The sequence below is a fragment of the Azonexus sp. R2A61 genome (assembly GCF_021401135.1).
Lineage (GTDB): Bacteria > Pseudomonadota > Gammaproteobacteria > Burkholderiales > Rhodocyclaceae > Azonexus.
The window spans coordinates 1-57,071 of sequence record NZ_JACBFO010000002.1; the positions used below are offsets into that span (position 1 = coordinate 1).

The 57,071-nt window shown below is 61.3% G+C and carries 52 protein-coding genes; 20 read left to right on the top strand and 32 right to left on the bottom strand.

Annotated features, from left to right (window positions below; genetic code table 11):
- From L0962_RS05060 to L0962_RS05095, 8 genes are all read right to left on the bottom strand, one after another.
- On the bottom strand, nt 1-416 hold a 416-nt coding region (locus L0962_RS05060; RefSeq protein WP_234085100.1), incomplete at its 3' end, for a HEAT repeat domain-containing protein.
- Nucleotides 417-423: 7 nt separating this feature from the next.
- Nucleotides 424-663, bottom strand: coding sequence for a ferredoxin family protein (locus tag L0962_RS05065; RefSeq protein ID WP_234085102.1), 240 nt, complete (start codon nt 661-663; stop codon nt 424-426).
- 9 nt (nt 664-672) lie between these two features.
- A complete protein-coding gene (locus tag L0962_RS05070; protein WP_234085104.1) occupies nt 673-2,400 on the bottom strand; it encodes a fumarate reductase/succinate dehydrogenase flavoprotein subunit in 1,728 nt (575 codons plus the stop codon).
- Between the two features lie 25 nt (nt 2,401-2,425).
- On the bottom strand, nt 2,426-3,178 hold the full coding sequence (locus L0962_RS05075; RefSeq protein ID WP_234085106.1) for a GntR family transcriptional regulator: 753 nt from the start codon (nt 3,176-3,178) through the stop codon (nt 2,426-2,428).
- Between the two features lie 58 nt (nt 3,179-3,236).
- On the bottom strand, nt 3,237-4,085 hold the full coding sequence (locus L0962_RS05080) for an ABC transporter ATP-binding protein (protein WP_234085108.1): 849 nt from the start codon (nt 4,083-4,085) through the stop codon (nt 3,237-3,239).
- Nucleotides 4,082-4,948: an ABC transporter permease gene (locus L0962_RS05085; RefSeq protein ID WP_234085110.1), complete on the bottom strand. Its 867-nt coding sequence runs from the start codon at nt 4,946-4,948 to the stop codon at nt 4,082-4,084. The genes L0962_RS05080 and L0962_RS05085 overlap by 4 nt, the downstream gene beginning before the upstream one ends.
- 12 nt (nt 4,949-4,960) lie before the next feature.
- Nucleotides 4,961-6,367 (bottom strand): ABC transporter substrate-binding protein, encoded by a 1,407-nt coding sequence (locus tag L0962_RS05090; protein WP_234085113.1) that lies wholly within the window; start codon nt 6,365-6,367, stop codon nt 4,961-4,963.
- A gap of 197 nt (nt 6,368-6,564) precedes the next feature.
- A complete protein-coding gene (locus L0962_RS05095; RefSeq protein WP_234085115.1) occupies nt 6,565-8,604 on the bottom strand; it encodes a molybdopterin-dependent oxidoreductase in 2,040 nt (679 codons plus the stop codon).
- A gap of 189 nt (nt 8,605-8,793) precedes the next feature.
- Between L0962_RS05095 and L0962_RS05100 the strand changes: the two genes are divergently transcribed.
- A complete protein-coding gene (locus L0962_RS05100; RefSeq protein ID WP_234085117.1) occupies nt 8,794-8,934 on the top strand; it encodes a hypothetical protein in 141 nt (46 codons plus the stop codon).
- Nucleotides 8,935-8,993: 59 nt separating this feature from the next.
- Here L0962_RS05100 and L0962_RS05105 read toward each other — a convergent pair whose 3' ends face one another.
- Both L0962_RS05105 and L0962_RS05110 read right to left on the bottom strand, forming a co-directional pair.
- Nucleotides 8,994-10,085, bottom strand: a complete 1,092-nt coding sequence (locus L0962_RS05105; RefSeq protein ID WP_234085119.1) for a sigma-54-dependent Fis family transcriptional regulator — start codon at nt 10,083-10,085, stop codon at nt 8,994-8,996.
- A 124-nt stretch (nt 10,086-10,209) separates the two neighbouring features.
- On the bottom strand, nt 10,210-10,425 hold the full coding sequence (locus L0962_RS05110; protein WP_234085123.1) for a molybdopterin-binding protein: 216 nt from the start codon (nt 10,423-10,425) through the stop codon (nt 10,210-10,212).
- 445 nt (nt 10,426-10,870) lie between these two features.
- Between L0962_RS05110 and L0962_RS05115 the strand changes: the two genes are divergently transcribed.
- The 8 genes from L0962_RS05115 (at nt 10,871) to L0962_RS05150 (ending at nt 22,361) form a co-directional block, all read left to right on the top strand.
- Nucleotides 10,871-11,509, top strand: coding sequence for a TonB family protein (locus L0962_RS05115; protein ID WP_234085125.1), 639 nt, complete (start codon nt 10,871-10,873; stop codon nt 11,507-11,509).
- A 50-nt stretch (nt 11,510-11,559) separates the two neighbouring features.
- The gene (locus L0962_RS05120) at nt 11,560-12,432 is read left to right on the top strand and encodes a MotA/TolQ/ExbB proton channel family protein (protein ID WP_234085129.1); all 873 of its coding nucleotides are present in this window, start codon (nt 11,560-11,562) and stop codon (nt 12,430-12,432) included.
- A gap of 13 nt (nt 12,433-12,445) precedes the next feature.
- Nucleotides 12,446-12,868 (top strand): biopolymer transporter ExbD, encoded by a 423-nt coding sequence (locus L0962_RS05125; RefSeq protein ID WP_234085131.1) that lies wholly within the window; start codon nt 12,446-12,448, stop codon nt 12,866-12,868.
- A gap of 23 nt (nt 12,869-12,891) precedes the next feature.
- A complete protein-coding gene (locus tag L0962_RS05130) occupies nt 12,892-13,320 on the top strand; it encodes a biopolymer transporter ExbD (RefSeq protein ID WP_234085134.1) in 429 nt (142 codons plus the stop codon).
- Between the two features lie 101 nt (nt 13,321-13,421).
- Nucleotides 13,422-14,756: an MdtA/MuxA family multidrug efflux RND transporter periplasmic adaptor subunit gene (locus L0962_RS05135; protein ID WP_234085135.1), complete on the top strand. Its 1,335-nt coding sequence runs from the start codon at nt 13,422-13,424 to the stop codon at nt 14,754-14,756.
- A 2-nt stretch (nt 14,757-14,758) separates the two neighbouring features.
- Nucleotides 14,759-17,851: an MdtB/MuxB family multidrug efflux RND transporter permease subunit gene (locus tag L0962_RS05140; protein ID WP_234085136.1), complete on the top strand. Its 3,093-nt coding sequence runs from the start codon at nt 14,759-14,761 to the stop codon at nt 17,849-17,851.
- Nucleotides 17,848-20,955 carry a multidrug efflux RND transporter permease subunit gene (locus L0962_RS05145; RefSeq protein ID WP_234085137.1) on the top strand — a complete coding sequence of 1,036 codons (3,108 nt, stop codon included), beginning with the start codon at nt 17,848-17,850 and terminating at the stop codon, nt 20,953-20,955. Before L0962_RS05140 ends, L0962_RS05145 begins: the two co-directional genes overlap by 4 nt.
- The gene (locus L0962_RS05150) at nt 20,952-22,361 is read left to right on the top strand and encodes an efflux transporter outer membrane subunit (protein WP_234085140.1); all 1,410 of its coding nucleotides are present in this window, start codon (nt 20,952-20,954) and stop codon (nt 22,359-22,361) included. Before L0962_RS05145 ends, L0962_RS05150 begins: the two co-directional genes overlap by 4 nt.
- A gap of 51 nt (nt 22,362-22,412) precedes the next feature.
- On the opposite strand, the gene L0962_RS05155 is transcribed toward L0962_RS05150, so the two are convergent.
- The 3 genes from L0962_RS05155 to L0962_RS05165 form a co-directional block, all read right to left on the bottom strand.
- On the bottom strand, nt 22,413-22,880 hold the full coding sequence (locus tag L0962_RS05155) for a cytochrome c (RefSeq protein WP_234085142.1): 468 nt from the start codon (nt 22,878-22,880) through the stop codon (nt 22,413-22,415).
- 45 nt (nt 22,881-22,925) lie between these two features.
- Complete coding sequence (locus L0962_RS05160; protein ID WP_234085144.1) at nt 22,926-23,816, bottom strand: dienelactone hydrolase family protein; 891 nt, start codon at nt 23,814-23,816, stop codon at nt 22,926-22,928.
- Between the two features lie 92 nt (nt 23,817-23,908).
- On the bottom strand, nt 23,909-26,707 hold the full coding sequence (locus L0962_RS05165) for a TonB-dependent receptor (RefSeq protein WP_234085148.1): 2,799 nt from the start codon (nt 26,705-26,707) through the stop codon (nt 23,909-23,911).
- Between the two features lie 537 nt (nt 26,708-27,244).
- Between L0962_RS05165 and L0962_RS05170 the strand changes: the two genes are divergently transcribed.
- The 3 genes from L0962_RS05170 to L0962_RS05180 are packed head-to-tail and all read left to right on the top strand — an operon-like array spanning nt 27,245 to nt 29,624.
- Entirely contained in the window at nt 27,245-27,685 is a 441-nt protein-coding gene (locus L0962_RS05170) for a DUF6152 family protein (protein WP_234085149.1), read from the top strand.
- 54 nt (nt 27,686-27,739) lie between these two features.
- Nucleotides 27,740-28,594, top strand: coding sequence for a hypothetical protein (locus L0962_RS05175; protein ID WP_234085161.1), 855 nt, complete (start codon nt 27,740-27,742; stop codon nt 28,592-28,594).
- 16 nt (nt 28,595-28,610) lie between these two features.
- Nucleotides 28,611-29,624 (top strand): hypothetical protein, encoded by a 1,014-nt coding sequence (locus L0962_RS05180; RefSeq protein WP_234085170.1) that lies wholly within the window; start codon nt 28,611-28,613, stop codon nt 29,622-29,624.
- Nucleotides 29,625-29,714: 90 nt separating this feature from the next.
- Here L0962_RS05180 and L0962_RS05185 read toward each other — a convergent pair whose 3' ends face one another.
- The 7 genes from L0962_RS05185 to L0962_RS05215 form a co-directional block, all read right to left on the bottom strand.
- Nucleotides 29,715-30,098 (bottom strand): hypothetical protein, encoded by a 384-nt coding sequence (locus tag L0962_RS05185; protein WP_234085172.1) that lies wholly within the window; start codon nt 30,096-30,098, stop codon nt 29,715-29,717.
- A 55-nt stretch (nt 30,099-30,153) separates the two neighbouring features.
- The gene (locus L0962_RS05190; RefSeq protein WP_234085174.1) at nt 30,154-30,720 is read right to left on the bottom strand and encodes a cytochrome c; all 567 of its coding nucleotides are present in this window, start codon (nt 30,718-30,720) and stop codon (nt 30,154-30,156) included.
- 15 nt (nt 30,721-30,735) lie between these two features.
- Nucleotides 30,736-31,212: a DUF6644 family protein gene (locus tag L0962_RS05195; protein WP_234085176.1), complete on the bottom strand. Its 477-nt coding sequence runs from the start codon at nt 31,210-31,212 to the stop codon at nt 30,736-30,738.
- Nucleotides 31,213-31,238: 26 nt separating this feature from the next.
- Nucleotides 31,239-31,733, bottom strand: coding sequence for a DUF6644 family protein (locus L0962_RS05200; RefSeq protein ID WP_234085178.1), 495 nt, complete (start codon nt 31,731-31,733; stop codon nt 31,239-31,241).
- A 55-nt stretch (nt 31,734-31,788) separates the two neighbouring features.
- Nucleotides 31,789-32,235, bottom strand: a complete 447-nt coding sequence (locus L0962_RS05205; protein WP_234085180.1) for a rhodanese-like domain-containing protein — start codon at nt 32,233-32,235, stop codon at nt 31,789-31,791.
- Nucleotides 32,236-32,499: 264 nt separating this feature from the next.
- Nucleotides 32,500-34,602: a TonB-dependent receptor gene (locus tag L0962_RS05210; RefSeq protein WP_234085188.1), complete on the bottom strand. Its 2,103-nt coding sequence runs from the start codon at nt 34,600-34,602 to the stop codon at nt 32,500-32,502.
- Nucleotides 34,603-34,786: 184 nt separating this feature from the next.
- Entirely contained in the window at nt 34,787-36,076 is a 1,290-nt protein-coding gene (locus L0962_RS05215) for a helix-turn-helix domain-containing protein (RefSeq protein WP_234085190.1), read from the bottom strand.
- A 201-nt stretch (nt 36,077-36,277) separates the two neighbouring features.
- Here L0962_RS05215 and L0962_RS05220 point away from each other — a divergent pair, with 201 nt between their 5' ends.
- Nucleotides 36,278-37,108: an EAL domain-containing protein gene (locus tag L0962_RS05220; protein WP_234085192.1), complete on the top strand. Its 831-nt coding sequence runs from the start codon at nt 36,278-36,280 to the stop codon at nt 37,106-37,108.
- A gap of 66 nt (nt 37,109-37,174) precedes the next feature.
- Here L0962_RS05220 and L0962_RS05225 read toward each other — a convergent pair whose 3' ends face one another.
- Nucleotides 37,175-38,110, bottom strand: coding sequence for a CysB family HTH-type transcriptional regulator (locus tag L0962_RS05225; RefSeq protein ID WP_234085194.1), 936 nt, complete (start codon nt 38,108-38,110; stop codon nt 37,175-37,177).
- A 110-nt stretch (nt 38,111-38,220) separates the two neighbouring features.
- Nucleotides 38,221-38,610 carry a hypothetical protein gene (locus L0962_RS05230; RefSeq protein ID WP_234085196.1) on the bottom strand — a complete coding sequence of 130 codons (390 nt, stop codon included), beginning with the start codon at nt 38,608-38,610 and terminating at the stop codon, nt 38,221-38,223.
- A 239-nt stretch (nt 38,611-38,849) separates the two neighbouring features.
- On the opposite strand from L0962_RS05230, the gene L0962_RS05235 reads away from it, so the two are divergent.
- From L0962_RS05235 to L0962_RS05245, 3 genes are all read left to right on the top strand, one after another.
- Entirely contained in the window at nt 38,850-39,152 is a 303-nt protein-coding gene (locus tag L0962_RS05235; RefSeq protein WP_234085198.1) for a c-type cytochrome, read from the top strand.
- Between the two features lie 13 nt (nt 39,153-39,165).
- A complete protein-coding gene (locus L0962_RS05240) occupies nt 39,166-40,467 on the top strand; it encodes an NAD(P)/FAD-dependent oxidoreductase (RefSeq protein ID WP_234085200.1) in 1,302 nt (433 codons plus the stop codon).
- A gap of 95 nt (nt 40,468-40,562) precedes the next feature.
- Complete coding sequence (locus L0962_RS05245; protein ID WP_234085202.1) at nt 40,563-41,135, top strand: hypothetical protein; 573 nt, start codon at nt 40,563-40,565, stop codon at nt 41,133-41,135.
- A gap of 64 nt (nt 41,136-41,199) precedes the next feature.
- On the opposite strand, the gene L0962_RS05250 is transcribed toward L0962_RS05245, so the two are convergent.
- The 5 genes from L0962_RS05250 to L0962_RS05270 form a co-directional block, all read right to left on the bottom strand.
- On the bottom strand, nt 41,200-42,291 hold the full coding sequence (locus L0962_RS05250) for a sulfate/molybdate ABC transporter ATP-binding protein (protein ID WP_234085204.1): 1,092 nt from the start codon (nt 42,289-42,291) through the stop codon (nt 41,200-41,202).
- Nucleotides 42,292-42,331: 40 nt separating this feature from the next.
- Complete coding sequence (locus tag L0962_RS05255) at nt 42,332-43,354, bottom strand: sulfate ABC transporter substrate-binding protein (RefSeq protein ID WP_234085206.1); 1,023 nt, start codon at nt 43,352-43,354, stop codon at nt 42,332-42,334.
- Nucleotides 43,351-44,238 (bottom strand): sulfate ABC transporter permease subunit CysW, encoded by an 888-nt coding sequence (gene cysW / locus L0962_RS05260; RefSeq protein ID WP_234085208.1) that lies wholly within the window; start codon nt 44,236-44,238, stop codon nt 43,351-43,353. The genes L0962_RS05255 and cysW overlap by 4 nt, the downstream gene beginning before the upstream one ends.
- Nucleotides 44,238-45,068, bottom strand: a complete 831-nt coding sequence (cysT, locus tag L0962_RS05265) for a sulfate ABC transporter permease subunit CysT (RefSeq protein WP_234085210.1) — start codon at nt 45,066-45,068, stop codon at nt 44,238-44,240. The genes cysW and cysT overlap by 1 nt, the downstream gene beginning before the upstream one ends.
- 272 nt (nt 45,069-45,340) lie before the next feature.
- On the bottom strand, nt 45,341-46,345 hold the full coding sequence (locus tag L0962_RS05270; RefSeq protein ID WP_234085212.1) for a sulfate ABC transporter substrate-binding protein: 1,005 nt from the start codon (nt 46,343-46,345) through the stop codon (nt 45,341-45,343).
- Nucleotides 46,346-46,642: 297 nt separating this feature from the next.
- Between L0962_RS05270 and L0962_RS05275 the strand changes: the two genes are divergently transcribed.
- Both L0962_RS05275 and L0962_RS05280 read left to right on the top strand, forming a co-directional pair.
- Entirely contained in the window at nt 46,643-47,164 is a 522-nt protein-coding gene (locus L0962_RS05275) for an alpha/beta hydrolase (RefSeq protein ID WP_234085214.1), read from the top strand.
- A gap of 89 nt (nt 47,165-47,253) precedes the next feature.
- Nucleotides 47,254-47,586, top strand: coding sequence for a helix-turn-helix transcriptional regulator (locus L0962_RS05280; RefSeq protein ID WP_234085221.1), 333 nt, complete (start codon nt 47,254-47,256; stop codon nt 47,584-47,586).
- Here L0962_RS05280 and L0962_RS05285 read toward each other — a convergent pair.
- The 4 genes from L0962_RS05285 to L0962_RS05300 are packed head-to-tail and all read right to left on the bottom strand — an operon-like array spanning nt 47,565 to nt 53,655.
- On the bottom strand, nt 47,565-48,137 hold the full coding sequence (locus L0962_RS05285; protein ID WP_234085222.1) for an SRPBCC family protein: 573 nt from the start codon (nt 48,135-48,137) through the stop codon (nt 47,565-47,567). The genes L0962_RS05280 and L0962_RS05285 overlap by 22 nt on opposite strands.
- Before the next feature lie 12 nt (nt 48,138-48,149).
- Entirely contained in the window at nt 48,150-51,239 is a 3,090-nt protein-coding gene (locus L0962_RS05290; protein ID WP_234085225.1) for an efflux RND transporter permease subunit, read from the bottom strand.
- Nucleotides 51,236-52,381, bottom strand: a complete 1,146-nt coding sequence (locus L0962_RS05295; protein ID WP_234085228.1) for an efflux RND transporter periplasmic adaptor subunit — start codon at nt 52,379-52,381, stop codon at nt 51,236-51,238. Before L0962_RS05295 ends, L0962_RS05290 begins: the two co-directional genes overlap by 4 nt.
- Nucleotides 52,378-53,655, bottom strand: a complete 1,278-nt coding sequence (locus L0962_RS05300; RefSeq protein WP_234085230.1) for a TolC family protein — start codon at nt 53,653-53,655, stop codon at nt 52,378-52,380. The genes L0962_RS05295 and L0962_RS05300 overlap by 4 nt, the downstream gene beginning before the upstream one ends.
- Before the next feature lie 63 nt (nt 53,656-53,718).
- Here L0962_RS05300 and L0962_RS05305 point away from each other — a divergent pair, with 63 nt between their 5' ends.
- Together L0962_RS05305 and L0962_RS05310 are read left to right on the top strand one after the other, a co-directional pair.
- Nucleotides 53,719-54,396: a response regulator gene (locus L0962_RS05305; RefSeq protein WP_234085232.1), complete on the top strand. Its 678-nt coding sequence runs from the start codon at nt 53,719-53,721 to the stop codon at nt 54,394-54,396.
- Between the two features lie 4 nt (nt 54,397-54,400).
- Nucleotides 54,401-55,741: a sensor histidine kinase gene (locus L0962_RS05310; RefSeq protein WP_234085234.1), complete on the top strand. Its 1,341-nt coding sequence runs from the start codon at nt 54,401-54,403 to the stop codon at nt 55,739-55,741.
- A gap of 111 nt (nt 55,742-55,852) precedes the next feature.
- Here L0962_RS05310 and L0962_RS05315 read toward each other — a convergent pair whose 3' ends face one another.
- Nucleotides 55,853-56,320, bottom strand: a complete 468-nt coding sequence (locus tag L0962_RS05315; protein WP_234085242.1) for a hypothetical protein — start codon at nt 56,318-56,320, stop codon at nt 55,853-55,855.
- Nucleotides 56,321-57,071 lie beyond the last annotated feature (751 nt).

The window sequence follows — 57,071 nt, forward strand, 5'->3', positions numbered from 1 at the left end:
AGGCCCAGGGCCGGTGCGAGCGCCGCCGGCGCGCGCAGCCGGCGCAGGCCGGCGAGGACCGGCACCCGCGCCGCGCCATCGGCGACGGCCAGCAAGTCGAGCAGCGCCGGCGCCGCCGCCGGGTCGAGGATTTCGCCCAGCGACACTGCCGCCGCCGCGGCGACTTCCGGGTCGGCATCGGTCAGCAGGGCGCCGAGCGCGGCGACCGCCTCGCCATCGGCCGTCGCCTCCAGCGCCCGCGCCGCTTCGAGGCGGACGCCGGCATCCGGGTCGCGGCTGGCGGCGACGAACGGCACCGGATACTCGTCGGCGAAATCGGCGATCTGCAACAGAGCCACGCGGCGCACGGTGGCGTCGTCGGCGGCGAGCAAGGGCTGCACGGCGAGAATTTCGTCTGGCAAGTCGATATCGCTCATATCCGCCTCAGCGCAACAAGTAAGGAATCTCGACGCGGATCGCCTTGGTCGGGCAATCGTGCGCGCAGGGCAGGCAATACCAGCATTCGTCGTAGGCCATCTTGACCTTGCCGTCGCCGGCATCGAGGATCAGGATGTCGGTCGGGCAAACGTCGATGCAGATGCGGCAGCCCTTGTCGGCGATGCATTTGTCGTGATCGACGATGATCGACACGGCGTGCTGGGCTTCGATGGTGGTCGTGGTCATGATCTTTCCTCAGGCGGCCAGTTCTTGGTCGAGACGCATCGCGTCGTAGGCGTAAAGCTCGCTCTTGGCGATGGGGTAGATGTAGTCGGGCACCGGGCGCTTGAAAAATTCCGGCTGGCCGTCGGCGCCCTTCTTCACCTCGACGAAGGCGAACCATTCGGCGTCGTTGCGTTCCGGCAGGTCGGTGCGGTAGTGGTAGAGGCCCCAGCGGCTCTCCTGGCGATACAGCGAGGCACGCGCCGCCAGCTCGGCGCAGTCGAGGATGGCGTGGACCTCCATGGCCCGCATCAGCTCGTGCGGATTGCGCGCCTTCAGGCGCTTCAGGTCCTCGCGGATCTCGGCAAAACGCTTCAGGCCGATCTCCATCTTGGTCGTCACCTTGGGCGGCTGCAGGTAGTCGTTGACCATGCGACGCAGCTTGTATTCGACCTGCGTTGGCGACAGCCCTTCCTCGCGGAGCAGCGGCGCGAAAATCCGTTCTTTTTCGGCGTCGACCGCAGCCGGGTCGATCTCCGCCAATTCCTTGCCGGCGATGAAGTCGACCGCATCCTCGGCGGCGATGGCGCCATAGACCATCGCCCCGAGCATGTAGTTGTGGGCCACGTTGCACAGATCGCCGGCCGCGTAGAGACCGGGCACGGTAGTCCGCGCGTGTTCGTCCACCCACACTCCGGAAGCGCTGTGACCGCCGCACAGGCCGATTTCCGAGATGTGCATTTCGACCAGATCATGGCGGTAGTCGGTACCCCGCCCTTCGTGGAAGATGCCGCGCGTCGGCCGCTCGGTGACGTGCAACACATCTTCGATCTTGCTCACCGTTTCATCGGCGAGGTGGTCGAGCTTGAGGAAAACCGGGCCGTTGCCGCCTTCCAGTTCGCGCCAGAACTCCAGCATCATCTGGCCGCTCCAGTAATCGCTCTTGATGAAGCGCTCGCCCTTGGCGTTGACCGTGTAGCCGCCGAAGGGGCCGGTCACGTAGGCGCAGGCCGGGCCGTTGTAGTCCTTGATCAGCGGGTTGATCTGGAAGCATTCGAGGCCGGAAAGTTCGGCACCGGCGTGATAGGCCATGCTGTAGCCATCGCCGGCGTTGGTCGGGTTTTCGTAGGTGCCGAACAAGTAGCCGGAAGCAGGCAGGCCCAGGCGCCCGGCCGAGCCGGTGCACAGGATTACCGCCTTGGCCCGGATGACGACGAACTCGCCGGTCCGCGATTCGAGCGCCATGGCCCCGGCAATGCGCCCGTCCGGTCCGACCAGCAGCCGCGTCGTGGTCAGCCGGTTACTGACGTCGACGCCGAGTTTGCGTATCTGCTTGAACAGCACTTTCTTGACGTTGTAGCCCTCGGGCATCGGCAACACGTAGGCGCCCAGGTGATGCACCTTCTTGACCGCGTAATCGCCGGTCTCATCCTTCTCGAACTTGACGCCCCAGGCATCGAGCTCCTTGATCATGTCGTAGCTGCGTTCGGCATAGGCGTTGATCGCGGCCTGATTGACGATGCCGTCGTTGGCGATGGTGATTTCCTTGACGTACTGCTCGGGCGTCGCGTGGCCGGGAATGACCGCGTTGTTGACGCTGTCCATGCCCTCGGCGATAGCGCCGGCTCGCTTGACGTTGGCTTTGTCGAGCAACAGCACCTTCAGGTGCGGTGCCTTCTGTTTGGCCTTGATGGCGGCGAGCGGCCCGGCGGTGCCGCCGCCGATGATCAGGATGTCGGTTTCGAGGTGAGTGGTTTCCATGTTTGTTTCCATTTGGATGAAGCGTTCAACCGCGCTCGGCGCGGACCTGGTAGCGAAATGAATCGCCGCGGTAATAGAGGTATTCGAAGTCGATCGGCTGGCCATCGCGTGTCCAGGTCAAGCGCTCCATGCGCAACAGCGGCGCCCCGACCGGTACGTCGAGCAGGGTCGCCAACGGCGCATCGGCGGCAATCGCGTTGATCGTCAGGTCGGCATGACCGAGCGGCGTCGCGTAATCGTTTTCGATGATCAGGAAGATGTCCCGGCTGGCCAGGTCTTCGCGGGCCAGTCGCTCGCCCAGCGCCCGCCGGACGTAGGTGACGTCAAGCGAGACGATCTTGCCGCCGGCGTGGCGCACGCGCCGGATTTCGATCAGCGGGCTGCCCTCGGCCACCTGCAGCCGCTCGGCGACGGTCGCATCGGCCGCGACCTTGCGCAGGCTGACCAGCCGGTTGTGCGTCGCCACGCCAAGGTTGGACATGGCTTCGGCGAAGCCCTGCAAGCGAGCCTGTTGCTGGAAGGGCTGGGGCCGCGCGACGAAGGCCCCCTTGCCCGGCACCTTGAAGATCAGTTGCTCGCTCTGCAGATCGCTCAGGGCTTGTCGGACCGTGATGCGGCTGACGCCGAACTCGGTCATCAACTCGTTTTCCGACGGCAGGCGGGCATGTTCGCCGTAGCTGCCATCGAGAATCTGCTCGCGCAACGTCGTCTTGATCTGGGCATAGAGGGGCAGCGGTTTCTGATGCTGCCGCACCCGGGAAAAATCAGGATCAGTCATGGCCGGTTATGACAAGTTTTGGCAAAAAGAGACCGTCGACCGTGAAATTCGCCGGTCTTCATGCTTCGACGGGCAATTCAATGCGCGGCGCTTCCAGGCCGCCGATCAACGACTGCCGGACCTCGTCCTGGACCAAGGCCAGGCAGCGCTTTTTCAGGGCGATGAATTCGGGCGACACGATGATGTCCTCGGGACGAGGGCGCGGCAGGTCCACGACGATTTCTTCGCGGATGCGTCCTGGCCGATGTGTCATCACCAGCACACGATCGGAAAGAATCAACGCTTCGTCGATGTCATGCGTGACGAACAGTACGGTCGGACGGAAACGCCCCCAGATATCGAGCAGCAGTTGTTGCATGCGCTCGCGGGTCTGCGCGTCGAGGGCGCCGAAAGGCTCGTCCATCAGCACGACGCGCGGATTGTTGATCAGCACGCGGGCAATCTCGACACGCTGCTGCATGCCGCCCGACAACTGCGCCGGGTAACGGTCGGCGAAGCCCCGCAGACCGACCAGTTCGAGAAACTCCCTGGCCCGTTCGAGACGCTCGGCACGGGCGACACCGCGCATCTTCAGACCGAAGGCGACGTTGTCCAGCGCACTACGCCAGGGCAACAGGGAGTTATGCTGGAACACCATGCCGCGATCCGGCCCCGGCCCACCGACCGGCTCGCCATCGACGCTCAAACTGCCACCGCTGGGTTGCAGGTAGCCGGCGACGGCGTTGAGCAAGGTCGACTTGCCGCAACCCGACGGCCCGATGATGCTGACGAACTCCCCGGCAGCGATCGTCGTGGAGACCTGCCGAACCGCTTCGAACCGCACCTTTCCTGGCAGATGGATGGCGATGTCGCGCAATTCGATACGTCCGGCCTTGCTGCCGGACTGCGCTTGCGTGGCGATACTCATGAATGACGCTCCTGAATGCGGTACCAAGGCATCAGCACCCGGCCGAGCAATTTGATCAACCCGCTGCTGGCCATGCCGAAGGCGCCGATGAACAGCATGCCCACGACGATGTCGGGATAGTTCTGCAAGGTGTAGGACTCCCAGGTGTAGTAGCCGATGCCGTACTGACCGGCGATCATTTCCGCCGTCACCAGACAGAACCACGACGTCCCCATGCCGATCGCCAGACCGGTGACGATGCTCGGCAAGGCCCCCGGCACGACCACTTCGGCCAGCACCGACCAGCGGCCGGCCCCGAGGCTGCGCGACGAAGCGATCAGCCGCCGGTCGACTGCCTCGACGCCGTGTACGGTATTGAGCAGGATCGGGAAGAAGGCGCCCATGAAGGTGATGAACACCATGCTCAGCTCGGACGACGGGAACATCAGGATGGCCAGCGGAATCCAGGCCACGCCGGGAATCGGCCGCAGCACTTCGAGCGGCGGCAACAGCGTGTCCTCAAACCGGCGCGAACGGCCGATCAGGACGCCCACGACGATGCCGAGCAGCGTCGCTGCGGCGAAACCGGAAAACACCCGGATCAGACTGTTGACCACATGCGAGGCCAGTTTCGGCGACTGGAAAAGATTCCAGCCGGCGACGATCACGTCGCTGGGCGCCGGTACGTAGCGAAAAGTGACCAGGCCGAAATCGAATTTGAGAACCGAGGCCGCCTGCCAGAATGCCACGCAGGCCAGCAAGGCGGCGGCGCGCAGCAACAGCCGGCCGACCGGCAATCCGGCCAGCCAGGCCGCCGGGAAGCCGCCGGGGCGGCCTCCGGCATCGGCGATCCCCGGCGCGCTCAGCGCCTGTTCGGAAGACATCGCCGGCCCCGCTTACTTGGCCGCGACGACGCCGGCCTTCGCCGCCGCAAAGTCGAGCACCTTGCCACCCTTGCCCTTGGCCCATGCTTCGGCGTCGGACTTGAGCAGGAAGGCCGACAGCGCGCCCTTGGCGTCGGCCACGAACCAGGCCTGGTGGGCGAACAGTTTGATGCCCGTGTTGCGGTCGTGAGCGTAGACCACACGTACCTTCTTGCCCGCAGCCTCGGCGCCCTTGGCGGCTTCCAGCGCATGGTTCGGGGTGGTGTAGTGGCGCACCTTGGGCTCGCCCTCGATCCACACCTGGCCGACCTGGTTAAGATCGGTGATCGCTTGCCCGGTCTTCGCATCCTTGGCCTTCAGCGGCGACTTGGCGTAGTCCTTCAGACGCTTGTCGTAATCCAGGCCGGACGCCTTGTAGGCGGCGCGGATGAAGGAATCGTCGATGTACTCGTTTGCGTCGAATTCGAGATCGGTCTTCTTCAGTAAGCGCAGCGTCTTCAGTGCCGTGTTGGCGGCGGCGCGGAATTCCGGCTTCCAGGTCGCGTCACGGGTCTGCAGACCGAGCGGGCCATGGAACAGGTAATTCACCTCGGCCTCGATACCGGTCACCTTCTGGATCAGTTCGCTGATCTTTTCCGGGTCTTCGGTCGCCAGCCGGTCGGCCTCGATGACTGCGCGCAGGTAAGCGACAACGACTTCCGGGTATTTTTTCGCGTAATCGGCATCGACCAGCGTGCCGTGGAAGGTCGCGTTCTTGTCCTGCGAACCGTCATAAATCTTGCGTGCAAAGCCGCGATACTGGAACAGGTCAGGAAAAGGCACGAAATTGGCGTGGGCGTCGATCTTGTTCGCTTTCAGCGCGCTGCCGCCGACATCCGGCGCCTGCGACACCAGCGTTACATCGCGCTCGTTGTCCCAGCCCTGGTTGGCGATGGCCCGCAACAGCACACCGTGGGCGGTCGAGCCGAAAGGCACCGAAATCTGCTTGCCCTTGAGTTCGGAGAAAGTCTGCACCGGCGAATCCGTCGGCACGACGATACCGTTGCCGCTGCCCTGGACGCTGCCCGAGATGACATTGATGAACACGCTCTTCTTGCCAGCGGCACGGTGCGCGACGATGTTCAGCAAACCGGGGAATTCGGCCATCGAACCGATGTCCAGCTTGCCCGCGACCTGTTCATTGGTCAGCGGGGGGCCGGAGGTAAAGCTCTTCCACTGGATGTCCCACTGCGCATCCTTGTACCTGCCGTCCTTAGGCAGGTACTTCTCGAGCAGCTTCAGCTCACGGATGACCAGACCGCCGGTCGCAGTATTGATCGTCGGGTCCTGCGTGCCGATCGCGACGCGGATGGTCTCGGCCTGTGCCGCATGGGCGCCGAAAGCCAGCGCCAGGACAGCGAGAGTCTTGTTGAGTTGCATGCTTGCCTCCAGGGGTTTGAAAAGCGATGGAGGCGAAAGTTAAAGGATGCGGCCCGACCGAAAAACGACGGATAGTTGATATCGATACAACTCGTCATGACAGGTTGACCTGCAGGCTCCCGTTGTGACGCGCCAGGGTTCATGGCGTCCGTGGCAGCGTGGGCGATTCGCTCAGGCAGACGCCCGCACATATCGGTTCAGCCGACGCGTTCGACCCGGATCGCCGTATCGTGATAGGCCGCGCCCGCCGGCCAGCCCGGCCGGGCGCTGACCAGCGCGTTGATGCCGACACCCTCGATGAACGCTGCGTTCGGCCACTGGCTTTCGACAACCACGGTGTCCGGCAACTGGCCGTCGACCAGCCTGGCATGCAGCAGCACGCTGGCCTGCGCGTTGCCGAGGCGGACTCGGTCGCCGTCGGCGATGCCCAGCCGCTGCCCTGCCTCGCGCGCGATCAGCGCAGTCGGCCGGCCTTCGGCGCGCTGCGAACCGGGTGTTTCGGTGAAGGTCGTGTTGAGGAAATGACGGGCCGGCGCAGCGACCAGCCGGAAGGGCAACGCGGCCGTCGGGGGATCGATCAGTTCGGCATGATCCGGCAAGGTCGGCATCGCCGCATGATCGTCGCCCAGCGCCGACCAGTCCGGCGCAAAGCGGAAACGACCATCGGCATGCCCGAAACCGGTCAGGAAATGGGCTTCGGCAAACGGCCTGGCACAGTCCTGCCAGCCGGCCGCGGCAAGCGCTTCGGCGCCTTCCCGACCCGAGCCCTGCAACAGCCTATCGACGAGTTGCCAAGCGGTCAGGCCGAAAGCCGGATGATCGATGGCCAGTCGCCGAGCCAGCGACGCGATGAAATCGTGGTTGGCGCGGCACTCGCCGAGCGGCGCCAGGCAGGCCCGCGACAGTTGCAGGTGCGTATGGCCGGAAGCCTGGTAAAGATCGTCGTGTTCGAGGAAGGTGGTCGCCGGCAGGACCAGGTCGGCGTACTTCGCCGTCTCGGTCATGAACTGCTCGTGCACACAGGTGAACAGGTCGTCGCGCAACAGGCCGCGGCGGACCGCCAGGCTGTCCGGCGCGACCACCGCCGGGTTGGTATTCTGGACCAGCAGCACGTTGACCGCAGGACCGCCGAGCAGCGCTTGCGCGTCGCCAGTCAGGATGGCGCCGATCTGCGCCATGTCGAGCCGGCGCGCGGCGGGTTCGACGGTGTCGAGCCCGTTCAGGAAACGGGTATCGAGGCCGTAGAGGCCGCCGTTGCTGTACAACGCGCCGCCGCCCGGCCATTGCCAGGCGCCGCTGACCGCCGGCAGGCAACTGACCGCATGCATCGCCGCGGCGCCGTTGCGCTGCCGCGTGAAACCGTAGCCGACGCGCAGGTAGCTGCGCTTGCAACGGCCGTAGAGACGGGCGAATTCGACGATCTGCGTCGCCGGCAGGCCGGTGATCGCCGCCGCCCACTCGGGCGTCCGGGTCATCAGATGGGCTTCGACGGCGGGCGAGAAATCGCTGTGGGCCGCCAGGTAGTCGCGGTCGGCCAGACCCTCGGCGAGCAGCACCTGCATCACCGCGCAGGCCAGCGCGCCGTCGGTACCCGGGCGCAGCGCCAGGTGCAGGTCGGCCTTGGCCGCCGTCGCCGTGCGATAAGGGTCGACCACGACCAGCGGCACCTCGCGATCGCGCCGCGCTTTCTGCACCCAGTGCATGAAATTGACCTGGGTGTGCACCGGATTGCCGCCCCAGACGACGATCAGCTCGGAATCCACCATTTCGCGGGCATCGACGCCGCGCTTGGCGCCGACCCCGGCCATCCAGCCGACGTCGCTCAAGGCGACGCAGAAGGTTTCGCGCTGCCGCGACCAGCCGGCCAGGTGGCCGAGGCGGCGCAGCGCGGCGCGCTGGACCAGGCCCATGGTCCCGGCGTAATGGTAGGGCCAGACACTTTCCGGGCCGTGGCGGTCGACGGCAGTGCGCAGTCGTTCGGCCAGCCGGTCGAGCGCCTCGTCCCAGGAAATCGCCGCAAACCTGCCCTCGCCCTTGGCGCCGACACGCAGCAGCGGTTCACGCAGGCGTTCCGGGTGGTGCTGGCGCTCGGCATAGCGCGCGACCTTGGCGCAGATGACGCCGTCGGTATAGGGCTGGTCGCCGCCGCGCACCCGCCCGATCCGCCCGTCCTTGACCTCGACCTTGAGGGCGCAAACGCTGGGGCAGTCGTGGGGGCAGACGGCAGGAACTTGCATGGCGGAAACGAAGCAAAGACGCAAAGGCATGATTGTCGCGCATCCGCGGAAAAACTCGCGGGGCGCCGGCTTATGAGCTTAGACGAATCGATGGCTTGCCCCGCCGCCGCCATAACGATATGCAATGAATGTCGTTCCGGCCCGCCACCCTTTTGCCTACAGTCGGCCAGGTTGCCCAGGAGAGTCCCGATGCCCGATTCCGAATCCCTCGCCGAACTGCGCCGTCAACCCGTGACGCAAACCTCGCGCCAGGAGCAGATTGCCCAGTTGCTCGGCATCGTCCTCAGCCTGTTCGCGCTGGTCCTGACCGGACTGCTGCTGGTGCATTGATCGCCCATCAGACAAGACACTCGCTACCGAGCCTGGCGGGCGATCAAATTCGAAGCAAATCACGGGTCGACCGCAAGAATCTCCTGTTCTGCATCGCGAGCGGAACCTGACGCCAGCAGCCCGAAGCGTTTCAGTTGAGAGCGCAGGATATTGCGCGATATGCCAAGCAGTTTTGCCGTTCTGACCTGATTGTTGTCGCAATGGTCAAACGCCAGGCGGACCAGCGTTTCCTCGACCTGCTCGAACAAGGCCTCGCGACTTTCCTCGAACATCTCCTTCAATGCCTTGGAAAGCCGGCATTCATCGTCGTCCCCGCGATTCTCCGGGCGGCCAGCGGTCAGTTGCGGGACGCGTTCGTTCAACCGCAGGTCGGCCGAACGAACGACACCGTCGCGACAGACGATCAACGCATAGTGGATGACGTTTTCCAGTTCCCGGATGTTGCCCGGCCAGGCGTAGGCCAGCAGTGCCTGGCGCGCGTTCGACGAGAATTCGATCGGACCGATATGCATCTTCGCCCGATAGTGATCGACGAAATGCCGGGCCAGCGGCACGATGTCCCCGGGCCGCTCGCGTAGCGGCGGCAAATTGATCACCGCGATGTTCAAGCGGTAATAGAGATCGGCACGAAAACGCCCGGCTTCGACTGCGCTGACCAGATCGACATTGGTCGCGGCAATCAAGCGCACATCGATGTCGATCGGTTTGCGCGAGCCGAGCCGAACCACCTGCCGCTCCTGCAGCACGCGCAACAGTTTGACCTGCATGGCCAGCGGCAGATCGCCGATCTCGTCGAGGAACAGGGTTCCCTTCTGAGCCACCTCGAACCAGCCCGGGCGACCGCCCTGAGCACCGGTGAAGGCGCCGGGTTCGTGCCCGAACAACTCGGCTTCGATCAGGTTCTCGCTGAAAGCACCGCAGTTCACCGCCACGAACGGTCCCTCGCGGCCGCTTTGCTGGTGCACATGGCGAGCGATCAACTCCTTGCCGGTCCCGGTATCGCCGATGATCAGGACCGTCGCATCGCTGGGCGCGATCAGTTCGGCGGTGTGCAGGATGTCCAGCGAAACCTGATCGTTGAAGACCATTGCCTTTGCCCGTACCGACAAAGGGTGTGCCTGCGAATCGGGAAAAGTCAGTATTTTGTTCATGATGTGCGCCCCGCCGTTCTCCGCAACGGGTCATTCCCTCGTCTAAAGTTGTCATCGCGGCCCCCGCCGCGACGATCGCAGAGCGGTCGCACCGGCATCCCGGAAACGACCTGCCGGCATGGCCTTACAGCTTGGCGATGGACACCTCCGTCGACTTCACCAGCGCCAGGACCTCGGAACCGACCTTGATGTCGAGATCCTTGACCGAACGGGTGGTGATGACCGACGTCACGATACCGAACGGCGTCTCCACCTCGACTTCGGAGACGACCGGCCCGAGAACGATGTCTTTCACGGTGCCCTTGAATTGATTTCTTGCATTGATCAGTTGAATGGTCATGGGTGTTGCCCTTTCCGGCGTAAAACGAATTTTCCGATACGGCTTCTGCAGCCTCTCGATTCAGCCTGCATCTGCGACGAGGTGCAAAGCCGGGCAAGGTTATGTCCCGCGCTGCGGCGCAACAATGACCGTTTTCCTATAAGCATTTCCAATCCGCGATCGCGTTTTGACAAGCCTTTCCGGGCGGATTGCCGAGCTGCTCGCAGCGCAGCAGCCGGCAGCAGGAAATTGCTGCGCCGACAACACCCCGGCCGATGAAAAGACGGCAAAAAGCCCCGAACAACACCGGCAAGCCACTGATTTAAATGATCTTAAAAGCCAAAACCGGCAAACCAGCCCGGCAGGCACGGCTCATGCTGCAACACAGCAAAACAAAACGCCACGCCGCAAGCACTGCGGTCGCTGGCGACATCCATCCTCAATTCAGGCGAAACACCGAATACCCATGAGTCATGCAAGAAGTTATGCAGAACAGCAACGCGACCCGCGCAAACATCTGGTCGGTACCAGCGCCGTCGTCCTGTTCCACATCATTCTCGTCTACGGTCTGATGAACGGCCTTGGACGCAAAGTCGTCGAGGTACTCAAGTCGCCGCTGGAGGTCAGTATCGTCGAGGAAATCAAGCCGCCTCCACCGCCGCCGCCACCGCCCAAAGTGGTCCGGCAGATCCCCAAGACCAGCGCCCCGCCGCCGCCTGCCTATGTGCCGCAAACGGAAACGGTCGTCCAGGCGCCGGTCCCGCCGATCACGACGACAGCCGAAGTCCGTCCGGAGCCGCCGCCCGCGCCGCCGGCACCGCCAGCGCCGGTGCAGCCCGCGCAAGTCAACATTTCGGTGGCTTGCCCGAACTACCAGAGTATTCCGATCGATACGCCCAAGCAGGCGCTGCGACTGGGCCTGAGCGGCCAGGTCACCGCCGAATTCACGGTCGGTGCAGCCGGTGAGATCAGGAATATCGCCATCGTCCAATCCTCGAATTCAATCTTCAACGCCCCGGTCACCGCCGCCATTGCCCGCTATCGCTGTATCGGCCAGGGCCGCGATGTGCGCGTACGCGTGCCTTTCGTATTCCGAAGCGAATAAGCCGCCAAGACAACGACATCAATCCCCGATTCTTCACAGGAGCAGCTCCCATGATTCACCTCAATCGCATCCGCGCCATCGCCACCGCTCTCTTCATCTTTGCCGCGGGAACGCTGACCCCGATGGCCCATGCCGCAGAAACCACCGCACCGGCCGGCGAGCCTGCCACGGCGGCAAGCAGTTCATCCGGCGCATCCGCTACCGAAACGGTTGAAAACCCTTACGGCATCGATGCACTCTGGAAGGGCGGCGACGCCGTTGCCAAGGGTACGCTGGCCATCCTGCTGATCATGTCCTTCGGTAGCTGGCTGATCATTTTCACCAAGCTCTACGAGCAGCAGAAGCTGATCAAACAAGGCAAGCAGGCCAACGATACCTTCTGGTCGGCAGGCGGCGTCGAGCAGGCGATCGACTCACTCGACGCAGCCAGCGCCTACCATTTCGTCGCCAAGAGCGGTGCGGATGCCACCGCCAACCACAAGGGTCTGCTCGGCTTCATCGACTTGAACGACTGGATTCAACTGTCCATCCACCGCTCGATCGAGAACGTCCAGAGCCGGCTGCAGGACGGCCTCGCTTTTCTCGCCACGGTCGGGTCGACCGCACCATTCATTGGCCTGTTCGGGACCGTGTGGGGTATTTACCACGCGCTGACCGCCATCGGCATTGCCGGCCAGGCATCGATCGACAAGGTTGCCGGCCCGGTCGGCGAGGCGCTGATCATGACCGCCATCGGGCTGGCCGTCGCCGTCCCCGCGGTGTTGGGCTACAACTGGCTGGTTCGCCGCAACAAGTCGGCACTGGAAAACGTTCGCACCTTCGGCGCCGAACTGCACGCCGTACTGCTCGGCTCGGTGGCCCAACGCCGCGAGGAAGGCAAGCCCAAGCTGGTGCACAACGGCATCCGCGCCATTTCCATCTGAAGCGGGAGTCACCATGGGAATGCATGTCGGAACGGCGGACGACGATGACGAAGTCGTCTCCGCAATCAATACGACACCGCTGGTCGACGTCATGCTGGTGCTGCTGATCATCTTCCTGATCACCATCCCGGTCGTCACCCAGACCGTGCCGGTGGAACTCCCCAAGGACCGGAGCCAGGTACGGGTGACAAAACCGGAGAACATCAACATCGCGGTGGCAGCCAACGGCAAGGTCTACTGGAACGAACGGGAGATCGCCAACCAGGAAACCCTGGTCAACGAACTCAAGGCGGTTGCCGTGCTGGATCCTCAACCCGAGGTTCAGATTCGCGGCGATGCCAACGCCGCTTACGAGCATGTCGGCAAGGTTGTCGTCGCCGGTCAGCGTGCCGGCATCATCAAACTCGGGTTCATCACCGAGCCGCCGGCCCGCTGAACCATCGATCAAAAGGAAAAAACATGGCCATTGCCATTGGCGCAGGCAGCAAATCCGGCGAACCGGAAATCATGGCGGAAATCAACACGACGCCGCTGATCGACGTCATGCTGGTACTCCTGATCATGCTGATCATCACCATTCCGATCCAGCTTCATTCGGTCAACCTGAACATGCCGGTCGGCAACCCGCCGCCACCCAGCACGCCGCCGGAAATCGTCAAGATCAACGTGGAAGCAAACGGCATCGTGCTGTGGAATGGGGAACCTCTCGCGGACATCGGTGCCCTGCAGGGACGCTTGCATGCCGCTGCCTTGCAAGCGACGCAGCCCGAATTGCACATCCGACCGGACAAGAAGGTGGCTTATCGCCATGTCGCAGCGGTCATGTCGGCAGTTCAGCGTGAGGGGCTGAGCAAGGTCGGGCTGGTCGGTGCCGAGCAATTCCTGTAACCCGGATCGACTTTCCCATAAACAGGCAGGGCGGCCGGACCGCTCTGTTTTTTTGCCTGTCCCGGACACGCAACGTCCGTCATCTCCGTTCAAAAGCCACCATGAGCCTCAAGGAAAAACTTCGTCTCCCTCGCCAGCGCAAAGGACTTGTGCTGTCGGTGCTAGCCCTCGCCATCCTGAGCCTTGGAGGCAGCTATTTCTTCAACAACTCCGATGAAACGGCCCGCGCAAGCAGTGCCCAGCCGCCGGGCAACGGACGCGGCGGCGAACGGTCTGGCGGCCGTCCGCAATCGGTCAAGGCGAGCGAAATCCGGGTGGAGGATTTCGATGTCACGGTCAGTGCGTTGGGAACGGTCACCGCCTCAAACACGACAACCGTCAAGCCCAGGGTCGACGGGCAACTGCTTCGAATTCACTTCAAGGAAGGACAATCCGTCAGAACCGGCGATCTGCTGGCCGAAATCGACCCCCGCCCTTTCCAGATTCAGCTCGACCAGGCTACCGGCCAACTGGCCAGGGACGAAGCCCTGCTCGCCGCGGCCCGCGTCGATCTGGCGCGTTACCACGGCCTGCTGGCAAAGGATTCGATTGCCAAGCAGCAGGTTGACACCCAGGAGGCTACCGTACGTCAGTACCAGGGAATTGTCGAAACGGACAAGGCGCAACGGGAAAACGCCCGGCTGCAACTCAGCTTCACCCGGGTTACCGCACCGGCCGCCGGCCGTCTCGGCCTGCGTCAGGTCGACGTCGGAAACATCCTGCGGGCTTCGGATACTGCCGGGATCGTAGTCATCACCCGAACGCAACCGATACATGCCATCTTTTCGATCCCGGCAGAAAGCATCGCCAACGTCGCCAACCGGGTCAACCAAGGGGAAACGCTCGCGGTTGAAGCATGGGATCGCGACGGCCGGACCCGACTGAGCACTGGAAAACTGCTCAGTCTCGACAACCAGATCGACGTCGCGACTGGTACCGTCAAGCTCAAGGCGGAATTCGCCAATCAGGACGACGCACTCTTTCCGAATCAGTTCGTCAACATCAGGCTCAAGGTCGAAACCCGCAAGAACGCGTTGCTGGTCAGCTCGGCAGCCGTGCAGAAAAGCCCGAATGGCAACTTTGTCTATCTGATCGACCCGCAAAGCCAGACCGTCAAACCTCGACAGGTCCGACTCGGCCCGTCGAACGGCGAGTTTCATGCCGTCGAGGCCGGCCTGGCGGCCGGCGACAAGGTGGTGTCCGACGGCACAGACCGGCTTCGCCCGGATACCCGGGTCGACGTGCTCAGCATCGACGGAAAAGCGGTCAGCGAACGTACGGACACGGGGCCACAACGGCGTGAAAACAACGCCAGACCGGGTGTCGACCGCAGCAACCCGGCGGGTGCGGCACCGCGCATCGATGGCGGAGAGAAACGCCGCCCGCAGCAAGGCTGAAGATGAACCCTTCGCGTATCTACATCTTGCGGCCGGTCGCCACCTCGCTGCTGATGGTGGCCATCCTGCTCGCCGGCCTGATCGGCTACCGGCTGCTCCCGGTTTCGTCGCTGCCCGAGGTCGACTACCCGACGATTCAGATCTCGACGCTCTATCCGGGCGCCAGCCCGGAAGTCATCGCTTCGTCGATCACCGCGCCCCTGGAACGGCAGCTCGGCCAGATCGCCGGCCTCAACCAGATGTCGTCGACCAGTTCCGGCGGGGCATCGGTGATCACCCTGCAATTCTCGCTCGGTCTGGCACTCGACACCGCACAACAGGAAGTCCAGGCCGCCATCAATGCGGCCAGCGCCTTCCTGCCCAACGACCTGCCGATGCCGCCGGTATACAACAAGGTCAACCCGGCCGATGCGCCGATCATCACCCTTGCCGTAACGTCGGCGACCCTGCCATTGCCCAAGGTCGAAGACCTGGTCAACACCCGTCTGGCGCAGAAGCTGTCACGCATCGGCGGCGTCGGTCTGGTCAGCATCGGCGGAGGCCAGCGCCCAGCCGTCCGCATCCAGGCCAACCCGCAGGCGCTGGCTGCGCAGGGGCTGAACCTGGAGGACATCCGCGTTGCCATTGCCAACGCCAACGTCAACATGGCGAAGGGGGGATTCGACGGACCGCAGCGCGCTTCGACGCTGGATTCGAACAGCCAGCTTAAATCCGCCGATGAATACCGTCAGGTGATCGTCGCCTGGCGGAATGGCGCACCGATCCGGCTCGGCGATATCGCCGAATTGCTCGAAGGGGCCGAAAACCGGTTCATCGCCGCCTGGGCCGGCCATGCGCCGGCCATCATCCTGAACATCCAGCGCCAACCCGGGGCCAATGTGATCGAAACGGTGGATCGCATCAAACAGTTACTGCCGCAATTGCGGGCCTCGCTGCCCGACAGCGTCGAGCTGCATCTGCTGAACGACCGGACAACGACCATCCGGGCCTCCGTGCATGATGTGCACAAGGAGTTGTTGCTCGCCATCGCGCTGGTTGTCATGGTCATCTTCATTTTCCTGCGCAACGTGCCGGCCACCCTCATCCCGAGCGTCGCTGTGCCGCTGTCGTTGGTCGGCACCTTCGGCGTGATGTATCTGGCCGGTTTCTCGATCAACAACCTGACCCTGATGGCGCTGACCATCGCCACCGGTTTCGTCGTCGACGATGCAATCGTGATGATCGAAAACATTGCCCGCCACGTCGAAGCGGGAGAGCCCCCTTTCAGCGCAGCACTGAAAGGCGCACAACAGATCGGTTTCACCATCATCTCGCTGACTTTTTCGCTGATTGCCGTGCTGATTCCGCTGCTCTTCATGGGCGATGTCGTCGGCCGGTTGTTTCGTGAATTTGCCATCACGTTGGCCGTTGCCATCCTGATTTCCGCAGCGGTTTCTCTGACCCTGACGCCGATGATGTGTGCCCGCCTGCTGCACCATGTGCCGGATAGCGAACACGGCACATTCTTCAGGATTAGCGGCCAATTGATCGACCGCTGCATCGAACGTTATGCAACGGCATTGCGCTGGGTATTGCGCCACCAGACGCTGACCCTTTATGTCGCCATGGGCACGCTGGCACTGACCGTCGCGCTCTACCTCGTCATTCCCAAAGGATTTTTCCCGAATCAGGATACCGGACTGATCCAGGCCACCACCGAAGCAGCGCAAAACATCTCCTTTGCGGGGATCAGCGAGCGGCAGCGCCAGGTCGTTGATCGCCTGCTCGATGATCCGGCCATCGCTTCCGTGTCCTCGATCGTCGGCATCGATGGCATCAACCCGACACTGAACAATGGCCGGCTGCTGATCAACCTGAAACCCCGACACGAACGCGACGCCAATGCCGGCGAGATCATCCGGCGCCTGCAGCCCCGACTGGACGAACTCAACGGCATCAAAACCTATCTGCAGGCGGTCCAGGACCTGACGATAGAAAGCCGACTCAGTCGCACGCAATACCAGTTCAGTCTGGAAGGAAGCGATCCGGTCGAACTCGGTGCCTGGGTTCATCGGCTGGTCGACAGCCTGGGCCAACGCCCGGAACTGCAGGATGTCACCAGCGACTGGCAGGACGAAGGCCGCCAGGCCTGGGTCGAAATCGACCGCGATAATGCCGGACGCCTGGGCATCCCGGTCTCGGCCATCGACAACGCCTTGTACAACGCTTTCGGTCAACGGCTGATTTCGACGATTTTCACGCAGTCCAACCTGTATCGCGTCGTACTTGAAGTCAAACCCGAATTTCAGCAAGGCCTCGATGCCCTGAACAATCTCTACCTGGTCGGCGCCAACGGAGCCCAGATTCCCCTGGCAGCGGTCGCCCGAATCAGTGAACGCCCCAGCCTGCTGGCAATCAACCACATCGGCCAGTTTCCAGCGGCCACCGTCTCCTTCAATCTGGCGCCTGGCGCTTCGCTGGGTTCGGCGGTGTCGGCGATCCACGAGGTGCAGCGCACACTGGAGCTTCCGGCAACGATCACACTGCGCTTCCAAGGTGCCGCCCAAGCCTTCCAGGCATCGCTGTCGAGCACGCTGTGGCTGATCCTGGCTGCCATCGTGACCATGTACATCGTGCTCGGCGTGCTCTACGAGAGCTACATTCATCCGATCACCATCCTGTCCACACTGCCATCGGCCGGTGTCGGGGCACTTCTGGCCCTGCTGCTTTCCGGCAACGACCTGGGCATCATCGGCATCATCGGCATCATTCTGCTGATCGGCATCGTCAAGAAGAACGCCATCATGATGATCGACTTCGCGCTGGAGGCCGAGCGCGATCAGGGCAAGAGCCCGGAACAAGCGATCTATGAAGCCTGCCTGCTGCGTTTCAGGCCAATCCTGATGACCACCCTAGCCGCCCTGCTCGGTGCGCTGCCTTTAATGCTCGGCACAGGCGTCGGGTCGGAATTACGCCAGCCGCTTGGCATCACGATGGTCGGCGGCCTCATCCTGTCGCAAATACTGACGCTGTTTACGACACCGGTGATCTATCTGGCCTTCGAACGCAATGCCCGCCGCTTCCGGCTGGCGTTTTCAAAACGGCACGGCACATGAATCTGAGCACCCGCTTCATCGAACGCCCGGTGGCCACCAGTCTGCTCACGCTGGGCATCGCCTTGCTCGGTCTCGCGGCATTCTTCCAGTTGCCGGCGTCACTGCTGCCCCAGGTCGAATATCCAACCATCTCGGTACGCGCAGCCCTTCCCGGCGCCAGCCCGGAAACCATGGCTGCGACGGTGGCGACACCGCTGGAGCGCGCGCTCGGCTCGATCGCCGGCGTCAACGAAATCACCTCCAGCAGTGCTCAAGGTTCGGTCGAGGTCGTCCTGCAATTCGATCTGGGACGCAGCATCGAGGCCGCCGCCAAGGATGTTCAGGCGGCAATCAATGCCTCGCGAGCCCAATTGCCTAGCGGCATGAGCGGCAACCCGTCGCTGCGCAAGGTCAATCCCAACGACTCGCCGGTCATGGTCCTCTCGCTGACCTCGGAGGTACTGTCCCGGACCCAGGTTTACGATGCCGCGGTCACCATCCTCGGCCAAAAGATGTCGCAGATCGATGGCGTCGGGCAGGTCAACGTCGGCGGCAGCTCCTTACCGGCGGTACGCGTCGAACTCAACCCGCAGGCGATGGCCAGGGCCGGCGTGAGCAGCGAGAACGTCCGCCAGGCCATTGCCTCGGCCAACGTCAATCGGCCGAAAGGTGGAATCAGCAGCGACGAACGTCACTGGCAGATCGGAGCCAACGACCAGGCGGCACGCGCTGCCGACTACATTCCGACCATTGTCAGCTGGAAGAACGGCGCGGCGGTCCGACTGGGCGATATTGCCGAAGTCGTCGATGGCGCGCAGGACATTCGCAATGCCGGGCTGACCGACGGCAAGCCTTCGGTACTGCTGATGGTGCATCGGCGCCCCGGCGCCAACATCATCGCTACCGTTGACGGCGTACGGGCCGCCCTTCCGCAATTGCAGGCGGCGATCCCCAAGGAAATACGGCTGCACGTCATGCAGGACCGCAGCACGACCATCCGCGCTTCCTTGCGCGACGTCGGTGCTACGCTGGCCATCGCCGTCGGGCTGGTCATCTTGGTCGTCATGTTGTTCCTGCGCGATCGCCGTGCGGCGCTGATTCCCGCCGTCGCGGTCCCGGTCTCCCTGATCGGCACCTTGTCGGTGATGCATCTGTGCGGATTCAGCTTGAATAATTTCTCGCTGATGGCGTTGACCGTAGCAACCGGTTTCGTCGTCGACGACGCGATTGTCGTGTTGGAAAACATCACTCGTCACATCGAAAAGGGAGCGTCTCCCCTGGATGCCGCCAGACAAGGCGTCCGTGAAGTGGCAACGACCGTCGTCTCGATGACCCTGTCGCTGATTGCCGCTTTCATTCCCATTCTGTTCATGGGCGGTATCGTCGGTCGCCTGTTTCGCGAATTCGCGGTCACGCTGGCCGCTGCCGTACTGGTTTCGCTGCTGGTCTCGCTGGCCACGACACCGATGATGTGTTCGCGCCTGCTGCGCCGCCCCACCGACTCTCCCGAAAGCCGGTTATCGCAGAGTATCTCCGGCAGCATCGCGTGGCTGCAGGCGGGCTATGCGCGCAGTCTGGGCTGGGCGCTGGATCACGCAAAACTGATGCTGCTGTTGCTCGGTGCGGCGATCGGCTTGAACATCTACCTGTACATCGCGATTCCCAAGGGCTTCTTTCCCCAGCAGGATACCGGTCGGCTGAGCGGGTTTGTCCAGGCTGACCAGAGCAGTTCCTTCCAGTCGATGCAGGAAAAGCTGGGCGACTTTATCGACATCGTGCGCAAGGATCCGGCGGTCGCCAGCGTTGCCGGATTCACCGGCGGTAACCGGCGCAACTCCGCGCAACTCTACATTTCGCTCAAACCGCTGAACGAACGCGACGTTTCTGCCGATCAGGTCATCGATCGCCTGCGCCGGCCCCTGTCCAAGGTCGCCGGGGCCAGCCTCTACCTTCAGGCATTTCAGGAAATCCGCATTGGCGGCCGGCAAAGCAATTCGCAATACCAATACACGCTACTGTCCGACGATCTCGACGAATTGCGCGATTGGGAACCCCGCATCCGCAAGGCATTGGCCGAGTTGCCCGAATTGGCCGACGTCAATACCGACCGCCAGGACAAGGGACTGCAAACCACGCTGACGGTCGATCGGGAATCGGCTGCACGACTCGGGCTGAGCCAACGCTATATCGAAAATACGCTGAACGACTTTTTTGGCCAGCGACTGGTATCGACCATCTACAACCCGCTCAACCAGTACCGGGTCGTCATGGAAGCGGCGCCGCGCTACTGGCAAAGCCCGGAATCGCTGGCCGACATCATTCTGGTCGCCCCCGACGGCCGCCAGGTCCCGTTGTCGGCCATCGCCAGCTGGGCATCGACCTTTGCACCATTGACGATTGCCCATCAGGGGCAGTTTGCGTCATCCACCATCAGTTTTGCCTTACCCCCCGGGATTTCCCTGAGTGAGGCGACCACGGCAATCAACGATGTCATGCGCAAACTCGGCGTACCGACGGCAATTCAAGGATCGTTCGAAGGCTCGGCCAAAGCCTTTCAGGAGTCGATGACCAGCCAGCCCTGGTTGATCCTGGCAGCCATCGTCACGGTATACCTCGTGCTCGGCATTCTGTACGAAAGCCTGATTCACCCGCTGACCATTCTCTCCACCTTGCCTTCGGCCGGCCTGGGCGCCCTGCTCGCCCTGCTCGCCTTCCGTACCGAGTTCTCGATCATCGCGCTGATCGGCGTCATCCTGTTGATCGGGATCGTCAAGAAAAACGCCATCATGATGATCGACTTTGCCGTCCAGGCGGAACGCAACGCCGAGTCAACGCCGCGTGAGGCAATCTTCCAGGCCTGTCAGTTACGATTCCGGCCGATCATGATGACCACCCTGGCCGCCATCTTCGGCGCCATACCGCTCGCGCTCGGCAGCGGCGATGGTGCCGAACTTCGCCAACCGCTGGGCATCGCCATCGTCGGCGGCCTGTTGCTCAGCCAATTGCTGACGCTCTATACGACGCCGGTGGTCTATCTCCAGCTAGACCGGCTCCGCCTCCGTTACGTTGCCGGGAAAAAGCTTCGGTCAGCCGCCTCCTTCGAAGTCCTCGAAAACAAATCATGAAAATTCCGGTTTTTTTGCCCTTCGTCGGGTTGACCCTAAGCACCCTGATTCTGCTGAGCGGCTGTACGCTTGGCCCGGATTACATCCGGCCAACGGCCAGCATCCCCCCGCAATTCAAGGAGGCCGACAATCACTGGAAAATCTCGGACCCCACGCAAGCCAGCCATACGACCCGGTGGTGGCAGGTATTCGCGGACAGCTTGCTCGACCAGCTTCAAGAAGAAGCATCACGGGCCAATCAGGAAATCGCCGCCGCTGAAGCCAATTACCGACAGGCTCAAGCCATGGTCGGCAGTAGCCGGGCCGGTCTCTTCCCCAATCTCGGCCTGACCGCCTCGGAAAGCCGGGGGAAAGGCACGACAACGGGCAATACCCCGGCGCCAACCCGGACGACCGACCGCATGGGGCTGTCGGTTCTGTGGGAAATTGACCTCTGGGGCCGGCTACGCCGCTTGCTTGAAGTCAGCCAGAACAACGCCAGCGCCAGCGCAGAAGACCTGGCAGCCGTCCGCCTTGCCGTTCATGGCAGCCTGACGCAAGCCTATCTGCAACTACGAATCAACGATGCCCAACAACGCCTGCTCGAACGCACACTGACGGCCTATCGCCGCTCTCACGAAATCACCCGCAACCGCTACCAGGCAGGCGTCGCCAGTCAGGCCGACGTTGCGCAGGCCGAAACGCAACTGAAAAGCACCGAAGCCCAGCATATCGATCTGGGCATCCAGCGTGCGCAACTGGAACATGCCATTGCCGTCCTGACCGGCAAGCCGCCAAGCTCGTTGCGCATCGAACCGGAAGCACGGATTCCGGTCTTGCCGAAAATCCCCTCCGTTCTGCCGTCGACCCTACTCGAACGGCGGCCCGACATCGCCGCCGCCGAACGACGGGTCGCCGCCGCCAATGCACAGATCGGCGTGGCCCAGGCGGCATTTTTTCCCAACCTGAGCATCTCGGCCACAGGCGGATACCAGAACTCCGGCTTCACGGAAATATTCAGTGCCCCTTACCGCTACTGGTCGTTGGGACCGGCGTTGGCGGCAACCGTTTTCGACGCCGGCGCCAGATCGGCACAGAAGGAACAGTCCATCGCGGCCTATGACCGAAGCGTGGCAACCTACCGCCAGACAATCCTGAACGCCTTTCGCGATGTCGAAGACCAGCTGGCCAGCCTGCGCATCCTGGCAGCCGAAAAGGAGGTTCAGGACAGTGCCAGCCGGGCGGCCGGAGAATTTCAGACCCTGACCAACAACCAATACCTGGGAGGCACGGTCAGTTACCTGAACGTCGCCACGGCTCAGGCGGCAGCGCTCAACGCTGAGCGAAACCAGCTCGACCTGCTCAATCGCCAGCTTAGTGCGACCGTTGGCTTGATCCGCTCGCTGGGGGGCTGGGTGACACCATGAAAAAGGGCGCCCACTGCGGGCGCCCTTCCAAAGCCGGACATCAAACGTCTGTCAGTCCTTGGATTTGAAATCGTCGTGGCAGGCTTTGCAAGTCTGGCTGTATTTGCCGAATTGCGCCTTGATCGCAGCGACATCGCCACTTCCCGCAACCTTCGCCAGTTCATTGGCTTCCCGGTTGAAATTACCGGCCAGTTCGGCAACGCGTTGAGGATTCTTGAAGAAATCGGGTTTGGTCGCCGTTTCCTTCCACCCCTTTCCCGTCTCGCTGCCTGCGGCAAAAAGCCCGCCAATCCCGCTGTTCGCCAGGCCAGCAATCGCGTTCGCGGCCCGTATGACTTCGTCCTTGTTGAACTGTCCATCGACATTTGCCTTGATCCGGCCACTGTTCCATGCCAGCACCTGATAAACCGATTGCCGCCATTTGATCAGTTGTTCGGGTTTGGGTGCCTGTTGTGCAAAAGCACCGCTTGCGCCCAGCAGCAAACTGGCACCGACAATCACCGAAATGCATTGCTTCATTGAAAACCTCCATGAGTTGATAAAGGGACGTCCACCCAGGCGGGGCTAGCCACCCAGATGCTGATTGAAGAAATCGATCGTGCGCTTCCACGCCAGCCTCGCGGCGGCTTCGTCATAGCGGGGCGTGGTGTCATTGTTGAAACCGTGCTGAACACCGGCATAGATATGGGCTTCGTACTTCACCCCATGTGCTTTCAGCGCCTCTTCGTACTTTGGCCAACCGGCATTGATGCGCGTATCTTCACCGGCGTAGTGAATGAGCAGAGGCGACCTGATCCCGGCAACATCGTCGGCGGCAGGCTGTCCGCCATAGAATGGAACCGCAGCGCCCAGATCGGGAATCTGCGTCGCCAGGAAATTGGCGATCCCGCCGCCATAGCAGAACCCGACGACGCCTACCTTGCCGTTGCCGTCCGGCAGTTTCTTCAACACATCGACTGCCGCAATGAAATCCTGACGAATCTTGCTCTGATCGAGTTTGGGGAAAAGCGCTCTCGCCTTGTCCTCATCACCGGGATATCCGCCGAGCGGAAACAGAGCATCCGGCGCAAAAGCAATGAAGCCATCGAGCGCAAGCCGACGGGCTATGTCTTCGATATGGGGATTGAGCCCGCGGTTTTCATGAACAACCAGAACCAGCGGTGCTTTGCCAGCAAATTTCGCCGGACGAACCAAAAGACCACGTAACGAACCGCTTCCCTTCGGCGAAGGAAAGATCGCGTATTCGCTACGAATCCGAATATCGTCCGGACGAACCTGCTGCGCCTCGGCGAAACGCGGATTCAAGGCCGAAAGCAAAGCCTCCGCACTCACCCCGGCAACCGCATATTTGGCCGCCGACTTCAGGAAATCCCGACGCGGCAAAAGTCCGTGAACGTATTTATCGAAGAGACGCAACACCTCCGGATGAAAGTCTCTGGCTTGCTTACGCCACATTTCTCATTCCTTTCAGCCAAGTCTCGCCTGGCAATATTGGGAGCGAAGCGGGTTCGTCGGACGAGAAGCCATCGAACCCGCTCCGGGTCAAATTACAGCTTGGTACTGATGGTCACACCGAGCCAGCGCGGCAAGCGAGGGGTATAGCCATCCCAACCAGCCACGTGAGCGTCTTCATCCAGTGCGTTTTTGGCGATCAGGTTGATATCGAACAAGCCATCCCGACGACCGATCCCGATGCCGAGATCCAGGATGCCGTGCGCCGGCATCTTGTCGTAGATCGACGAGCTGGTCTGGTAGCTGGTCGTGTACGCGTAGTTCGCCGAGGCGTGGAACACCTTGTTCCCGAATACCGGCAGGCGGTAGTCGAACCCCAGCTTGGCCTGGAATTTCGGTGCGTTGTTCAAGGCATCGCCCTTGGCGTTGTAGTAACGAGCACTGGCCGGCAAGGTTCCCGGATTTTGTTCGTTGGGGAAAGGCAGCCAAGTATCCTTGGAGTAGCGCGCATCGTTATACGCCGCAGCGATACGGAAATTGAAGTTCTGGATGCCGGTATAGAAAGCATCGACCTCGAGCCCCTTCACCCTGACCCCTGGCAGATTGCCAACCCGACTGGCAAAGGCCTGGCAATCGGCACCAGTACAAGTCCCGCCGGCGATGTTGGCAGCAGTCTGCACCGGATCGGCCTCATAGACCGTCGTCTGGAAGTCGCGAATGTCATTCAGGAAAACGTTGGCGTTCAGGAACAGCGTCTTGCCCGGTGTTGATGCCCGAAACCCGAGCTCGTAGCCATTGATGCGCTCTTTCTCCACATTCGACGTCACACCAGCCGTGGATATCTGCGACATCCCGCCCTTTTCACCGTACTGATAGGAACCGAACAGAGTGAAGTTGTCGCCAAACTTCTGCGCCAGGGCAAGTTCATAGGAACGGATCGGACCTTGCCAAGTAGGCGCAGCCTTGACGCCATAAAGGCTGCCCGGCTGCAGGGTGCCGTTACGCACGCGTGCTGCCTGGATCAGTTGGGTCTGCTGGGCAGGCGTTAACGTTGCATAGCTGGCGGCCGAGCCGAAATAGCGCTGAGCCAGACGGTCGGCTGCCAATGCCGCATCAGCCCCCCCGGCCAGACCTGCTGTTGTCGCACTGTTACCGAAAGCTGTCGTCAGGTCACCACCGACGCCGGGATCGAGCAACAACACGCCCTGGCTGGTTTCCCTGTTTTCCGTCGAGAAGCGGTAGCCGGTCGTCAAAGTAGTTGGTTCGGCAAGATGCCAGTCTGCCTTGGCATAGGCCCCCTGGGTCTTGTTGTTGACGTAGGTCTGAGTCCCCTTGTAGGCGAGATTCAGTGAGTCGCGCAACAACGCCTGGCCGGTGCCATCGGCTATCAGCACGTTATACGGGCTGGTAGGAGTTCCCTCCGCCGCCTGGAACGCCCCGGCATCGCTGCCATAGCGCGTGCGGGTCAACGAATCGTTCTGCGAACTCAGGTAGAACAGGCCGGCCACGTAATCGACCAGCTTGTTGTTCTTGTCCGACAGGATGCGGAATTCCTGGCTCTTCTGCTTGTACTCGGTGATGTAGCCGCCGCTCTTGGTGATGTCATAAGGCGTACCCTCGTCATTGGCCGCGCTGAACCAGTGAGTGCGGTGGCCGGTGATCGACTCGAAACGATGGCCGGCGACGGTCCAGTCCAGGTTCAGCGTCTCGCCGGTCGAGCTGGTCATGATCGAGCCGTTGTTGTCGACGTTGGCCGGGTATTTGTAATAGTCGCGCGCGGTATCCCAGGTCACGCTGCTGTTGCTGAACCACGAACGCAGGTATTTCTTGTAGGTCGCATCGACCAGGTTCAGCGGACGTGCCGTGCCATCGCTGTAGGTCGCCGGCTGCGGCGAGCGGATGCTCAGGCCGTTGACGTATTCGCCGCCCTTCGGCTGACGTTCGACGCTCAGCTTGGCGTTGAAGTTATCGGTCGGCGTCAGCAGGAACTGGACGCGGCCGAAATTGCGGTCCACGTTCTGATAGGTGCCGCGTTCCTCGAGATCCGGAAACTGGTTGTTCCAAGGACCGTCCGCCTGTTCGCGGCGAAAGGTGCCACGCCAGGCAAGTAGACCGTCAACTACCGGACCGCCAACAATCGCCGTCGCATTCAAGGTGTTCCACTCGCCCAGCGTGATCGATGCTTCGGCTTCCGGCGTGAAGCTGGGCGCCTTGGTCTTGAAGCGGATGCCCCCGATACTAGCCTGCTTGCCGCCGGCGCTGCCCTGCGGACCACGCGACACCTCGGCGGTATCGATGTCGACGAAGATGTAGCCGTTGACCAGCGGGGTATAGCCCAGGCTGACGCCATCCAGCACGGTACCGATCGACGGATCGATCTGGTCGCTCGAACCGGTGGTGATGCCGCGCATGGTCAGGCTGCCGGTCCGTGGGTTCCCGTAGTTGAACTGGACGTTGCCGACCCGGCGCAAGACCTCGGTGATATTGGTTGCGCCAAGGCGCTCCAGTTCCTCGCCGCTGACCGCCGAAACCGACTTGGTCTCTTCCTGCAGCTTCTCGACGGTCGACTGGCGGCGGATCACCACCGCCTCCAGTTCGGTAGTGGCGGCGGAACTGGAAGCGGCCGCGCCAGCCCCGGCCAAACTCTCGTTCGCTGCCTGACTATTGCCGCTCTTCTCCGCAAGTAGGCTTTCACTCGCCTGCAGCGCTGCGCGCAAACGCGCAACCTCGGCCTGCAATTCGCTGACCGATTTTTCGTCCGCAGCCCAAGCCGGACCCAATGCTCCAACCGCAATACTGGCAACTACCCAGGCCGTAACCGGCTTCAACCGGAAACCACCTTCGCTTTCCCCACGGCGACCGTAGTGCCGCCCCTGTCTTTTTAATCCGCTCATGGCCAAACACTTCTCTGAATGTTGAAGGAGGAGAGTTGGCAGCGAATAGTGTGCCCAGCCAGAAAACCTTTTTTAAAAAAACAAAAACAGACAATTATTCATGGACTTGAACGAAATAAACGATAAATCAACAGTCTCACATTCAACTTGATATTGCTTATTGGCAAACACCTGAACAGCAAACTGTTGAAATAAATACAGCCGTCCTCAAACCATGAAAAAAACGATAAGTTATTCCGTTTTATTTATTTTGTGACGGTGCAATATTTCTACTGTTGCGGCAGAAACAAGCGCAACAAAATTAGCTTCCCAGGAAGCAGCGAATGTCAGACAGACGATTTCAAAAAAACCAGCAAAAAACAAAAAATACAAAATAAACAACAGCTTAAAAAAACAGAGAGAAAACAAATCCCGCCAGCAGTGCCATAAAGAACTTGGCACGCCTCTTGCCCTTCTGTGCCACCTGAATGAAACAGGATGGCTTGGGCAATCCCAAGCGTTGACCAATCATTTTGAAATACCACTCTGGAGCGTTTTATGAAATTCGAACTGAAATACAAATCGTGGCAACTGGCTTCTGCCCTACTACTGGCGAGCGTAACGGCAAGCTTATCCTTCCATGCCTATGCGCATCATGCGTTTGCCGCAGAATTCGATGCCGACCAACCAATCGAAATCAAGGGAACCGTGACCAAGTTCAAATTGGTCAACCCGCACAGTTGGCTATATGTGGACGTGCAGGACAAGGATGGCACGACCACCAACTGGGGATTCGAATTCAGCGCCCCCAATGCCCTGGCCAATCGCGGGCTTTCGAAGGCGGATATCAAGCCGGGAGATTCGATCAGCATCAAGGGTTATCGCTCCAAGAATGGTGGTCCGTTCGGCTATTCGGTATTTGCCACGCTGGCTGACGGTCGCACCATCCAGACAGGCGGAGCCCAGGATGCACCGAGCTCGAACACGGCTACCCGCTGACAGCGATTTGCCATTTTTCCCATCGTGATTGATCAATCTTCATCGGAGAGCGTTTTGTCGAATCTCACTCCTTCCGAACACCAATCCATCGCCAGCAGTCATGCTGGCGATGCCGTGAAACTCACTCGCCGACGCGTATTAGGTGCGCTGTTGGGCCTCGGTGCGGCAGCAAGCTACCTCCACCCCAATGGCGCACAAGCGGCTGCCCCTGCAAACCGGGGGAAAATTCCTCGCCTCGCCAGTGGCAAGCCGGATTTCTCGGGCATCTGGCAAACCCTTAGCGAAGCCGACCATGGGCTCGAACCGCACGGGAATCGTGCTGACGCCCCCCCGGGGCCCGGGGTCGTCGATGGAAACTACATCCCCTATCTGCCGGAGGCACTGGAACGCCGGCGGAAGAACTTCGAGCAACGCGACAAACTTGACCCAACGGCCAAAGGCTGGACGCCCGGTGTTCCCCGCCTTGCCTACTACCCGGCGCCGTTTCAGGTGTTCCAGCGCAAAGAGGACATTACGATCGTTCCGCAATTCGGACACGGCGTACGCACCATCTGGACCAATGGAACCCGGCACCCGGACGGAGAAGCCAAGGAATACTGGCTAGGCGATTCCCGCGGCAAATGGGAGGGAGATACGCTGGTCGTCGATGTCGTCGATTTCAACGATGAAACATGGCTGGACCGGGCGGGAAACTTTCACAGCGAAGCCCTGCATGTCGTCGAACGCTGGAAATTCCTCGATCCGGACACCATCGAATACTCGGCGACGCTGGAAGACCCCAAGGTCTACAGCCGGCCATGGCGCTTAAGCGTATTGCTGCACCGTAGACGGGACAGAAACTTCCAGTTGATCGAGGACTATCGATTCACGGTTCCCTACGACCAGTACTACCCCCCCAAAAAGCCCTGAACCCGATTCAGCGTCGATGACTATCCTTATCGAAAAGGATGATATGAACACCCATATCGGTAACAAAAACTTCGCCAGAAGCGCCATTTCACTCGCCATACTGATCTCCCTGGCATGCGGGGCACAAGCTCAGCAAGCGCAAAACAACCGGACCAATCCCCCCGCGGGCAGCGGGATCGCCAACGAACGATCTTTCCCGCAAATCGCGTCCGGCAAATGGACAGGGGCCAGGCTGGCCGACGGCCAGCCCGACGTGCAGGGTCACTGGTCGAACACCATTGCCAACCACAACAACTTCACCGACCCGCAAGGCGGCATCATCAATGACCCGAACCGTCGTAGCCGGCCAACCACACCGCGCGAAGAACGCGCGCCGAGCCGAGTGAGCGATCCACCAGACGGGCAGGTTCCCTTCCAACCCTGGGCAGCCGCCAAGGTGAAGGAGTTCCAGGAATATTTCAATAATCCAATCAAGCCCGAATACATCGAGCCCCTGGCTCGCTGCGCCCCCGGTGGGGCGATCAAGTCGTACTACTGGCACGGTTTCGAGATTCGTCAATTTCCCGGCTATGTCGTGATCCTGTTCAACTCCGGCACACGCATCATCCCGATCAGCGACAAGCCGCATCTGCCGGAAAACATCAAGCTATGGATGGGCGATTCCCGCGGCCGCTGGGAAGGCAATACCCTGGTCGTGGACGTTGCGAACAACAACGGCAAGGCCTTGTTCGGTCGCAGCGGAGAATTCCACGGACCCAATGCCAGGATCACCGAGCGCTACATCTTCGACACCAGCAACAAGCGCTTCAACTACGTTGCAACGGTGACCGATCCCGAGGTCTACACCCGACCGTTTACCGTAACCATTCCTGCCCGTCGGTGGACTGCCGACGACAAACCGAATGGCTGGCATTTCGAAACTCGACTGGCCAATCACGACGGCAAGGAAAGGATTCTCGAACGCGACGAACGGATTTGCACGGAGAACAACGGCGGCTTCGGCATCGTTGCCACCGGTGGCCGACGCTGAAAATCCATCGTTCAACATAAAAAGCCCGGCAGATTCACCTGCCGGGCTTTTTATCTTTCAACGTTCATCCTTCAAAAGACCGCGCCATGCTCAAGGTTGACGCAGATAACGAGCATGACATCCCTCGCATAGCGCATAAATCCGGTTCGATTCGGCAACGCAGGCATCTACGTCATGCCCAGCGGCTTGTCTGGCGAGTTGTTCAGCACTGGCTGCCATGTCCTTGGAAAAAGACCGCCATTCGTCGTCGACCGCAGGCATCGAGGAGTGCGTCAGTAGCCGGTTAGCTTCGATGGCCAGCCCCCGCGCAGCGGCTTCGACTGCCGACCAGTCCGGCGCCTGATCCGGCAATTCTGCCGTCGCATCAAAAATCACCCCGGACAAGGGGGCGACGCGCTCGCGCATCGCCTGTGCCAGCCCCTCGCCCGCAATGACCCAAGAAGCAGAAAACGCGACAGCCGACAGCACAATCACGATACCGGCCAATGCCGAAAAAGCAGACCTGCACACCGGATCTGGCCAACTCACCCTATTTGACGGGCGCTTTCGCAGCGTTCGGATACCAGAATCTTGCATGGCATGATTCGCAAGCTTCCTGAACCTTTTCCCCGGTCTCCAGCAATGCAGCCGGATTCTTGTTGCCGACAGCCACCAGCAAAGCTTCGGTCGACCGCTGAAAAAGCGCAATTTCCGCATTGAAACCGGCCCAGTCGGCATCGATCGCCCGGGCCACTTCATCGGCGGAATAGACTCCCGGCACGTGGGTATCTTCGACATTCCCGCCGGCGGCGACCACCGGGCGATGCAAACGCAAGGCATTGGCAGACTCGACCAGGATCACGGCCTGCTTGCGCAGTTCCTTCCAGGCTTCGTCGCTTTCCGGATGCTGCGCCACGGGACCCTCCTTGGTGATCTCGATGCTGACGGCCCCCCAGAGGGCATCGGCGGCCGGATCGACAAGCGCCGACATCAGATCCTGCAGCGAAACCGACGTGGCGCTCGTCGGCCGCAGCGCCGATGCCGAAACCTCGGGCCGTTCGCAAGCGCCGACCAGGAAAACGCTCGCAAGGAGCATGACGAAATGGCGTGACTTCATCGCAGATATCCTTTTTCAGACAAAGCCGATGGCACGCCCGGTCAACCCGACGCCAAACCAGAGCACGACCGACAGCACGATGCTGACTTTGGCAAGTGCCGGACTGGGTTTCTCCTGATTGGTCACATGACGGTAGATCGTGAACTGAAGAAAGATTGCGGCAACCAGAATCCATATTTTGGCGATGAAGGCCGGATTGTAGAAATAGAGCGTCGGAGCCGAGATGAACATCAGGATGCCGCTGACCACGGCGGAAACCAGCCCTCCCCAAATCAACAGTTTGGGCTGCCGGCTCAAGCTCGGAATCGACTGGTTGCCGAGCACGACGCCGGCCAATCGCAAATTGATGAATACGACTGCGGCCAGCAGGAAAATGAAGCCGAGAATGTGAAACACCTGGGCCGTCGCACCGACCAGATGATCCGATTTCGCAATGGCATGGGCCAGTGCGGTGTTCTGCAAGGTCGTGAGGATTTCGAATGTGGATGACATGGAATGAGACTCCAAAAAAGCTTGCGTCAGGGCAGATAAGGGATCAAACGCCCGGAAATGATCACCAGGCTCCACACCACCAGAGAAATCAGACCGGCATAGCGGACATTGGTCGGCAGAACCTCGTGGTTCTCCAGAACTTCCGGCTGCTTGGCCAGCTTGAACTCGAAATAGAGGGCGTTGAGACCGGCAATTGCGATGAAGATGAACTTGGCGACGAACGCCGGACTCACGATGACCGTGGCCGCCTCCGACCAGAAGAGCAATACCCCGGTGACGAAAATCACCGCGAAGCCCCCAAGCACGATCGGCCGCAACTGACGCAGCAAATCGATCGCCGGTACGTTCTTGAACAGCACCCCAACCAAACGGAGATCGATCAGGAAAAGCAGGCCAACCGCAACCGACAAGCCGATTAGGTGAATGCCTTCAATCAGAGGGAAAGCGTAAGAGGATTCGGCCAGAGCAACGCCAAGGCTTGTTGCCTGGATATGCTCGGCCAGTTCGACGATGTAGGACATGGACTATTCTCCACGGAGCCTAAGCCCCGACGACAAAAGTGAAACAGGCTGGTAATCAGTTCTTGGGCGCAGGCGGCACAATCTTTACCAACGAACCGCCTTCGGCCTCGTAATCCTGCGCGCCAATCGCCCCGGCCACCTTGAAGCCGTTCCTGGCCAGGAGATCGGCGGCGGCAACGGCACGCCCGGCATGGTTGGAAACCGTCACGATGCTGCGGTCCTTCGGCACGAAAGCCAGATTTTTTTCCAGCTCCCGGGACTGAATGCTCAGATACACGGGAAAGCCTCCGTTTTTGGTCAACTCATCCGGCCGGCGCACGTCGAGCACCAGCAGTTCTGCCGGTTTGGCCAGCAAGGCATCAAACTGTGCCCGGTTCAGTTTTTGTGACTTGGCGGCGGCAGCCTGTGCAGCGCTACCGGTATTAGCCGTCTGTTGGGCATGGGCCATCAAGCTGCCCATTGCCAGCATTGCGACGCCCATAAAGGTGACAATTGATTTCATGAATTCGTCTTTTCCTAAGGATTCTTGACATGCAGGACGCCCGAAATGGTGTTCTGCAGTATCGAAAGCAAATTTCGATGCCGTATTCAGCTACGCAGCAAACGTGCCAGACCCATCGAGAAAAAGCCAAAGGCAGGCCACGCAAGGCATTGATTAATAAAAACAAATAAAACACGGAACTCATACCCAAAAAACGGGTAAAGCAAACTGCTGAATTTCGGGCAGCCCAAGCGATTCACTGTTTATCCGGCAACAATCCGTGCGCTAGAAACCGAATTTCAAACTGGCACGCAAGGTCCGGGGCTCGAGCGGATGAACCAGACGACCGTCGATCGCTCCGCCACTGCCGCAACCGCCGGTTCCGGCCAATGCTTCGCTGCGCGCACAAGCACCGCCCCAATACTCGATGTCGTTGGCCTTTTTATCGAACAGATTCAGTACATCAAGCGTGGCTTCCAGCTGTCGGCTCAGGCGGTAACCGAGTTTCAGATTGGCCATCCAGAAAGCGCGCGACTTTTCCTCGCCACTTTCCGCCAGGGGATAGGCGCCCAGGTAACGGAAACGAACGCCGCCGAACCACGATCCGGCATCATCGTAGGCAACCCCGATCGAGGCTGCGAGAGGTACCGCATTCGGTACATCCCTACCGCCATTTACCGCCTCTCTGAAACGGGCTCGGGAAATGGCCAGGTCGGCATCGACGATCAAGCCATGCCGCAGAGAATAATAGTTGGACCATTCGATACCGCTTCGCGTCGAGGCGCCATGTGGCTCGGTCACCCCCTCGTCACCGATGAATACCAGCTCGGACGCCAGATTCATCTGCCACACCGACAGGCTACTGTTCCAGCCGGGCAAAGGGCTGGCCCGAACCCCCAGTTCTCCGCCAATGGCACGGACAATCAGCGGTACAGGTTGGACAGCGGCCCCATCCCGGGGGTTAACCTTGGCCGTCGCACCACGAGCATCGTTACTATGAAAGCCGTGGCCCCAATTGGCGTAGAACTCGGTTTGCCCAAGCAACTTGAACGGCCCGAACACCGCCCCCAGTTTCGGACTGAATTGGCCGGCAACGGCACTGCCGCCGTTTTGTCCATTGAAAACCCCGCCCAACGGCGTTGCTTCGGCACGCAGATGATCGTAACGAACACCGATATTGGTGCGTAGCCAAGGCAACCATTGCGTGCGAGCATCAACGAAAATACCGGCTGCAATTTCGTCGACCTTGTCCTCGCGTACGGTCTCGACGCGCTGCCGGTTAACCGTGTTGTATAAACTGACCTTACCGATCCGGTCCTGGCGGAGATGGATACCGGCACTCAACTCGGTTTGCCGCCATTGCGGGCCGAGAAACCAGCCCTGTTTGAAACCACCGCCCCAGAGGATGCGACGATCGGCCTGTTCATGCTGATCGCCATCGAGCCCCGAAATATATCCGGAAGGTGACGAAAACAGGTTCAATTCGTTGTCGACCGCATAAACGCTGGCTCGGCTGAATCCTTGCTCACCGGTTTTTGCCCATTCGAACGAAAGACTGTTGCGACGCGTCTTGCCGCCGTCATTAGGAGACAAGGTGCCGTAACGCCCTATTTCGCCGTTGTCGATCGCACGTTCCGGCACATGTTCAGAAGCGACCCAGTGAGCTTTGTAAAGCAACAGGGAGACGGCGACTCCATTGGCGGCATCCCCCCGGGAAAGACGAAACACGGCGTTCTTTTTCCGCAGGTTCTCGGGCTGCTCCCAGGGCCCGTCGTTGCCCATCAATTCAAGGCCGCCGAGCAAAGTCCAATCGCCGCCAAGCCGGGTACTGCCTGCACCGAGCAAGCGTCTGTAACCGTTCCGCCCCAAACCGATCGCGGCGAAAGGCGCATCGAGATGGCGCCGGTAGTCGATCTTCGCACTACCGGCAGTGGCAAAATCGCCATCTTCAGCGTCATAAACGCCTTTTCGATAGCGGATCGCGCCAATCAGTTCCGGAATCAGGAAATTGAGATCCATGTAGCCCTGACCGTGCGCATGCGTCACCAGATTGATCGGCATCCCCAGTACCTGCGTGGAGAAATCGCTGCCATGGTCCAGATTGAAACCGCGCAAGAAATACTGGTTGGCCTTTCCGTCGCCGGAATGCTGCGTGACGATCATGCCCGGTACGACTTCAAGCACTTCCGCAGGCCGGAGCAACGGACGGGTCGCCAGTTGTCGTGCCGTTACCGTCCCTTCGCTGGCCGATTCGGCTTCGCCAATAAGATCGCGGCTGTGATTGACCACGGTAACCTCCTGCAGGGTTGGAATACCCGCTGCCATCGATGACAGGGAATGGACAGCGAGGATGGCCAGCCAGAACGGCCGCAGGGAACGGAGAATCATCGGATCCTTCAAGCTTGTATGTTTGGTTTGATTGGTGGCGCTCTCGTTGCAGGCACAAGACCACCCGATGGCTACGGTCGACGAACCGCAAGCGGATTTTTTGGATATTTCAACCTGGCGTCAGGTGAATTACGGTTACTCAGAACGTTACTTGCGTTACCCGGGCCGATCCGACAACAGCCGCTCAATCGCCCTCTCCTGCGGTCAACGGCCGCGTGACCAGGATTTTCCCCGGCGCATTCATCGCCCCCAGACCACTGAACTGATAGAGCGCTTCAAACGACGGGGTCGTCTGCTGGGCGAGCAATTCCGCCACGCCATGACGCGAACTCAGGAGATCGGCCAGTCCTTTCAGGCCAATATCGCGAAACCCCGCGACAATCAGGACCCGATTGCCAGCCGCACCGGTAAAGGAAGCCAGATAGGCAAGTTGCACCTGGGCCGCCATGGCGTCCGTCGGAATGCCATTGCCGGAGACGTACGACCGGCCGCTGGCTTTGTCGACCAATTGATCGTAACTGCGCCCGACCCGGAATCCCGAAGTGGCGAACACCAAATCTTCCAACACCCGCATGCCGCTCAGATGACCGATATAGACGATATGGCTGTTGCGGATGTTCTCGGAGACCAGTTCGGACGACAGAATCACTCCCCAGGGTTTCTTGCTGCCGCTGTTCAGTACCAGATCCAGCTTGTGCAGCGCATGGGCGATACCGGTTGGCAGGTAACTCAGGCCGACATCGAACTGCCGGTTACCGAGAGAAGGATTTTGCTGAACCGCCTGCGCCAGTTCGACCGGGGAATTGATGTCGAAGTCCCTGACCAGACGCCCAACCCTGCCACGGTCGTCGGATTCGGCAAACAGGTAATAATCCCCGACGACGACGACGACCGGCTTGTCGTCGGCAAACAACGGCGCCCATAGCGCGCTGTCACGAAGTTCCCTGCCCTCTTCACTTTGACGGCCACGCCCATCGTCAAACAGGAAAGCAAAATTCCACAGCAACGACAGCAACAGCAACAAGGCCAAACCCGATACCAGCAACCGGAAACGCTTTATCGCCTCCGTTGACAAGCGTTGTGGCGGCGAGCTCGCGGGCTCGGGAAGCGCAAGGGCTTCCCAGGCCAGCCGATACTCGCCTTTGGGGATGATCAATCGACCGTTTGTCAAGACATGTGGCTGGCGATAGTAATCGTCCAACTTACGCCGGAGTTTGTGAACGTAGACGCGAACCAGCGCATCCTGGGTCACATCAAAACCGTCATGACGCCCCAGCACTTCCACCGCTATCTCGAATTCTTTGGGCACTCGCCGCGCCAGATGGCAGGTATCCAGATAGTCGAACAAACGGACAAGCTTGGGGCTACGTACAAGAAAGCCGCTCTCCCGGATAGCTCGGACCTGATCGACGATTGGCGAATCATCCGAGTGATCGGCGTCAGGGGCTTCCGATGACGTCGTGGAGAAATCCATATGAAAAGTAACGTTACTCGCGAAACTGGCGAGTATGAACAGCGCCCCACGCCACGCCAAAGACAAAAAGACGCATAGCTTATCCAGCCAACAACGGGAATATGCGCATATAGCGCCAGCCTCTAAGGTATGCAAAAAAACGTCGTTCCCCGAAACGACCCCACAGGCATAAATTGCCGTCGTGCATCAAAGGAGACCGCCATGCCGCTTACCGAACTCGTCAATACGCTCAACGCCCAGCACGGCCGCTCGCGGCATACCGTCGCCGGCTACGAAAGAGGCCTCGATCACCCGTTCGTGTCGCACGAAGGGCGGGTGTTCATGCACTACGCGGGCATCCGGCTGGAATCGAAATTCCTGCCCATCGTCGAGGCCCGGAGCGGCAAGTTCCACGGTCATGCTTCGAGCATTCAGGCGTTCGGCCTGTCGAACAACATTCCGATGACGCCGGAAGCCGTTTTCGTGTTGCCCACCGACAACGTCGAATTCATCCAGCTCGATCGTCTGGTCAGGACGCTGCACGCACTCAATTACCTGACCAGTCCGCGCCGGGGCAACCTGTTGCTGCGCGTACATCCGCGCCACATCCTCAGCGTCCCGGCCAATCACGGACTGGCGTTCGAGGAAATCCTCCGCCCTTGCGGCTTGTTCCCCGAACAGATCACGCTGGAAATCGATACCGACGGCGTCGAGGATACGGCGCACTTCACGCGGGCCATTGCCAGCTATCGTTCGCGCGGCTATCACATCGCGGTTTGCCAGTTTGGCCGAACCCGGCTGGATTTCGAGTTTCTCGAAGCCCTGCGTCCGGACATCGTCAAACTGGCGCCCAGCCTGATTGCGTCTTCCCGGCCAATCGAACCGATCATCGAAGGCATCCATCGATTGGGCGGCAAAGTCCTGATCGAAGGACTCGACGCAGGGCAGCTTCGGCAGGCGGCTTCCCCGCTCGAAATCGATCTGCTGCAGGCCCACAACCTGGATGCTCGCGCCATCCAGTCGGCGAAAGACGAGCTACGCAACGCGGCATGAGCGGTCGCGATGCCGGAAAGAAAAATGGCCCGCCATGCGGGCCATTTCCTTTTGCTGCCGACCAACTCAATCCTGGCTGCTGGGCAGCTTCAGCGCGGCCTTGATCGCTTCTTCGCCGATGTCCGGGCACACCTTTTCGATAAAGGCATGCGCATAGGAGCGCAGGTAGGTCCCGCGGCGGACCGCAAGGTGTGTGGTGTTTGCCGGAAAGAGATGGGGCACCTCGATCAGCGAGAGATTCCTGTCCTGTTCAGGGTTGTAGGCCACCGAGGCGACTACGCCGACCCCCAGGCCGAGCCCGACATAGGTTTTGATCACGTCGGCGTCGATGGCCGACAGCACGATGTCGGGCACAACCCCGGCCTCGGCAAACGCCTTGTCGACATGCGCCCGCCCGGTGAACCCTTCGTGATAGGTGATGATCGGGTACTCGGCCAGGACCTCGAGGGTGATCTCCTTCTCGTTCAGCAACGGGTGACCATGCGGCACGATGACCGCGTGGTGCCAGGAATAGAACGGAAAGGACGTCAGTTCCGGTGCCTTGTTGACGGCCTCGGTGGCGATGCCGACATCGGCCTGCCCGCTGACCAGCAACTCGGCAATCTCGTTCGGACTGCCCTGCAGCAGGGTCAGGTGCACCTTCGGGTAGTCGGCCTTGAACCATTTGATGATCTTCGGCAGCGCATAACGGGCCTGGGTATGCGTGGTCGCCACGACGAAATGCCCGGTCTCCCGGCTGGCGAACTGATCCGCGATCCGGCGCAGGTTCTGCGTATCGAGCAGGATACGCTCGACGACCTGAAGCAGTTCCTTGCCCGGCTCGGTCAGCCCGAGCAAACGCTTGCCGCGGCGGACGAAAATCTCGATGCCCAGTTCGTCCTCGAGATCCTTGATGTGTTTGCTGACCCCGGGTTGCGAGGTGTACAGGGCATTGGCCACTTCGGTCAGATTGAAATCCTGGCGCGCTGTTTCCCGGATGATGCGCAACTGCTGGAAATTCATAGGAATCCTGTCAGGTTATATTTTTCGGATAGGAAGCACAGGCACCACTTTATAAGAAGGCGATATCGCCAAATATAATTAATAAAGAGAAGTTAATCAGAAAAAAGAATTTAGCGCCCGATGCCTTTATCCCGCGAACGCTGGACCCGGTAGCCGTGGTTGCGCAGCAACCGCACCGCACCATTGATGTTCTTCCTGACCTCTTCAGGCAGGCCCTCCGGTGGATCGGCAAGCGGTTCGGGCGGCAGGAGTTCCAGCCCGTAGTGCCTGAGCCAGGCCAGGATGGCCTGCAATCCCTTGTGACCGATGCCGTCGGCACGCTGCAGGCGCCGAAAGCCCAGCGCATGGACATCCTGCGGGGTGAATTCCGGACGATCGAACAGCTTGCACAAAGCATTGCGCTGCAGCGTCGGCAGCCCGAGCATCTCGCCCCGTGGCTGATTCTCTACCAGAGCGGACGCCGCCGATGCGGACGCACTCTGATCCTTATTTTCAATCATGGTTGAACCAAGGCCTGAACCGGATTAATGGACAAAAACCCGTCAAAGCATAATCAGCCGCCGCCAACGAACAACGATCCATTCCTTATAAGGTTATTCGCCGAAATCCCCGATCCTTATCCCGCTTCTTACCTTATTCGATTTAAATCGTTGGCGGCCCCGGGAGCAGGCGGCACAGTTCGGCGCACGGGAGGCGAGCCGCTCTCCCGCATCGAACCGAATCCACCTCAGGAGCCGCCATGAAATCCCTGTTTGCATTTGCCGGATTGAGCGTCGCATGCCTTGTGCACGCCGCGCCACCGACCGACGCCGAACGAACCGTCGGCTATTACGCAGCCAACTGCTTCAACTGCCACGGCACCGAAGGCAAGGCCGTTTCTGCCATTCCGGCCATTGCCGGGCGCGACCGCCAGTATCTGGAAGAAACCCTGAAGGCGTTCAAGGCCGGCACCAAATCGGCAACCATCATGCACCAGCTCGCCAAGGGCTATACCGACGAAGAACTGGCGGCCCTGGCCGACTACTTCTCGCGCCGGCAGTGAAGGAGAACAACCCATGACCCGCTTCAACGAAGAACGCCGCCGCCTGCTGCAGGCTTTTGGCGCCTCCGCCGCGTTGACCGGCGCATCCCTGCTGCCCGGCCAGGCACTGGCTGCCGGCAAACCGCGCAAAACACTCGGCCGCGTCGTCGTGATCGGTGCCGGCTTCGGCGGCGCCACGGCCGCCAAGTACCTGCGCAAATGGAGCGATGGCGCGATCGAGGTCGTGCTGATCGAACGCAATGCGCAGTTCATTTCCTGCCCGACCTCCAACGAAGTTCTCGCCGGTAATCGCGAATACGAGACGCTGGTGCATTCCTACGACGGCCTGAAAAAGCACTGGGGGATCAAGGTCGTTCATGCCGAAGTCACCGCCGTCGATACCGACAAGCGTCGTGTCAGAACCGACAAGGCCGGTGAATTCGCCTACGACCGCCTGGTCGTTTCCCCGGGCATCGACTTCCGCTTCGCCGATGTCGCCGGCTACGATGCAGCGGCCCAGCAGCAGATTCTGCATGCCTGGAAGGCCGGTCCGCAGACGCTGGCGCTACGCAAGCAACTGCTCGACCTGCCGGACGGCGGCGTCTATATCCAGAGCATTCCGAAAGCGCCCTACCGCTGCCCACCCGGCCCTTACGAACGGGTCAGCCAGATTGCCCATTACTTCAAGCAGCACAAGCCGAAATCGAAGATCCTGGTGCTCGACGCCAACGAACAGATCATTTCCAAGGGCAAGCTGTTCAAGGCCGTCTGGGACGACGATTACAAGGACCTGATCGAGTACCGCCCGAACTGGAACCTGAACGAAGTCGATGCCGCCGGCAAGACGGTGATCAGCGAGCTCGGCGACCGCGAAACGGGAGGCGTCATCAACCTGCTGCCACCGCAGCATGCCGGCAAGATCGCGCACGACATCGGCGCGGTCAACGCCAACGGCCGCTGGGTCACCGTCGACTGGGTAAGCCTGGAGTCGACCGCGGTCAGGAACGTCCATGTGCTCGGCGATGCCACGCTATCGGCGCCGGCCATGCCGAAATCGGGGCATATGGCCAACCAGCACGGCAAGGCCGCCGCCGCCGCGATCGTCGAGATTCTCTCGGGTCGGGAAGCCAGGCCCGTGCTGATGGCCAATACCTGCTATTCGCTGGTCGACGGGCGACGCGCCATCCACGTCGACTCGGTGCACCGCTACGATCCGGAAAAAAAGGCCCCGGTTCCCGTCGCCGGCTCGGGTGGGGTTTCCGCCGCCCCTTCCGTTGAAGAAGGCTTGTTCGCCCGGGCCTGGGCCAAAAACATCTGGTCCGACGTGCTCTCCTGAGCCGACGACCGATTGCGCCTCCCCCAATCCGCAGGCTCATTCCGGGGCCTGCGGATTTTTTCATCCGGACCGAAAATTCGAGAAAGCCTTGAACAATGAGCGGCAAAGTTTTCGTCGATGCAAACTACCGATTCATTGCCGCCTATCAGGAGGTCAATGCCAGGATTGCGCAACGCCAGCAATCGCTGGCACTTTACGTCGCCCTGACCGGCACCTTGCTGGCCGGCTTGCTGGCCCTGCACCGCGGAAGCGGCAGCGAGCAATTGCCGGTCGAATGGCTGGCCTTCGGCTTTCCGCTCGCCAGCCTGTGCCTGGCCTTCCTCAACTACAAATCGGAACGGGCAATCACCAATCTGCGCGCCTTCCTGTCGTCGTTGGAGCGACTCGAAGATTCACACTTGAAACTGCCGAGCTACAACACCGATCCGCGTTGGGCACACGGCGTCAACAAGGTGCGGCGCTTTCACGATCTGACCTGCGCCACGCTGGCCAGCGGTGCCAACTCGATCGGCCTCGGCGTGATCCTGCAGCTTTACCCGGCACGAATCGCCGAGCACGCCTGGCTGATCGCCCCGCTCTGCATCGCCTCGCTCGCCTCGATCGGCGCCCTGCTGATCATTCCCCGCTGGAGCTATCGTCCGGCCAACGAAGATCCGATCGGTCACTGATCCGGAAAAATGCGAATGGGCCCGCAGGCCCATTCGTCCGATACCGTGATGTTCGCCAGACGCCTCAGTTGGGTGCCACCGCAGCGCCCTGCCGCTCGAACACCTTGAGGCGTGACGGCACGAGCCGGACCAATTGACCGTTCCGGATAGCCAGTTCGGCCACGCGATCGCGCGTCAATTCCACCTCGAAATGCTGGCCGCTGGCCCCATTGACGCCTTCCAACTCGACCCGCGCCGTAACGCCGAAGGACAGCACGCGGCTGACCTGGGCGGCGATCCCTGCGGTCGACGCCGGATCGATGTCGATTTCCAGTTCATGCGGCCGGGCGAAGGCGACGACTTCGGCACCGTGATCGAACGCATGATCGGCGTGCGGCACGATGTCGTTTTCGCCGACGCGCAGGGCCTGCCCGTCGACCCGGCCGTGGAACAGATTGACCGAGCCCAGGAAGCTATAGACGAACGGCGTCGCCGGATGCCGGTAAACCTCTTCCGGCGAACCGATCTGCTCGACCTGGCCGTGGTCCATCAAGACCACGCGGTCGGCGACTTCCAATGCCTCTTCCTGGTCGTGAGTGACGAAGATCGAGGTGATGTGCAGTTCGTCGTGCAGCTTGCGCAGCCAGCGGCGCAATTCCTTGCGCACCTTCGCATCGAGCGCGCCGAACGGCTCGTCGAGCAGCAGCACGCGCGGCTCCACCGCCAGCGCCCGGGCCAGCGCGATGCGCTGGCGCTGACCGCCGGACAGTTGCGACGGGAAGCGGTCGGCCAGCCAGTCGAGCTGGACCAGCTTGAGCAGTTCGAACACCTTCTCGCGAATTTTCGCTTCCGACGGCCGTTGACCGCGCGGCTTCATGCGGATGCCGAAGGCGATGTTGTCGAACACCGTCATGTGCTTGAACAGCGCATAGTGCTGGAACACGAAACCGACCTGGCGCTCGCGCACATGGGTGGCCGAGGCGTCCTCGCCGTCGAGCAGGACCTGCCCGGAATCGGCCTGTTCCAGCCCGGCGATGATGCGCAGCAGGGTGGTCTTGCCGCAGCCGGAAGGCCCGAGCAGCGCCACCAGTTCCCCGGTCGGAAAATCCAGCGAGATGTCGCCCAGCGCGGTGAAGCTGCCGAACTGCTTTTTGATGTTGCGTACTTGTATGCTCATGATTCGAAATTTCCGTATTTCCGGCCGTCGACCGCAATAATCACTTTTTCAGGACGATGATCTGGTCGTACAGCGCCCCGTCGGCAAAATGCGCCTTCTGGACGGCCGCCCAGCCGCCGAGCTTCTGATCGACCGTGAAGGTCTTCACCTTCGGGAACTTGGCGGCGTACTTCTTCAGCACCGCCGGATCGCGCGGACGGAAATCGTGCTTGGCGATGATTTCCTGACCGGCCGGCGAGAACAGGAAATCCAGATAGGCCTTGGCCACCTTCTCGGTCCCGCGCTTGGCCGCCACTTTCTGGACCACGGCGACCGGCGCTTCGGCCTCGATGGTCAGCGACGGGTAAACCACGTCGAACTTGTCGGCACCGAATTCCTGCGCGATCAGGTTGGCCTCGTTCTCGAAGGTGACCAGCACGTCGCCGATATCGCGTTGCGTGAAGGTCGTCGTCGCGCCGCGGCCGCCGCCGTCGAGCACCGGCACATTGGCGAACAGGCGCTTGACGAAGTCCTTGGCCCCGGCCTCGTTGCCCGTCTTGTCGAGCGCATAGCCCCAGGCAGCCAGGTAGGTGTAGCGACCGTTGCCCGAGGTTTTCGGGTTGGGCACGATGACCCCGACGCCCGGCCTGGCCAGATCGTCCCAGTCCTTGATCTGCTTCGGATTGCCCTTGCGGACCAGGAAGATGCTCGTCGTCGTATACGGCGCCGCGTTGTGCGGGAACTGCTTGCGCCAGTCGGCAACGACCAGGCCGCCGCGCTCGACCAGGATGTCGATGTCCGGCGACTGGTTCATCGTGATCACGTCGGCATCGAGGCCGGCGGCAACCGACATCGCCTGCTTGGACGAACCGCCGTGCGACTGGTTGACCGTCAGGTCGCCACCGCCCTGCTTTTTCCAGGCGGCGACGAAGGCCGGATTGATGTCCTTGTACAACTCGCGGGAAACGTCGTAGGACACGTTCAGGATCGAGGTCTGCGCCAGGGCGCTGCCAGCGAAACACAGGGCCAGCACGCTCAGGGAACGGCGCAGGCTTTTTTTCAGTTGTCCGGCGTTGGGGGTCATGTCTTGCTCCTTTTCAGTGTTTGTGTGGCACGCCACTCGATGAAGGTTTTCAGAACCAGCGTGACCAGGGCCAGGATGGCCAGCAGCGAGGCCACGGCAAAGGCCGCCGAGAACTTGTATTCGTTGTAAACAATCTCGATATGCAGGGGCATCGTGTTGGTTTCGCCGCGGATGTGCCCGGAGACCACCGAGACCGCGCCGAATTCGCCCATTGCCCGTGCATTGCAGAGAATCACGCCATACAGCAAGGCCCACTTGATGTTGGGCAGCGTGACATACCAGAAGGTCTGCCAGCCCGAGGCGCCAAGCACCGTCGAGGCCTCCTCCTCGTCGCGCCCCTGGGCTTCCATCAGGGGAATCAGTTCGCGGGCGATGAACGGGAAAGTCACGAAGATGGTCGCCAGGATGATGCCGGGGACGGCAAACACGATCCTCATGTCGTTCTCGATGAACCACGGCCCGAGCCAACCGGTACGCCCGAAGACCAGCACGTAGATCAGGCCGGCGACGACCGGCGAGATCGAGAACGGCAGATCGATCAAGGTGATCAGGAAGGATTTGCCGCGGAACTCGAACTTGGCGATGGCCCAGGCCGCCGCGATCCCGAAGACCAGGTTGAGCGGTACCGAGATCGCCGCCGCAAGCAGCGTCAGCTTGATCGAACTCAAGGCATCGGGCTCGACCAGGGCGACGAGGTAAGCCTCCCAGCCCTTGCGCAAGGCCTCGTAGAAGACGATGAACAAGGGCAGCAGGATGAACAGGGCGAAGAAGGTCAGCGAAACGCCGATCACCGTCCATTTCACCCAGGCGGATTCCCGGGTGGCCGGATTGGATTCGTAGCGCCCGGCCAGGTCGCTGTGCAGATGCAGTGCGGTGGCAGCCATTATTTGATCTTCCCGTTACGCTTGGCCGTCCAGGCCTGCAGGCTGTTGATCGTGATCAGCATGACGAAGGAGACGATCAGCATCACCGTTGCAATCGCCGTCGCGCCGCGATAGTCGTACTGCTCCAGCTTGGTGATGATCATCAGCGGCGTGATTTCCGACACCATCGGCATGTTGCCGGCGATGAAGATGACCGAACCGTACTCGCCGACGGCGCGGGCGAAGGCCAGTGCGAAACCGGTCAGCAGCGCCGGCAGCAGCGTCGGGAAAATGACTCGGCGGATCGTCTGCCAGCGGTTGGCCCCGAGGCTGGAAGCGGCTTCCTCCAGCTCGAAATCGAGATCCTCGAGCACCGGCTGCACCGTCCGCACGACAAACGGCAGACCGATGAAGACCAGGGCCAGCAACACGCCCCACGGCGTGAATGCCACCTTGATGCCGAACTGCGATTCGACGATGCTGCCGACCCAGCCGTTGCCCGCCCACAGGGCGGTCAGCGCGATGCCGGCAACAGCGGTCGGCAACGCAAACGGCAGATCGATCAGCGAGTCGACGATCTTCTTTCCCGGGAACGAATAACGCACCAGGCACCAGGCCAGCAGCAGCCCGAACACCGCGTTGATCGTTGCCGCCGCCAGCGAGGCGCCGAAAGTGAGTTGGTAGGAAGCCACCACGCGCGGCGTGGTGACGATGGCCCAGAACTGCTCGAAGCTCAGTTCCATGGTCTTGACGAACACCGCCGACAACGGAATGAGCACGATCAGGGACAGCCAGGTCAGCGTATATCCCAGCGACAGCCTGAATCCCGGCAAGGCGTTATGGCTGCTCATGAAACGCCCCTTTCTCTGCGGGCTGTCGAAGGCCGGCACGACCTTCCGAGGCAAAGCGTCTGCTGCATGAAAACTCCAGTTTTTTTGGTGTCCGGCTAGGTTAAGGACCGCCCCCGAATCGCCGAACCAATTTATTTGTCTTTGCTTATTCAAATTTCCTGCATAAGCAACGCCACCGGACGACAAGCGATGCCGTGCGAAAAAAAAGCCCCGGTGCCAGGGACACCGGGGCCTTCGGCCACCCGGGGTGGCCGGCTCCCGCGGGAGGAGACTTACTTGACGTAGATCTGATCGAACAAGCCGCCGTCGGCAAAGTGCGTCTTCTGGGCGTTGGTCCAGCCGCCGAACTCCTTGTCGATGGTGAACAGCTTCAGGTCGGCAAACTGCTTGGCAAACTTGGCGGCCACCTTCTTGTCGGTCGGCCGATAGTAGTTCTTACCGGCGATTTCCTGACCTTCCGGCGAGTACAGGTAGTTGAGGTATTCGGTGGCGACCTTGCGCGTTCCCTTCTTGTCGACGATCTTGTCGACCACGGCGACCGGCGGCTCGGCGAGGATGGACACCGATGGCGTGACGATCTCGACCTTGTCCGGACCCAGTTCCTTCAGCGACAGGTAGGCCTCGTTTTCCCAGGCGATCAACACGTCACCGATACCGCGCTCGACGAAGGTCGTCGTCGACCCACGGGCGCCGGAATCCAGCACCTTGACGTTGCCGTAGATCTTCTTGACGAACTCCTTCGCCGTCGCGTCGCTGCCGCCCTTCAGATGCTTGGCGTAGGCCCAGGCTGCCAGGTAATTCCAGCGGGCGCCGCCGGAGGTTTTCGGGTTGGGCGTGATCACATCGATCCCCGGCTTCACCAGATCGTCCCAGTCCTTGATCTTCTTCGGATTGCCCTTGCGCACCAGGAAGACGATGGTCGACGTGTAGGGCGAGGCATTCAGCGGCAGTTTTTTCTGCCAGTCCTTGGCCAGCAATCCGGCGTCGGCGACGGCGTCGATGTCGGCAGCCAGTGCCAGCGTGACGACGTCGGCATCGAGACCGTCGATCACCGAACGCGCCTGCTTGCCGGAGCCGCCATGCGAGGCCTTGAGGGTGACGGTTTCACCGGTCTTGGCCTTCCAGTACTTGGCGAAGGCAGCGTTGTATTCCTGATAGAGTTCGCGCGTCGGATCGTACGAAACGTTCAGCAGATTGACGTCCGCGAAAGCGGAACCGCTCAGGGCGAAGCCCAGCGAAAGCGCGATGAGGCTGCGACGGGTGAGGTTGAAGCGCATTTGCAGATTTCCTGTGAATAGTGACGGAAACCGCAATTTACGAAAGCCCCTGTCCGCCGGGAACGACGTTATCTTTATACCGATATGCCGGGAAACCGCGTTGCCGCCATACCCGGCAAAACGCACCGCATTGAGCGCGAACGGTCATAAGCATATGAAAATCGATTCTTCGACCGCCCCTGCGCTTCGCGAAACAATCCGCCTGTTGGCTGGCAGCCGGAAAAACGAAGGTCGTCCGGCAGCGACCGATTCTTCCGGTCAACCGGCAAAATGTGCAAAAAACCAAGGGGAGTCCGCATGTCCGATATCCTGATTGTCCCCGGCCTGGGAAACAGCGGCCCGGCCCACTGGCAGAGCTGGCTGGAAAACCGCTTGCCCAATGCCCGGCGCGTCGAGCAAGCGGACTGGCAGCGGACCTGCCTGTCGGACTGGGCCGCCAGGGTTCGCGACGCCATCGATGCCGCCGGCGACAAGGTCTGGATCATCGCCCACAGCTTCGGCTGCCTGGCCTCGGTCAGCGCCAGCCTGGCCCGTCCGGACAGCATCCGCGGCGCCCTGCTGGTCGCCCCGGCCGATCCGGACCGTTTCGGCGAACCGCATGCATTGCTGGAGACCGAACTGAACTTTCCGTCGCTGGTCGTCGCCAGCAACAACGACCCCTGGGTCGGACTGCATGTCGCCCGTCGCTGGGCCGGTCGCTGGGGTAGCCGGTTTCAGGACATCGGTGCCGCCGGCCATATCAACGTCGATTCCGGACACGGCCCGTGGCCCGAGGGACAGGCCTATTTCGAGGACTTGCAGCGCAGCGCCGCAACTTAGAAGAAAAGTGCATAAAAAAGGAATTATTCATTCTTTTGTTTATTGCACCCCCGCTTCTACACTGCCCGGATTTCCTCTGGAACCCTGCGATGAATTCGCCCTCGCCAACCGTCGATACGAACGAGCGCCCCTGGAACGATCGCGAGATCGACGCCGTGGCCCTGCGCATCAAGGCCGTGGCCCATCCCCTGCGCTTGGCGATCGTTTGTTTCCTGCTCGATGGAGAACGCTCGGTCAGCGACATCTCGGAAGCAATGGGCACGACGCAGCCGAACATCTCGCAGCACCTGTCGCAGTTGCACAATCAGAAGCTGCTGCGCAGCCAGCGCGACGGCAACCGCGTTTACTACTCGGTCGCCGACAGCCGGCTGAGAACGATCATCAGCCAACTGCGCGACATCTACTGCCCGCTGCCCGACTGAGCTTTGGGCGGATGCTGACGCCGCTGCATCTCGTGGATCAGCGCCGTGAATTGCTGGGCCAGCTGATGGCGCATCAAACCGACACCCAGGCTGGCCGGCAGCCAGTTTTCCGGCGTCATCTCGATCCGGTAATCGAATTCGCAGATATTCCCGGATAGCGGCTGCAGCCGCATCTCGCTCTTCAACCAGCGCGCCGAACCGCCCTGCCCGACAGACACGATACGGGTACCGTCGATCACTTCGATCCGGCGCAGACTCTCGAACGGCATCTCGAAGGGGCCGAAACTGACCTTGCCGCGCTGCATCACCTGATACTGGTTGCCCTGGTGCGCAACGATCCGGCTTTCATTCAGTCCGGGCAGGAAGACGGTCATGTGCTCGAAATCGAGCAGCACCGCCAGCGCAGTGGCCGACGAGGCCTGTACCTTGCCGGCCAGATGGGCAACATATTGCCCGTCGCGGTAATCGACCTCGACCTCGTCATCGGTGATCGCCAGGCAAGTTTCGACGCTGCAAAGCAGGATCAGGGTCAGACACAGTCTCTGCAGCATCGTCTTGCTCCGTCAATGCATGGCTTTGGCCAGGCGGGGATGGGTCGCCACGTAATAGTACAGGGCCGGCAGCACGAACAGCGTCAGCAGCGTTGCCGAAATCAGGCCGCCGATCACCACCAGCGCCAGCGGTCGTTGCGTCTCGGCCCCGATGCCGTGCGACAGCGCCATCGGCAGCAGGCCGAGCATCGCCAGACAGGCGGTCATCAGCACCGTGCGCAAGCGTGACAAGGCCCCGCGGGCAACGGCTTCGTACACCGCCACGCCTTCCTGGCGCAGCTGGTTGATGTAGCTGACCATCACCACGCCGTTGAGGACCGCCTGCCCGAACAGCGCGATGAAGCCGATGGCCGCCGACACCGACAACGGAATCCCGCTGAGCAGCAGCGCGAAGATGCCGCCGATCATCGCGAAGGGGATGTTGCAGATGATGATCAGCGCGTCGCGGAAGGACTTGAAGGCATCGAACAGCAGGATGAAGATCATCAGCACCGACAGCGGCACCACCAGCATCAGCCGTTTCATCGCCCGCTCCTGGTTCTCGAACTCGCCGGACCAGGTGATCGAATAGCCGGCCGGCAGTTGCATGTCCCGGGTCGCCTGCTGCATGTCGGCGACGACGCTGCCCATGTCGCGGTCGCGGATGAACACGCCGATCGCCAGCACCCGCTGCCCCGATTCGCGGGCAATGTTCATCGCCCCGCTGGAAAGCTTGAAATCGACCAGCACCGACAACGGCACCTGCGCCCCGGACGGGGTCGGCACCAATACGTCCTTGAGCCGGTCGAGCGCCCGTTGCGGCTCGGCCAGACGGACCACGACGCTGAAATGGCGTTCGCCCTCCCAGAGCTCGGTCGCCGCCTTGCCGGCCAGCGCGGTTTCGACCACATCCTGCACATCGCCGACGTTCAGGCCGTAGCGGGCGGCGGCGGCGCGATCGATTTCCAGCCGGTATTGCGGCAATTCGCCGTCACGATCGATGAAGGCGCGGTCGCCCCCGGGGACCTTGGCAATTCTGGACAACACCTGCCGCCCTTCCGAACGCAGCAGATCGAGATCGTCGCCGTACAGCTTGATGACGATCTGGCCATCGATCTGCGAGATGGATTCGAGAATCTGGTCGCGGACCGGCTGGCTGAAGGTCGGCTCGATGCCGGGCACATCGTTCAGTTTGTCCTCCATCTCGCGCACCAGCTTTTCCTTGGTCATGCCGGGACGCCAGGCGGAATCGGGTTTCAGGTCGACCAGCATCTCGGTCATGTTGATGTTCTTGGGATCGCTGCCGTCCTCCGGTCGGCCGGCTTTCGAGACCACCGCGTTGACCTCCGGAAAATCGGCGACGATGCGCCGCAGCTTGCGCAGTTCGCCACGCGCTTCATCGACCGAAATCGAAGTCGGCAAGGTGATGTTGATCCAGATCGAGCCTTCGTTGAGCTCGGGCAGGAACTCGGTGCCGAGCCGGGGAATCAGCGCCGCGGTCACGGCCAGCGCCAGCACGGCAATGCCGAGAATCCGCCGGGCGTGGTTCATCGCCCAGGCCAGCAGCGGCTCGTACAGCGCGTGCAGCTTGTGCATCAACCGGGTTTCCTCGTGCGGCACGCTGTTGCGGAAGGCGATTTTCGACAGGAAGGGAACCAGGGTCAGCGACAGGATCAGCGAGGTGATCAGTGCGGCGACGACCGAATAGGCCATCGGCGCGAAAATCTTGCCCTCGTGCCGTTGCATGGTGAAGATCGGCAGATGCGCAACGATGATGATGATCATCGAGAAAACGGTCGGCCGACCGACCTCCGCCACCGCTTCCTGGATGGTGCGCACGCGCGGACGCTGCGATCCGGTGTGCGACGCCTCGCCGAGCCGGCGGAAGATGTTCTCGATGACGATCACTGCCCCGTCGACGATGATCCCGAAGTCCATCGCACCGAGCGACAGCAGGTTGGCCGGAATGCCGACCAGCGACAGGCCGATGAAAGTACCGAGCAGCGCCAGCGGAATGATCGAGGCAACGATGCCGGCGGCACGGAAATCGGCCAGGAAGAGGTAAAGCACCAGCATCACCAGCGCCGCCCCTTCGAGCAGGTTGGAAAACACCGTCTTCAGGGTCTTGGCGATCAACCAGGAGCGATCGTAATAAGGGACCAGTTGCACCCCTTCCGGCAAACCGCTTTCGTTCAGCTTGTCCACCTTCGCCTTCAGCGCCTCCAGGACCTGTGACGGATTCTCGTCCTTGCGCAGCAGCACGATGCCGGTCACCACGTCGTCCTGCTCCTGCGTGGCATCGGTGTAACCGACGATGCCCTGCGCCGGAATGCGCGACTCGACGACCTGGGCGACATCGCGCACGCGAATCGCCACGCCGCCGTTCTCGGCAACCAGCACCTCGCCGATGTCGGCCGACGATGCCAGACGGCCGATCGAGCGGATCAGGTACTGCTGACGCCCGGCCGCAACCGAACCGCCGCCGGCGTTGGCGTTGGCCCGCTGCAACGCGCCGAACAGCTGGCCGAGGGTAACCTTGGCATCGCGCATGCGGGCCAGGTCGGGATTGACCTCGTACTGCCGCACCGGGCCGCCGAGCGAAACTACATCGGCCACGCCGGGAACCTGCTTGAGCTGACGGGCAACCACCCAGTCCTGCACCGCCCGCACTTCGCTGGGGCGGGTTCCCGGCGCATCGAGCCGGTAACGGAAGATTTCCCCGGTCGCGGTCGCCGGCGGTGCCAGCTCGGGTTCGACGCCATCGGGCAGATCCACGCCGCGCAGCCTCTCTTCGACCAGCTGCCGGGCCATGAACAGACTGATCTTGTCGTCGAAGGTGACGACGATGTAGGACAGCCCGAACTGCGTGTGGGAAAACATCCGGATCGAGTTCGGCACGCCGGACATGGCGATTTCGAGCGGAATCGTCACCTGCTTTTCAACTTCTTCCGGAGCGCGCCCCGGGAACAGCGAAATCACCGTGACCTGGGTATCCGTGACATCCGGGAAGGCTTCGATCGGCAGGCTGCGAAATGCAGCGATGCCGGCGCCGATGAACAGCAGCAGCCCCAACACCACATAGAGCGGCTGGTGCAGCGCAAAGTGGACGATGCGCTTGATCATTTCTGATCCGCCGGCCGGGGCGAAGCTTGCGTATCGCCGGTTTCGTCCTTGAAATACTTCAGCAGGTGCAGATTGCCTTCGACGACCACCTTTTCACCGACCTTGAGGCCGCTGCGCACCTCGATCCAGCCATCCCGGTCGGCGCCCACGGTCACCGCCTGCCGCCGATAACGCGCGCCGCCCTCCTCGACGAAGGCGTAACGCTGCTCGCCGGCCAGGAACACGGCCGCCGACGGCACCCGCAACCAGCCGCTGGGTGGCGTATCGATCAACACCTCGACGAACATTTCCCCCTTCAGGCGCCGGTCCGCATTGGCCACCTCGCCGCGCACCTGGATCGTGCGGCTGACCGGATCGACGAAATCGGCCACCCGGAGAATCCGGCCGGTGAAACGCTCGCCGGGATATTGCCGGACGACCAGCGAAAAGTCGGCCCCTTCGCGCAGCCTGCCCAGGTCCTGTTCGGTGGCGTCGATACGTACCCAGAGGTTGGCCGGATCGGTGACCACGAACAGCGGCTTGCCCTCCTGGTCGGGGCGGTATTCAAGCCCCGGATTGATGTTGCGCTCGACCACGGTGCCGGCCAACGGGGCACGCAAGGCGTAGGCATCGCCGCCGCCACCCAGCCCGGCCAACCGCCGGCGGGTGCGCTCGGATTCGGCCCGGGCGGCCAGCGCCGCCGCATCGCTCTGCTGAAGCTCTTTCTCGGCGATCACGCCAGCCTCGAACAGCAGGCGATTGCGCTCCTGAGCCTTCTGCGCCAGCCCAACCTCGGCCTGTGCCTTGCGCGTGTCGGCCAGCGCCTCACCGAAATCCGGCGATTCCAGCATCGCCAGCAGATCGCCCTTTTTTACCCGCTGACCGACGTCGACCGCAATATTGCTCACCCGGCCGGCGACCTGGGGAACGACGCGCGCCGTCTTCTCTTCATTCCAGATCAGGCGACCCGGCAGGCGCATGACGCCGCCCCGGTCTTCTTCCACGGTGCTCAATTTCAGGAAGGCGGCCTTGTCCGGTTCGCTCAGGACGACCAGGTTGCCCTCCACCGCAACCGGCTCGGGCCTCGCTGCCTCGTCGTTTCCGCCGCAAGCGGAGAGGCACAGCAGCAATGGCAGCGTATAGAGAAATGGGGTGGCTTTCATGGTGTTTCCCAGGTATCCGTGGCGATCCGCCAGTCCGAAAGCGCCTTGGCATGCTCGGCTCGTGCCATTGCCGCTTCCGTCTGGAGTTGTTTCAAACTGCGTCGGGCGTCGAGCAGGTCCATCAGCGACATGGCCCCCTTGCCGTAGGCAAACTCCGCCGCCTGTGCCGTGCGCCGGGCATCGGCAAGCAATTCTTCGTCGTAGAGGCGAAGCCGGTCGTGGGCTGCGATCAGGCGCTGCCGAAGCTGTTCCAGTTCGCTGCGTAGCCGTGCCTGCAATTGTTCGTACTGCAGACGCGCCGTGTCGTAGTCGGCTTCGCCGCGGGCGATCGCACCCTCGTTGTTGTGCCACAGGAAAAGCGGCACCGAGACCCCGATTCCGTAACTATTGGTCGGCAGGTTCTGGAGATTCCGCTCGTACTGCACACCCACCGTGACGTCGCGCCGACGCGCCGCCAATGCCAGATCGCGGTCGGCCTCGGCGGCAAGCACCCGTTGCCTGGCCGCCTGCAGATCGGGGCGCGCCGCCAGCACCTTGTCGACGACATCGCCTGCCGCCAACTGTTCGGCCGCAGATTCCCTTGCCGCCGGCCATTCGTCGCCGGCCACCAGGTGTGCAGCCTCGTCGCTGCCGATCAGATAGGCCAGGGCCCGTCGGGCGGTGTCGAGGGCGGCCTGATCCTGACGCAAATCGCTGCGGGCGCGGCTATCGTCGATCCGCAGACGCGCCACATCGACTGCGGCGATGTCACCGGCCTTCTGGCGCAACCTGCCGGCATCCAGGCTTTGCCCATAGGCGGCGACGCTCTCTTCGGAAAGAAGCAGACGTTCCTGAGCCAGTTTCAGGTCGTAGAAAGCCGCGCGCAATTCCCCACGCTGACTGCGACGAAAGTTCTCGACATCGCCCCTGGCCGCCGCCAGCCGCGCTTCGGCGCCCTTGATCCGCAGGTCGCGCTTGCCGCCACGCTCGATCAGCTGCTCGATCCGCAACTGGGTGTCCATGTTCTTGTTCTTGAACTGACCACCGCCAATCCCTTCCTGCGGACTGAGCGACAGGGAATTCACCGAGACCGTCGGGTTCGGACGCTCTCCGGCTGCCCGCAGGTCGGCAATCCCTCCCTGCAATGCGCTTTCGGCGACGCGCAGTTCCCGGCTGTGCTCGCGCCACAGCGCCTCGGCCTGGCGAAGATCGAGACGCAACTCTCCCGCGGCCAGGGCGAAACCGGGAACAGCCTGAACCAGCAAGCAGGCAAGCGGAATCAGGAAACGTTTCATCAGTGGAGAACCTCATTCATCGTGCTATCGTAAAAAGCTTCCCTGACCGCTTTCTGACCACCGATGCGCATCATCCTGATCGAGGACGACACCCTGCTCGCTGACGGTTTGCGTCGCGCCCTGAATCGAGCCGGTTACGTGGTCGACCACGCAGCCGACGGCGCCCATGCCGACACGCTGCTGCGCACCGAGGAATACGCGCTGGCCGTGCTCGATCTCGGCCTGCCCGGCCTCGACGGCAGCGAAGTCCTGCGCCGCCTGCGCGCCCGGCGCAACAGCATGCCGGTCCTCGTTCTGTCGGCACGGCAGATGGTGGACGAGCGGGTCCGCGTGCTTGATCTGGGTGCCGACGACTATGTGGTGAAGCCAATCACCACGGAAGAGCTCGAGGCCCGAATCCGGGCATTGACCCGTCGCCAGCAGGGCGGTGGCAGCGCCGAACTGCAACTCGGCGAACTGCGCCTCGACCAGGCCGGCAAACGCGCCTGGCTGGCCGGACAGCCGCTGGAGATGAATGGCAAGGAATGGGCGGCGCTGAGTTTCCTGGTCAGCAAGATCAACCGAATTGTCAGCAAGGAACAGATGATCCAGGCGCTCTACGAAGACACCGAGGAAATCTCCCAGAACGCGGTCGAAAAGATGATTTCGCGGCTGCGCGGCAAACTGGAACCGGCCGGCATCACCATCCGCACCGTCCGCGGCCTGGGCTATTACCTGGAAAAACCGGAAGATGCCGGCTGAAAGCATGCACAGTCTGCGCCGGACACTGTTCGAGCGCCTGTTGCCAGCCATGCTCGCATTGCTGCTGGTTGGCGCACTGGCCGGCTATTGGGTCGCGCTCCGCTCGGCCACCAAAGCCTACGACCGTGCCTTGCTCGATACGGCCTTCGCCTTGTCGGAACAATTGCGCATCATCGACGGGGAACTGCAGATTCCGCTCAATCCCCAGGCCAGAGCCGTGCTGCTGGCTGACAAGTATGACCGTATCTACTATGCGGTCTACGACAGCGACGGCCGGCTTCTCGATGGCAACCCCGCCCTGCCCCGACCTTCCGGCAGCCATGACGACAGCCGCGAAGGGCGCTGGTATTACGACGGTGAGATCGCCGGCGAGCCGATCCGCCTGGCCGCATTGCAACGCCATCTCGGGCCGCGGACGGTGACCCTGCTGGCAGCGGAAACCCTGGTCAAGCGACGGACCCTGGTCCGCGAAATATTGTTCGGCATGCTGATACCCGAACTGCTGCTGGCCGGCGTCAGCGCCGCGATCATCTGGTTTGGCGTTCGTTCCGGCCTGCGCCCGCTGGACCGTCTGCGCAACGAACTTTCCCGGCGCACCGAGAACGACCTGAGCGCCGTGGAAACCCGGGTACCCAACGAAATCCAGCCCGTCGTCACGGAAATCAACGGCGTGCTGCAGCGCCTTGAGGACGCGCTGGCCAGCCAGCGGCACTTCGTCGCCAATGCCGCCCATCAGTTGCGCACGCCGATTGCCGCCCTGCTCGCCCAGGTCGAAGCAGCCGACCCGGACAACACCCCGGGACTGGCCGGCATCCATGCCGCCACCGTGCGCATGGCGCATACGGTAGACCAGTTGCTGATGCTGGCCCGAGCCGATGCGGAACGACAACCACCTTTCGCGCCACTCGAACTGAAGGCATTGATCCAGCACCAGGCAGACAACTGGATGCCGCGCGCCATCGCCCGCCGGATCGATCTCGGGTTTGCGCTGCACGAGGCAAAGATCGCCGGTAACGCACTGCTGATCGAGGAGATGATCGCCAACCTGGTGGACAATGCGCTGCGCTACACCCCGCAAGGCGGAATCATCAACGTCAGTTGCGGCCGCCACGGCGAACAGGCGTTCATCCTGGTCGAAGACAGCGGCCCCGGCATCCCCGCCGACGAGCGCGAACGCATCGGCGAGCGCTTCTACCGCCCGGCCGAGCAAGGCGGCGACGGCTGCGGCCTGGGTCTGGCCATCGTCCGCGACATCGTCCGCTCGCACGACGGCAGGCTGACTATCGGCAGTTCGCAGCAGCTGGGCGGCGCGGCAATGTGCATTGACCTTCCCGCCGCCGGCTGACCGGACAATCCGAAAAGAAGAAGCCCCGCAGGGCGTACCTTGCGGGGCTTCGTATCATGGGATGACCGAAATCGTCTCGATTAAGGCCCGGTTTGAGATGACTGGCAAAAACTAGCGCGCTGCTTCCTTCACAGGCACCGTCGACGCCCCGAGTTCCGCCAGCATTTTTGCGATTAGCTCCTTCGAGACGCCCTCGCCACGGTTCCAAGTATGGAAAAAGGAATCCCGCCAACGACCGGTAATCACCAAATTCCCCGTCTTGGCGTCATACAGGCTGATCGAAATCGACTGGAGATAGGTAGAGATATCCCATCTCCAGACATCCAGGTAAGACACCACCGCATCAGCCTTGTCCGTCTTGAAAACCCCGGTAGGCAATTGTCCGGTCACCGTTACTCCCTGAGCAGCCAAGGCATCCGACACATACTCGGTCACCTCTGGGGAATTCCCATCGCGGGGAGTCATCAAAACGGTGCGGATTTGCTCGGGAGCAGTCTGGCCGGTGCGCGTAACCGAATACGAACCACCGCAGCCAGCCAGCAACGACAAAGCAACCAGGAGAGAAAACACTTTTTTCATTTTTCAACCACCCAAAAATATGCAAACAGGTTGAATCATACGCACAAGCTAACCAATCGCAGGGCGATCTACAGAATGTAACGGCAAGTAGCGAGGAAGCCACGAAAAGCAAAAAGCCCCGATTTCTCGGGGCTTTTTCAGACAATGCTGGGGCGACATACCGGGATCGAACCGGTGACACCTGGAATCACAATCTAGCGTGTTTTAACGATATATCAGGTAGTTAAACGCATCTTTTCATAAGATGACCAGCCGGAAACGCCTGTGTTTTCGTGGCACGCGAAGCGCATCTTATGAAAATTTCGGTAGCCAGTATCCCTCGCAGCGCATGCGTGCACATGACACATGCGCCGGAATGACAAGCTGAAAAACAAAGCTATCGTCGGAAAAAGGTAATAAAGGTAATTTTTCTATATAAACAACTCAAAACCATTGTCAATAGAGCGTTTAAGTATTTTGCATAAAGGTTATTTTTAGGTAAAAAGTAGGTTATGAGATCACCTGATTTAAAGGTTATTAATCATCAAAAAAATGTACATATAAATCAATGACATAACCTTTTTTTCATAAATAAATCACCTTTAGTCACCTTTGCTTGGTGATTTTTTTATTCAATAAAAACAAACATATAACCTTTGGTTTTGCTGTGCATAACCATTATTACCAGTTCCCGACACCCCCCGTATCCATATGAACAGCCATCGGCCGGATGGCCTTGAACGGCATACTGCATGACCTGGGCGCATGGTTT

Coding starts and splice junctions, on each gene's coding strand:
- L0962_RS05315 (WP_234085242.1), bottom strand. CDS start 56,320: ATGAAAAAAGTGTTTTCTCTCCTGGTTGCTTTGTCGTTGCTGGCTGGC.
- L0962_RS05180 (WP_234085170.1), top strand. CDS start 28,611: ATGACTATCCTTATCGAAAAGGATGATATGAACACCCATATCGGTAAC.
- L0962_RS05150 (WP_234085140.1), top strand. CDS start 20,952: ATGAAAATTCCGGTTTTTTTGCCCTTCGTCGGGTTGACCCTAAGCACC.
- L0962_RS05205 (WP_234085180.1), bottom strand. CDS start 32,235: ATGAAATCAATTGTCACCTTTATGGGCGTCGCAATGCTGGCAATGGGC.
- L0962_RS05100 (WP_234085117.1), top strand. CDS start 8,794: ATGCCCGATTCCGAATCCCTCGCCGAACTGCGCCGTCAACCCGTGACG.
- L0962_RS05300 (WP_234085230.1), bottom strand. CDS start 53,655: ATGAAACGTTTCCTGATTCCGCTTGCCTGCTTGCTGGTTCAGGCTGTT.
- L0962_RS05250 (WP_234085204.1), bottom strand. CDS start 42,291: ATGAGCATACAAGTACGCAACATCAAAAAGCAGTTCGGCAGCTTCACC.
- L0962_RS05075 (WP_234085106.1), bottom strand. CDS start 3,178: ATGACTGATCCTGATTTTTCCCGGGTGCGGCAGCATCAGAAACCGCTG.
- L0962_RS05110 (WP_234085123.1), bottom strand. CDS start 10,425: ATGACCATTCAACTGATCAATGCAAGAAATCAATTCAAGGGCACCGTG.
- L0962_RS05170 (WP_234085149.1), top strand. CDS start 27,245: ATGAAATTCGAACTGAAATACAAATCGTGGCAACTGGCTTCTGCCCTA.
- L0962_RS05090 (WP_234085113.1), bottom strand. CDS start 6,367: ATGCAACTCAACAAGACTCTCGCTGTCCTGGCGCTGGCTTTCGGCGCC.
- L0962_RS05305 (WP_234085232.1), top strand. CDS start 53,719: ATGCGCATCATCCTGATCGAGGACGACACCCTGCTCGCTGACGGTTTG.
- L0962_RS05135 (WP_234085135.1), top strand. CDS start 13,422: ATGAGCCTCAAGGAAAAACTTCGTCTCCCTCGCCAGCGCAAAGGACTT.
- L0962_RS05145 (WP_234085137.1), top strand. CDS start 17,848: ATGAATCTGAGCACCCGCTTCATCGAACGCCCGGTGGCCACCAGTCTG.
- L0962_RS05295 (WP_234085228.1), bottom strand. CDS start 52,381: ATGAAAGCCACCCCATTTCTCTATACGCTGCCATTGCTGCTGTGCCTC.
- cysT (WP_234085210.1), bottom strand. CDS start 45,068: ATGAGCAGCCATAACGCCTTGCCGGGATTCAGGCTGTCGCTGGGATAT.
- L0962_RS05210 (WP_234085188.1), bottom strand. CDS start 34,602: ATGATTCTCCGTTCCCTGCGGCCGTTCTGGCTGGCCATCCTCGCTGTC.
- L0962_RS05125 (WP_234085131.1), top strand. CDS start 12,446: ATGGGAATGCATGTCGGAACGGCGGACGACGATGACGAAGTCGTCTCC.
- L0962_RS05230 (WP_234085196.1), bottom strand. CDS start 38,610: ATGATTGAAAATAAGGATCAGAGTGCGTCCGCATCGGCGGCGTCCGCT.
- L0962_RS05225 (WP_234085194.1), bottom strand. CDS start 38,110: ATGAATTTCCAGCAGTTGCGCATCATCCGGGAAACAGCGCGCCAGGAT.
- L0962_RS05195 (WP_234085176.1), bottom strand. CDS start 31,212: ATGTCATCCACATTCGAAATCCTCACGACCTTGCAGAACACCGCACTG.
- L0962_RS05240 (WP_234085200.1), top strand. CDS start 39,166: ATGACCCGCTTCAACGAAGAACGCCGCCGCCTGCTGCAGGCTTTTGGC.
- L0962_RS05270 (WP_234085212.1), bottom strand. CDS start 46,345: ATGCGCTTCAACCTCACCCGTCGCAGCCTCATCGCGCTTTCGCTGGGC.
- cysW (WP_234085208.1), bottom strand. CDS start 44,238: ATGGCTGCCACCGCACTGCATCTGCACAGCGACCTGGCCGGGCGCTAC.
- L0962_RS05115 (WP_234085125.1), top strand. CDS start 10,871: ATGAGTCATGCAAGAAGTTATGCAGAACAGCAACGCGACCCGCGCAAA.
- L0962_RS05220 (WP_234085192.1), top strand. CDS start 36,278: ATGCCGCTTACCGAACTCGTCAATACGCTCAACGCCCAGCACGGCCGC.
- L0962_RS05130 (WP_234085134.1), top strand. CDS start 12,892: ATGGCCATTGCCATTGGCGCAGGCAGCAAATCCGGCGAACCGGAAATC.
- L0962_RS05255 (WP_234085206.1), bottom strand. CDS start 43,354: ATGACCCCCAACGCCGGACAACTGAAAAAAAGCCTGCGCCGTTCCCTG.
- L0962_RS05085 (WP_234085110.1), bottom strand. CDS start 4,948: ATGTCTTCCGAACAGGCGCTGAGCGCGCCGGGGATCGCCGATGCCGGA.
- L0962_RS05065 (WP_234085102.1), bottom strand. CDS start 663: ATGACCACGACCACCATCGAAGCCCAGCACGCCGTGTCGATCATCGTC.
- L0962_RS05190 (WP_234085174.1), bottom strand. CDS start 30,720: ATGAAGTCACGCCATTTCGTCATGCTCCTTGCGAGCGTTTTCCTGGTC.
- L0962_RS05120 (WP_234085129.1), top strand. CDS start 11,560: ATGATTCACCTCAATCGCATCCGCGCCATCGCCACCGCTCTCTTCATC.
- L0962_RS05155 (WP_234085142.1), bottom strand. CDS start 22,880: ATGAAGCAATGCATTTCGGTGATTGTCGGTGCCAGTTTGCTGCTGGGC.
- L0962_RS05070 (WP_234085104.1), bottom strand. CDS start 2,400: ATGGAAACCACTCACCTCGAAACCGACATCCTGATCATCGGCGGCGGC.
- L0962_RS05290 (WP_234085225.1), bottom strand. CDS start 51,239: ATGATCAAGCGCATCGTCCACTTTGCGCTGCACCAGCCGCTCTATGTG.
- L0962_RS05165 (WP_234085148.1), bottom strand. CDS start 26,707: ATGAGCGGATTAAAAAGACAGGGGCGGCACTACGGTCGCCGTGGGGAA.
- L0962_RS05310 (WP_234085234.1), top strand. CDS start 54,401: ATGCACAGTCTGCGCCGGACACTGTTCGAGCGCCTGTTGCCAGCCATG.
- L0962_RS05245 (WP_234085202.1), top strand. CDS start 40,563: ATGAGCGGCAAAGTTTTCGTCGATGCAAACTACCGATTCATTGCCGCC.
- L0962_RS05275 (WP_234085214.1), top strand. CDS start 46,643: ATGTCCGATATCCTGATTGTCCCCGGCCTGGGAAACAGCGGCCCGGCC.
- L0962_RS05095 (WP_234085115.1), bottom strand. CDS start 8,604: ATGCAAGTTCCTGCCGTCTGCCCCCACGACTGCCCCAGCGTTTGCGCC.
- L0962_RS05285 (WP_234085222.1), bottom strand. CDS start 48,137: ATGCTGCAGAGACTGTGTCTGACCCTGATCCTGCTTTGCAGCGTCGAA.
- L0962_RS05160 (WP_234085144.1), bottom strand. CDS start 23,816: ATGTGGCGTAAGCAAGCCAGAGACTTTCATCCGGAGGTGTTGCGTCTC.
- L0962_RS05215 (WP_234085190.1), bottom strand. CDS start 36,076: ATGGATTTCTCCACGACGTCATCGGAAGCCCCTGACGCCGATCACTCG.
- L0962_RS05200 (WP_234085178.1), bottom strand. CDS start 31,733: ATGTCCTACATCGTCGAACTGGCCGAGCATATCCAGGCAACAAGCCTT.
- L0962_RS05280 (WP_234085221.1), top strand. CDS start 47,254: ATGAATTCGCCCTCGCCAACCGTCGATACGAACGAGCGCCCCTGGAAC.
- L0962_RS05235 (WP_234085198.1), top strand. CDS start 38,850: ATGAAATCCCTGTTTGCATTTGCCGGATTGAGCGTCGCATGCCTTGTG.
- L0962_RS05140 (WP_234085136.1), top strand. CDS start 14,759: ATGAACCCTTCGCGTATCTACATCTTGCGGCCGGTCGCCACCTCGCTG.
- L0962_RS05080 (WP_234085108.1), bottom strand. CDS start 4,085: ATGAGTATCGCCACGCAAGCGCAGTCCGGCAGCAAGGCCGGACGTATC.
- L0962_RS05105 (WP_234085119.1), bottom strand. CDS start 10,085: ATGAACAAAATACTGACTTTTCCCGATTCGCAGGCACACCCTTTGTCG.